This window comes from Pseudomonas sp. C6002 (assembly GCF_013385805.1).
Taxonomy (GTDB): domain Bacteria; phylum Pseudomonadota; class Gammaproteobacteria; order Pseudomonadales; family Pseudomonadaceae; genus Aquipseudomonas.
Genome location: NZ_JACAPH010000009.1, coordinates 490,588 through 541,717, shown reverse-complemented (window position 1 = coordinate 541,717; position 51,130 = coordinate 490,588). Strand labels below are relative to the sequence as shown.

General features: G+C 61.4%; 45 protein-coding genes and 1 pseudogene (1 of these 46 cut by a window edge). 26 read left to right on the top strand and 20 right to left on the bottom strand.

Going from position 1 to position 51,130, the window contains the following annotated elements; genetic code table 11:
- Positions 1–150 precede the first annotated feature (150 nt).
- Complete coding sequence (locus HX817_RS06330; RefSeq protein ID WP_093197112.1) at positions 151–621, bottom strand: DUF1289 domain-containing protein; 471 nt, start codon at positions 619–621, stop codon at positions 151–153.
- Positions 622–1,015: 394 nt separating this feature from the next.
- Between HX817_RS06330 and acnB the strand changes: the two genes are divergently transcribed.
- On the top strand, positions 1,016–3,616 hold the full coding sequence (acnB, locus tag HX817_RS06325; protein ID WP_003209239.1) for a bifunctional aconitate hydratase 2/2-methylisocitrate dehydratase: 2,601 nt from the start codon (positions 1,016–1,018) through the stop codon (positions 3,614–3,616).
- Between the two features lie 33 nt (positions 3,617–3,649).
- Here the strand turns inward: acnB and HX817_RS06320 are convergent, their stop codons facing one another.
- Positions 3,650–4,072 (bottom strand): MerR family transcriptional regulator, encoded by a 423-nt coding sequence (locus HX817_RS06320; RefSeq protein WP_177039989.1) that lies wholly within the window; start codon positions 4,070–4,072, stop codon positions 3,650–3,652.
- A gap of 69 nt (positions 4,073–4,141) precedes the next feature.
- On the opposite strand from HX817_RS06320, the gene HX817_RS06315 reads away from it, so the two are divergent.
- Together HX817_RS06315 and poxB are read left to right on the top strand one after the other, a co-directional pair.
- The gene (locus HX817_RS06315; RefSeq protein ID WP_177039977.1) at positions 4,142–5,374 is read left to right on the top strand and encodes an NADH:flavin oxidoreductase/NADH oxidase family protein; all 1,233 of its coding nucleotides are present in this window, start codon (positions 4,142–4,144) and stop codon (positions 5,372–5,374) included.
- Positions 5,375–5,452: 78 nt separating this feature from the next.
- Entirely contained in the window at positions 5,453–7,177 is a 1,725-nt protein-coding gene (gene poxB / locus HX817_RS06310) for a ubiquinone-dependent pyruvate dehydrogenase (RefSeq protein ID WP_008431335.1), read from the top strand.
- Between the two features lie 84 nt (positions 7,178–7,261).
- Here poxB and HX817_RS06305 read toward each other — a convergent pair whose 3' ends face one another.
- Entirely contained in the window at positions 7,262–7,819 is a 558-nt protein-coding gene (locus HX817_RS06305) for an NADPH-dependent FMN reductase (protein ID WP_008431334.1), read from the bottom strand.
- A 228-nt stretch (positions 7,820–8,047) separates the two neighbouring features.
- Here HX817_RS06305 and HX817_RS06300 point away from each other — a divergent pair, with 228 nt between their 5' ends.
- Positions 8,048–8,284, top strand: a complete 237-nt coding sequence (locus HX817_RS06300; RefSeq protein WP_003209248.1) for a hypothetical protein — start codon at positions 8,048–8,050, stop codon at positions 8,282–8,284.
- 4 nt (positions 8,285–8,288) lie between these two features.
- On the opposite strand, the gene gspG is transcribed toward HX817_RS06300, so the two are convergent.
- Positions 8,289–8,717: a type II secretion system major pseudopilin GspG gene (gene gspG, locus HX817_RS06295; RefSeq protein ID WP_102369043.1), complete on the bottom strand. Its 429-nt coding sequence runs from the start codon at positions 8,715–8,717 to the stop codon at positions 8,289–8,291.
- 176 nt (positions 8,718–8,893) lie between these two features.
- On the opposite strand from gspG, the gene HX817_RS06290 reads away from it, so the two are divergent.
- Positions 8,894–9,796 carry a LysR substrate-binding domain-containing protein gene (locus tag HX817_RS06290; protein WP_177039976.1) on the top strand — a complete coding sequence of 301 codons (903 nt, stop codon included), beginning with the start codon at positions 8,894–8,896 and terminating at the stop codon, positions 9,794–9,796.
- A gap of 126 nt (positions 9,797–9,922) precedes the next feature.
- On the opposite strand, the gene HX817_RS06285 is transcribed toward HX817_RS06290, so the two are convergent.
- The 3 genes from HX817_RS06285 to HX817_RS06275 all read right to left on the bottom strand — a co-directional run bounded on the left by HX817_RS06285 (position 9,923) and on the right by HX817_RS06275 (position 14,223).
- Positions 9,923–10,492, bottom strand: coding sequence for a GNAT family N-acetyltransferase (locus tag HX817_RS06285; protein WP_003217028.1), 570 nt, complete (start codon positions 10,490–10,492; stop codon positions 9,923–9,925).
- 20 nt (positions 10,493–10,512) lie between these two features.
- A complete protein-coding gene (locus HX817_RS06280; RefSeq protein ID WP_087693840.1) occupies positions 10,513–12,768 on the bottom strand; it encodes an arginine/lysine/ornithine decarboxylase in 2,256 nt (751 codons plus the stop codon).
- Between the two features lie 81 nt (positions 12,769–12,849).
- Positions 12,850–14,223 (bottom strand): PLP-dependent aminotransferase family protein, encoded by a 1,374-nt coding sequence (locus HX817_RS06275; protein WP_177039975.1) that lies wholly within the window; start codon positions 14,221–14,223, stop codon positions 12,850–12,852.
- A 133-nt stretch (positions 14,224–14,356) separates the two neighbouring features.
- Between HX817_RS06275 and HX817_RS06270 the strand changes: the two genes are divergently transcribed.
- The 5 genes from HX817_RS06270 (at position 14,357) to HX817_RS06250 (ending at position 20,536) form a co-directional block, all read left to right on the top strand.
- Positions 14,357–14,833: a carboxymuconolactone decarboxylase family protein gene (locus HX817_RS06270; protein ID WP_177039974.1), complete on the top strand. Its 477-nt coding sequence runs from the start codon at positions 14,357–14,359 to the stop codon at positions 14,831–14,833.
- Positions 14,826–15,266 (top strand): GNAT family N-acetyltransferase, encoded by a 441-nt coding sequence (locus HX817_RS06265; RefSeq protein WP_003217019.1) that lies wholly within the window; start codon positions 14,826–14,828, stop codon positions 15,264–15,266. Before HX817_RS06270 ends, HX817_RS06265 begins: the two co-directional genes overlap by 8 nt.
- Positions 15,263–15,886, top strand: coding sequence for an FMN-dependent NADH-azoreductase (locus HX817_RS06260; protein ID WP_177039973.1), 624 nt, complete (start codon positions 15,263–15,265; stop codon positions 15,884–15,886). Before HX817_RS06265 ends, HX817_RS06260 begins: the two co-directional genes overlap by 4 nt.
- A gap of 59 nt (positions 15,887–15,945) precedes the next feature.
- The gene (locus HX817_RS06255) at positions 15,946–17,094 is read left to right on the top strand and encodes a MalY/PatB family protein (protein WP_102605241.1); all 1,149 of its coding nucleotides are present in this window, start codon (positions 15,946–15,948) and stop codon (positions 17,092–17,094) included.
- Positions 17,095–17,188: 94 nt separating this feature from the next.
- Positions 17,189–20,536 (top strand): hypothetical protein, encoded by a 3,348-nt coding sequence (locus HX817_RS06250; RefSeq protein ID WP_134326606.1) that lies wholly within the window; start codon positions 17,189–17,191, stop codon positions 20,534–20,536.
- 147 nt (positions 20,537–20,683) lie between these two features.
- Here the strand turns inward: HX817_RS06250 and HX817_RS06245 are convergent, their stop codons facing one another.
- Positions 20,684–20,899 carry a molybdopterin-binding protein gene (locus HX817_RS06245; protein WP_003217010.1) on the bottom strand — a complete coding sequence of 72 codons (216 nt, stop codon included), beginning with the start codon at positions 20,897–20,899 and terminating at the stop codon, positions 20,684–20,686.
- A gap of 414 nt (positions 20,900–21,313) precedes the next feature.
- Between HX817_RS06245 and HX817_RS06240 the strand changes: the two genes are divergently transcribed.
- Genes HX817_RS06240 through HX817_RS06230 form a run of 3 tightly spaced genes read left to right on the top strand, consistent with a single transcriptional unit; the run spans position 21,314 to position 23,845 of the window.
- A complete protein-coding gene (locus HX817_RS06240; protein WP_177039972.1) occupies positions 21,314–22,285 on the top strand; it encodes an aliphatic sulfonate ABC transporter substrate-binding protein in 972 nt (323 codons plus the stop codon).
- A 10-nt stretch (positions 22,286–22,295) separates the two neighbouring features.
- Complete coding sequence (locus HX817_RS06235; protein WP_177039971.1) at positions 22,296–23,129, top strand: ABC transporter permease; 834 nt, start codon at positions 22,296–22,298, stop codon at positions 23,127–23,129.
- 2 nt (positions 23,130–23,131) lie between these two features.
- Complete coding sequence (locus tag HX817_RS06230; protein WP_008431321.1) at positions 23,132–23,845, top strand: ABC transporter ATP-binding protein; 714 nt, start codon at positions 23,132–23,134, stop codon at positions 23,843–23,845.
- 163 nt (positions 23,846–24,008) lie between these two features.
- Here HX817_RS06230 and HX817_RS06225 read toward each other — a convergent pair whose 3' ends face one another.
- The 3 genes from HX817_RS06225 to HX817_RS06215 all read right to left on the bottom strand — a co-directional run bounded on the left by HX817_RS06225 (position 24,009) and on the right by HX817_RS06215 (position 26,493).
- Positions 24,009–24,944 carry a FecR domain-containing protein gene (locus HX817_RS06225; protein WP_177039970.1) on the bottom strand — a complete coding sequence of 312 codons (936 nt, stop codon included), beginning with the start codon at positions 24,942–24,944 and terminating at the stop codon, positions 24,009–24,011.
- The gene (locus HX817_RS06220) at positions 24,941–25,459 is read right to left on the bottom strand and encodes a sigma-70 family RNA polymerase sigma factor (protein ID WP_177039969.1); all 519 of its coding nucleotides are present in this window, start codon (positions 25,457–25,459) and stop codon (positions 24,941–24,943) included. The genes HX817_RS06225 and HX817_RS06220 overlap by 4 nt, the downstream gene beginning before the upstream one ends.
- Before the next feature lie 92 nt (positions 25,460–25,551).
- Positions 25,552–26,493: a LysR family transcriptional regulator gene (locus HX817_RS06215; protein ID WP_087693849.1), complete on the bottom strand. Its 942-nt coding sequence runs from the start codon at positions 26,491–26,493 to the stop codon at positions 25,552–25,554.
- A 117-nt stretch (positions 26,494–26,610) separates the two neighbouring features.
- On the opposite strand from HX817_RS06215, the gene HX817_RS06210 reads away from it, so the two are divergent.
- The 8 genes from HX817_RS06210 to HX817_RS06175 all read left to right on the top strand — a co-directional run bounded on the left by HX817_RS06210 (position 26,611) and on the right by HX817_RS06175 (position 34,530).
- Positions 26,611–27,906, top strand: a complete 1,296-nt coding sequence (locus HX817_RS06210) for an MFS transporter (protein ID WP_102605247.1) — start codon at positions 26,611–26,613, stop codon at positions 27,904–27,906.
- A gap of 15 nt (positions 27,907–27,921) precedes the next feature.
- Positions 27,922–29,106 carry an L-rhamnonate dehydratase gene (gene rhmD, locus HX817_RS06205; RefSeq protein ID WP_008431312.1) on the top strand — a complete coding sequence of 395 codons (1,185 nt, stop codon included), beginning with the start codon at positions 27,922–27,924 and terminating at the stop codon, positions 29,104–29,106.
- 11 nt (positions 29,107–29,117) lie between these two features.
- Entirely contained in the window at positions 29,118–29,918 is an 801-nt protein-coding gene (locus HX817_RS06200; RefSeq protein WP_177039968.1) for an HpcH/HpaI aldolase/citrate lyase family protein, read from the top strand.
- 10 nt (positions 29,919–29,928) lie between these two features.
- On the top strand, positions 29,929–31,362 hold the full coding sequence (aldA, locus tag HX817_RS06195; protein ID WP_177039967.1) for an aldehyde dehydrogenase: 1,434 nt from the start codon (positions 29,929–29,931) through the stop codon (positions 31,360–31,362).
- A 70-nt stretch (positions 31,363–31,432) separates the two neighbouring features.
- Complete coding sequence (locus HX817_RS06190) at positions 31,433–32,314, top strand: amidohydrolase (protein WP_177039966.1); 882 nt, start codon at positions 31,433–31,435, stop codon at positions 32,312–32,314.
- On the top strand, positions 32,314–32,634 hold the full coding sequence (gene rhaM / locus HX817_RS06185; protein ID WP_102605251.1) for an L-rhamnose mutarotase: 321 nt from the start codon (positions 32,314–32,316) through the stop codon (positions 32,632–32,634). The genes HX817_RS06190 and rhaM overlap by 1 nt, the downstream gene beginning before the upstream one ends.
- Before the next feature lie 40 nt (positions 32,635–32,674).
- Positions 32,675–33,733 carry an L-rhamnose/proton symporter RhaT gene (gene rhaT, locus HX817_RS06180; RefSeq protein ID WP_177039965.1) on the top strand — a complete coding sequence of 353 codons (1,059 nt, stop codon included), beginning with the start codon at positions 32,675–32,677 and terminating at the stop codon, positions 33,731–33,733.
- A gap of 26 nt (positions 33,734–33,759) precedes the next feature.
- Complete coding sequence (locus HX817_RS06175; RefSeq protein ID WP_008431301.1) at positions 33,760–34,530, top strand: SDR family NAD(P)-dependent oxidoreductase; 771 nt, start codon at positions 33,760–33,762, stop codon at positions 34,528–34,530.
- Positions 34,531–35,063: 533 nt separating this feature from the next.
- Here HX817_RS06175 and HX817_RS06170 read toward each other — a convergent pair.
- Positions 35,064–35,675, bottom strand: coding sequence for an LpxA family transferase (locus HX817_RS06170; RefSeq protein ID WP_177039964.1), 612 nt, complete (start codon positions 35,673–35,675; stop codon positions 35,064–35,066).
- Between the two features lie 114 nt (positions 35,676–35,789).
- On the opposite strand from HX817_RS06170, the gene HX817_RS06165 reads away from it, so the two are divergent.
- Positions 35,790–36,755, top strand: a complete 966-nt coding sequence (locus HX817_RS06165) for a threo-3-hydroxy-L-aspartate ammonia-lyase (protein ID WP_177039963.1) — start codon at positions 35,790–35,792, stop codon at positions 36,753–36,755.
- Positions 36,752–37,129, top strand: a complete 378-nt coding sequence (locus HX817_RS06160; protein WP_177039962.1) for a RidA family protein — start codon at positions 36,752–36,754, stop codon at positions 37,127–37,129. The genes HX817_RS06165 and HX817_RS06160 overlap by 4 nt, the downstream gene beginning before the upstream one ends.
- Position 37,130: 1 nt before the next feature.
- Here the strand turns inward: HX817_RS06160 and HX817_RS06155 are convergent, their stop codons facing one another.
- Positions 37,131–37,757 carry a transcriptional regulator gene (locus tag HX817_RS06155; protein WP_003212543.1) on the bottom strand — a complete coding sequence of 209 codons (627 nt, stop codon included), beginning with the start codon at positions 37,755–37,757 and terminating at the stop codon, positions 37,131–37,133.
- Between the two features lie 57 nt (positions 37,758–37,814).
- On the opposite strand from HX817_RS06155, the gene HX817_RS06150 reads away from it, so the two are divergent.
- A complete protein-coding gene (locus HX817_RS06150) occupies positions 37,815–38,924 on the top strand; it encodes an alanine racemase (protein WP_177039961.1) in 1,110 nt (369 codons plus the stop codon).
- Between the two features lie 104 nt (positions 38,925–39,028).
- On the opposite strand, the gene HX817_RS06145 is transcribed toward HX817_RS06150, so the two are convergent.
- From HX817_RS06145 to HX817_RS06135, 3 genes are all read right to left on the bottom strand, one after another.
- Positions 39,029–40,612 carry a nuclease domain-containing protein gene (locus tag HX817_RS06145; RefSeq protein ID WP_177039960.1) on the bottom strand — a complete coding sequence of 528 codons (1,584 nt, stop codon included), beginning with the start codon at positions 40,610–40,612 and terminating at the stop codon, positions 39,029–39,031.
- A gap of 2 nt (positions 40,613–40,614) precedes the next feature.
- The gene (locus HX817_RS06140) at positions 40,615–42,873 is read right to left on the bottom strand and encodes an McrB family protein (RefSeq protein WP_177039959.1); all 2,259 of its coding nucleotides are present in this window, start codon (positions 42,871–42,873) and stop codon (positions 40,615–40,617) included.
- Positions 42,874–42,949: 76 nt separating this feature from the next.
- On the bottom strand, positions 42,950–43,606 hold the full coding sequence (locus HX817_RS06135; RefSeq protein WP_177039958.1) for a hypothetical protein: 657 nt from the start codon (positions 43,604–43,606) through the stop codon (positions 42,950–42,952).
- 256 nt (positions 43,607–43,862) lie between these two features.
- Between HX817_RS06135 and HX817_RS06130 the strand changes: the two genes are divergently transcribed.
- A complete protein-coding gene (locus tag HX817_RS06130) occupies positions 43,863–44,789 on the top strand; it encodes a pyridoxal-phosphate dependent enzyme (protein ID WP_177039957.1) in 927 nt (308 codons plus the stop codon).
- A 114-nt stretch (positions 44,790–44,903) separates the two neighbouring features.
- Here the strand turns inward: HX817_RS06130 and HX817_RS06125 are convergent, their stop codons facing one another.
- The 4 genes from HX817_RS06125 to aldA (HX817_RS06110) all read right to left on the bottom strand — a co-directional run bounded on the left by HX817_RS06125 (position 44,904) and on the right by aldA (HX817_RS06110) (position 50,572).
- A complete protein-coding gene (locus HX817_RS06125) occupies positions 44,904–46,514 on the bottom strand; it encodes a GMC family oxidoreductase (RefSeq protein WP_177039956.1) in 1,611 nt (536 codons plus the stop codon).
- A 27-nt stretch (positions 46,515–46,541) separates the two neighbouring features.
- Positions 46,542–47,759, bottom strand: coding sequence for a mandelate racemase/muconate lactonizing enzyme family protein (locus tag HX817_RS06120; RefSeq protein ID WP_008432553.1), 1,218 nt, complete (start codon positions 47,757–47,759; stop codon positions 46,542–46,544).
- 1 nt (position 47,760) lies between these two features.
- Positions 47,761–49,071 (bottom strand): nitrate/nitrite transporter, encoded by a 1,311-nt coding sequence (locus HX817_RS06115; RefSeq protein WP_003212550.1) that lies wholly within the window; start codon positions 49,069–49,071, stop codon positions 47,761–47,763.
- 76 nt (positions 49,072–49,147) lie between these two features.
- On the bottom strand, positions 49,148–50,572 hold the full coding sequence (gene aldA, locus HX817_RS06110; protein WP_003212551.1) for an aldehyde dehydrogenase: 1,425 nt from the start codon (positions 50,570–50,572) through the stop codon (positions 49,148–49,150).
- Positions 50,573–50,780: 208 nt separating this feature from the next.
- Here aldA (HX817_RS06110) and ccoN point away from each other — a divergent pair.
- Positions 50,781–51,130, top strand: a pseudogene (gene ccoN, locus HX817_RS06105) (cytochrome-c oxidase, cbb3-type subunit I) (it continues 1,077 nt past the right edge of the window).

Genomic DNA, 51,130 nt, shown 5'->3' with positions numbered 1-51,130 from the left:
CGCGGTGCCGGAGTGAGGGAACACCGAGCCTAGGCGAGGTGCCGACAGGCGGGGCAGAGCCCTTTGCTTACTTTGGGGCTTTTCCAAAGTGAGCCGCTGTAAGAGCGGAACCATAAGCGGCCGTTACCCAAATAACGGATATGTACTCAATCACCCCCCAAACGCATCCCTGAGAAACCCCGGCGCGATATACCGCTGATAATGCGCCTCGGACAAAATAAAAAACTCCCGATCAATCGCATCCCGCAACTCAGGCAACCCCCAATCCCGAAACTCCGGCATCAATACCATCCCATAAGCCTCAAGATTACTGATCACCCGAGCCCCCCGGGCAATCAACTGATACGCCCAGCAGTACTCCGACTGATGCGGTACAAATCGAATCTTGCGCTGCTCCAGCTGCCCCCGCAGCATTTTAGGGTCAAACACCTCAAGCTTCCCGGCCATCACCTGCACCAACAACTGCTCCAGCCGCAGCCACACCGCACGTTTTTCTTCCTCGTTATACCCGTTCCACTGAATCACCTCATGGTGAAACCGCTTACACCCCCGGCACACAAGATCGCCGTAAACCGTGGAGCACAGGCCTACGCAGGGGGTCTTGATGGTTTGGTTAGACATGGTCGACAACGCACAAATCAGCGAAACAGTTGCACATGTTAGCCCTTTGTCTAAGGTTGATCACCCTGCAAACTTGGCGCGGCAACTTACGTTTAGAATTTTTTTGCCGTAGAATCATCCGGCCTTGTAAGGCGCCAATAATCCGTTGGAAGCTGTTTTCAAAGCGTCACGAGCACAGTCGTTCCTAAAGAACGGTGTTGGCGATGGTTATTTACCCGGTAAATAGCCAGCGCCAACCCTCATCAGCTCCGTTCTGCAGGCGTAAAACTTTGAAAGCAGCTTCTGTGAGGATTGCCGGCAGCGCTGGCTCTACGGCCCAAAAAGCCCCTGAGCGCATGCGTGCCGTGCATTTCTGGATGAGCGTCCCGTGGGACCACTGATGAGGGTAATAACTGTGCTTGAAGCCTACCGCAAACATATCGAAGAGCGTGCAGCCCTGGGTATCGTTCCCCAGCCGCTTAACGCCGAACAAACCGCAGGCCTGGTCGAGCTGCTGAAAAATCCCCCGGCTGGCGAAGAAGAATTCCTCGTTGACCTGATCACCAACCGCATTCCACCAGGCGTTGACGAAGCTGCCTACGTCAAGGCCGGTTTCCTGTCTGCCCTGGCCAAGGGCGAAGCCACTTCTCCCCTGATCGACAAGAAACGCGCTGTTGAACTGCTCGGCACCATGCAAGGCGGCTACAACATCGTGACCCTGGTCGAGCTGCTGGACGACGCCACCCTGGCCCCCGTCGCTGCCGCCCAACTCAAGCACACCCTGCTGATGTTCGATGCTTTCCACGACGTCGCGGAAAAAGCCAGGAACGGCAACGAACACGCCAAAGCCGTGATCCAGTCCTGGGCCGACGGCGAGTGGTTCAAGAACCGCCCGACCCTGGCCGACAAGATCAGCCTGCGCGTGTTCAAGGTCACCGGCGAAACCAACACCGACGACCTGTCCCCTGCCCCGGACGCCTGGTCCCGCCCTGACATCCCGCTGCACGCCCTGGCCATGCTGAAAATGGCCCGTGAAGGCATCGTGCCGGATGAGCAAGGCAAGACCGGCCCGATGAAGCAGATCGAAGAAATGCGCGGCCAGGGCTTCCCGATCGCCTACGTCGGTGACGTGGTCGGTACCGGTTCGTCGCGTAAATCGGCCACCAACTCGGTACTGTGGTTCTTCGGCGACGACGTGCCTTACGTGCCGAACAAGCGCGCTGGCGGCTTCTGCTTCGGCAGCAAGATCGCTCCAATCTTCTACAACACCATGGAAGATGCCGGCGCACTGCCAATCGAGTTCGACGTTACCAACATGAACATGGGCGACGTGATCGACCTGTACCCGCATGCTGGCAAAGTCACCAAGCACAACAGCGATGAAGTCCTGACCACCTTCGAAATGAAGACTCCGGTCCTGTTGGATGAAGTCCGTGCCGGCGGTCGTATCCCGCTGATCATCGGCCGTGGCCTGACCGAAAAGGCTCGCGCCGAGCTGGGTCTGCCACCTTCGACCCTGTTCAAACTGCCGGAAGCCCCGGCTGAAAGCGACAAGGGCTATACCCTGGCGCAGAAAATGGTCGGCAAGGCCTGCGGCGTGGCTGGCGTTCGTCCAGGCACCTACTGCGAACCGAAGATGACCACCGTCGGCTCCCAGGACACCACCGGTCCCATGACCCGTGACGAACTGAAAGACCTGGCGTGCCTGGGCTTCTCCACCGATCTGGTAATGCAGTCGTTCTGCCATACCGCGGCCTATCCAAAGCCGATCGACGTGACCACCCACCACACCCTGCCTGACTTCATCATGACCCGTGGCGGCGTATCGCTGCGTCCGGGCGACGGCATCATCCACAGCTGGCTGAACCGCATGCTGCTGCCGGACACCGTCGGTACCGGTGGTGACTCCCACACCCGTTTCCCGATGGGCATTTCGTTCCCGGCCGGTTCCGGCCTGGTAGCGTTCGCCGCCGCCACCGGCGTCATGCCGCTGGACATGCCGGAATCGATCCTGGTGCGTTTCAAAGGTGAAATGCAGCCTGGTATCACCCTGCGTGACCTGGTTCACGCCATTCCTTACTACGCGATCCAGGCTGGCCTGCTGACCGTAGAGAAGAAAGGCAAGAAGAACGCTTTCTCCGGCCGTATCCTGGAAATCGAAGGCCTGGACAACCTGAGCATCGAACAAGCCTTCGAGCTGTCCGACGCCTCGGCTGAACGTTCGGCTGCCGGTTGCACCATCAAGCTGTCGAAAGAATCCATCACCGAGTACCTGAACTCCAACATCACCCTGCTGCGCTGGATGATCGGTGAAGGCTACGGCGATGCGCGTACCCTGGAACGTCGTGCCCAAGCGATGGAAGCCTGGGTTGCCAACCCTGAGCTGATGGTTGCCGATGCTGACGCCGAATACGCTGAAATCATCGAGATCGACCTGGCCGACATCAAGGAGCCTGTGCTCTGCGCGCCAAACGATCCGGACGACGCCCGTCTGCTGTCCAGCGTTGCTGGCGAGAAGATCGACGAAGTGTTCATCGGTTCGTGCATGACCAACATCGGTCACTTCCGCGCTGCCGGTAAACTGCTGGATCAGGTCAAGGGTCAGCTGCCAACCCGTCTGTGGCTGTCGCCGCCGACCAAGATGGACGCTCACCAACTGACCGAAGAAGGCTACTACGGCATCTACGGCAAGGCTGGCGCGCGCATGGAAATGCCGGGCTGCTCGCTGTGCATGGGTAACCAGGCACGTGTAGAGCCGAACTCGACCGTTGTGTCGACGTCGACCCGTAACTTCCCGAACCGTCTGGGTGACGGCGCAAACGTCTACCTGGCTTCGGCCGAGCTGGCGTCGGTGGCTTCCATCCTGGGTCGCCTGCCGACCGTCGAGGAGTACATGGAATACGCCGCGAAGATCAACACCATGGCCAGCGACGTGTATCGCTACCTGAGTTTTGACCAGATCGCCGAGTTCCGTGAAATTGCTGCAAGCGCCAACATCCCTGTGGTTCAAGCCTAAGGTTTTGTTGCTGTAAACGAACGCCGCGTATCGTCAGATGCGCGGCGTTTTTTTATGCGCCTCGATTGAGGCCCAGACCTTGTCCTGCGCCTGGGTGCACGGCGTGCCTTCCGGGTGTGCCTGGATCGTGGCGATCACCGCGCGTAACTCTGCCTTGCTCTGGTCCATTCGGGCTTGAAGCTCTTCTATCTGCGCAATCCTGCGCTCAAGCCTCAAGATGATATCGGCGCGTTTCGCCTCGCTCGGCGAATCGTCGGGCATCAGCGCCTTCAACTCCTGCAAGCTGAAACCGGCGCGCTGAGCGCCCTGGATCAATTGCAGCGTCTGCAACGTCTGCATGGGATAACGGCGATAGCCATTACCTTGTCGCTCGACCTGGATCAGCCCCTTGGCTTCGTAAAAGCGAATCTTCGAGGCTGCCAAGCCGCTGCGTTCCGCCAGTTCACCAATATTCATCGCCAACCCCATTGACCTTAAAGTGACCTTTAAGCTTAGCCTGAGCGCTCCCAATGTGAGGAGTCAAGCATGTCGCCCTTTGAAGCGTTGCAATTGCCCAACGGCCAGCTCATCAGTAACCGCATCGCCAAGGCGGCGATGGAAGAGAACATGGCGGATGCGAACCAGGCGCCTTCCGAGGCCCTGATGCGCTTGTATCAAGCCTGGGCCGACGGCGAGCCCGGCCTGATCCTGACCGGCAACGTGATGATCGACCGCCACGCCATGACCGGCCCCGGCGGCGTGGTGCTGGAAGACGAACGTCACCTGGACAAGTTTCGCCAATGGGCCGCGATTGGCCGGGCCAAGGGCGCGCACTTCTGGGTGCAGCTCAACCACCCGGGCCGTCAGACCATGGCCAACCTCGGCCAGCAGGCCCTGGCACCTTCGGCGGTGGCCCTCGATCTCGGCGGTTTTTCGAAGATGTTCGCCCAACCCAAGGCCATGACCGAAGAAGATATCCAGGACGTCATCACGCGCTTCGCCACCAGCGCGCGTCTCGCCGAAAAGGCCGGCTTCAGCGGCGCGCAGATTCACGCGGCCCACGGCTACCTGCTCAGCCAGTTTCTCTCGCCCTTGAGCAACCAGCGCACAGACCGCTGGGGCGGCAGCCTGGAAAACCGTGCACGGCTGCTGCTGGAGGTGATCAAGGCCGTGCGCGCCGCCGTGAGCGCGGATTTCTGCGTGGCGGTGAAACTCAATTCCGCCGACTTCCAGCGCGGTGGCTTCGACGCCGCCGACGCCCATGCCGTGGTCGAGCTGCTCAACCCGCTGGCCATCGACCTGCTGGAACTGTCCGGCGGCAGCTACGAAGCCCCGGCCATGCAAGGCGAGGCTCGCGACGGACGCACCCTGGCCCGCGAAGCCTATTTCATCGAGATGGCCAGCGACCTGGCGAAAGTCGCCAACATGCCGGTGATGGTCACCGGCGGCATCCGGCGCTTGCCGATCGTGCAGCAAGTCCTGGACAGCGGCATCGCCATGGCCGGGATCGCCACCGCGCTGACCCTGGAGCCGCACCTGATCAAGCAATGGCGCGCCGGCCGCGATCTCAACCCGCAATTGCCGCCGATCCGCTGGAAGCGCAAACCCCTGGCCAGCCTGGCGAGCATGGCAGTGGTGCGCTATCAGCTTCGCCGCCTGAGCCGTGGCCGCCAGCCGAAACCCGGGGTGACGCCGCTGCTGGCGTTGATAAAAGACCAACTGTTTATCGCCCGCCGCACTCGGCAATATCGCGCTGCGATGACCAATTCTTCACATTGAGCGGGGAGCATTCAGCGCCATGGAACTGTCCTTAACTGATCAGCAGCTTTTTACCCTCACTGACGATTGGAGTTCTTCATGGCGAAAATCACCCTGGCCCAGCAATTGGCGACCACCCTTGAACAGGCGGGCATCAAGCGCATCTGGGGCCTGACCGGCGACAGCCTCAACGGCCTGACCGACTCCCTGCGCACCATGGACAGCATCGAGTGGATGCATGTGCGCCACGAAGAAGTGGCCGCGTTTGCCGCCGGTGCCGAAGCCGCCGCCACCGGCGAACTGACCGTATGCGCCGGCAGCTGCGGCCCCGGCAACCTGCACTTGATCAATGGCCTGTTCGATTGCCATCGCAACCACGTGCCGGTGCTGGCCATTGCCGCACAGATCCCCTCCTCCGAGATCGGCCTGAACTACTTCCAGGAAACCCATCCCCAGGAACTGTTCAAGGAGTGCAGCCACTTTATCGAGCTGGTGACCAACCCCGAGCAGATGCCTCACGTGCTGCACCGTGCCATGCGCTCGGCGATCCTCAATCGCGGCGTAGCGGTGGTGGTGATTCCGGGGGATGTGTCACTGTTGGAAGTAGAAGATAAATTCAAACCGTGGCCGGCCCTGCTGGCACCGCGCACCTTGCCGGCGGAACAGGACCTGCAACGCCTCACCGACATCCTCGAACACAGCGGCAAAGTCACCCTGCTGTGTGGCAGCGGCTGTGCCGGCGCCCACGATGAGGTGGTGGCCCTGGCCGACGCCCTCGGCGCGCCCGTGGTGCATGCCCTGCGCGGCAAGGAACATGTGGAGTGGGACAACCCGTTCGACGTCGGCATGACCGGCCTGATCGGCTTCAGCTCCGGCTACCACGCCATGCTCAACTGCGACACGCTGATCATGCTCGGCACCGACTTCCCGTATCGCCAGTTCTACCCGACCGACGCGAAGATCATCCAGGTCGACCGCAACCCGCAGGCACTGGGCCGACGTGCCACGCTGGACCTGGGCATTGCAGCTGACGTCAGCGAGACCATCCAGGCGCTGCTGCCGCGCCTGACCCGCAAGACGGACCGCAGCTTCCTCGAAACCTCGCTCAAGCATTATGAAAAAGCCCGCCAAGGGCTGGATGACCTGGCGGAACCGTCAAAGGCCGGCCGGCCAATTCACCCGCAATACGTTGCGCGCCTGCTCAGCGAACTGGCGGACGACGACGCAATCTTCACCGCCGACGTTGGCTCGCCGACAGTCTGGGCGGCGCGTTACTTGAAAATGAACGGCAAGCGCCGGTTGATCGGCTCGTTCAACCACGGCTCGATGGCCAACGCCATGCCCCAGGCCATCGGTGCGCAAGCCGCGTTTCCCGGGCGCCAGGTGATTTCGATGTCCGGTGACGGTGGGTTCACCATGCTGATGGGTGACTTCATCAGCCTGGCGCAGCTGAACCTGCCGGTGAAGCTGGTGGTGTTCAACAACTCTTCTTTGGGCTTCGTCGCCATGGAGATGAAAGCGGCGGGCTACCTGGATACCGGCACCGAGCTGAAAAACCCGGACTTTGCCGCCATGTCCAACGCCATGGGCATCCTCGGTATTCGCGTAGAGCAGTCCGAAGACCTGGAACCAGCCCTGCGCCGCGCACTGGCCCACGACGGCCCGGTGCTGGTGGACGTGGTCACCGCCACCCAGGAACTGGTGATGCCGCCGAGCATCAAGCTGGAGCAGGCCAAGGGCTTCAGCCTGTACATGCTCAAGGCGGTGATGAGCGGACGCGGTGATGAGGTGATCGAGTTGGCGAAAACCAACTGGCTGCGTTAATCGCGCCGTAGTCGCCGACCACGCGGCCGACCGCAGACAAAAAAGACCCCGCTTAAATAGCGGGGTCTTTTTTCGCACGGCTGATCAGCCGTGCTGTTTTTCCACCCACTTGCCATAGGCGTCGATAAACGCCTGCAAAAACGGCTTGGTCTTTTCCGAGACCTTGCCCGACTCATCGAACACGCTGCCCGCACCGCCCAGATAGGCTTCCGGCTGCTGCATGCACGGCACATCGAGAAACACCAGCGACTGGCGCAAATGGTGATTGGCCCCAAAACCGCCGATGGCTCCGGGAGACACACTGATCACCGCACCCGGCTTGCCGCTGAAGACACTCTGGCCATAAGGGCGCGAACCGACGTCAATCGCATTCTTCAATACACCCGGCACGGAGCGGTTGTATTCGGGGGTCACAAACAGCACCGCGTCGGATGAACGCACGTGTTGACGGAAAGTACTGTAGGCTGCCGGCGGTGCAGCACCGTCGATGTCCTCGTTGTAGAGCGGCAAATCGCCAATTTCGACAATGTTCAACTTGAGGTTGGCGGGCGCCAACTCGGCCAGTGCCAGGGCGACCTTGCGGTTGATCGACTCTTTTCTCAAGCTGCCGACCAGTACGGCAATCGTGTAGACCTTGCTCATTGGGGTTTCCCGGTTTCTGACTTAAGGAGCTTGTAGTTATAGAGCCTGCGCGACGCTATCACCAGCGCGTTTTTGCAATCCCCAGGGACGTTTACACCGCAGATGGATTTGTAAGTAATGTCTGAAAAAGTCAACGAATAGTATTTTTTTTCAATAGGTAAACTACCCCGCTCTCCTACGGTCTACAGAACCGCAAATCGAGTGTTTATCTCCAGAGGTTCTAAACAGATGGCAGCAGTACTTGTCGGACAGTTCCATGCCAGAGACGCGGAAGGTCGCGTTTATTCGGTGCATGAGTTCCAGGAATCCAACCCGCCCCTCGACGGCCTGGCTGGCTCGGCGCCCACCACCACCTACAAGCTGGCCATTGGCGACCGCGTAGAAAAACTGGATGGCGATGAGTTCAGGCTGATTCAGTCGGGCACTATCATCACCCGCGAATCGGCAACGATCCACGCTTCATAAGACGTTATTCCCCATAGGCGATATCAACATTATCGCCGACGCCTCCCAGTGTCCGGTCCTTGCCGAACGAGAACAGATCAAAGTTGGTTTTGGCCTGGCTGGGAGGATAGTGGTACTGATAGGCCACGCCCCAAGGGTCCGTCAGCATGTCCTGATCCTTGAGATAGGGGCCCCGCCACTTCCCTTCTCCCGCTGGCTGAACCGTCAACACCGCCAGCCCCTCGTCGTCGGTAGGATAACGCCCTACATCCTGATGAAACTGCTCGACTGCCTTGCCCAGCTCTTTCAACTGGACCTTGGCCGTGGCGATTTCCGACTGAGTCACGTCGCCGAAGATCCGCGGCCCCACCGCAACCGCCAACACGCCGACCACCAGCACCACCACCAGCAGGTCCCACAACGAAAACCCGCGCGTGTCTGTTTTACCGAGCATCGATAAGGCTCCCCCGTGGATCCTCTGGTTGATACGCCCTTTGTATGACCTGCTGGTTGCAGGCGCCAAGGGACTTGATCGTGCAAGTCTAGTTGGGGCGCTGCCGTGGCGGGTCTTTTTTCCACGCCCGGGCCTGAGCCATTGAATCCACGTCGCGCTGAACATAGACTCCGGCCATGCGTTTACGTCATATCGAAGTCATTCAAGCGATTTTACAGACCGGACACCTCGGCACCGCCGCCGAATGGTTGCAACTGCCCGTGGCCGATGTGGACGCAACCCTCAAGGATGCCGAGCTGCAGTTGGGCTTCATGCTGTTCGCCAGTGTGCGCGGACGCTTGCAGGCCACCCGGGAAACCCTTGAGCTGCAGGCCGAAATCGCCCACCTCTATGCAGCCCTTGAGCCGGTGCAACGCCTGGCCAGCAGCCTTAAGCACCACCATGCTCCGCCCTTGCGCGCACTGTGCACCCCGCCGCTGGCCAATCAACTGCTGCCCCAGGCGATCGCCGTGCTGCGCCGACGTTTCCAAGACATGCCGTGCAACCTCTCCAGCCATTCCACCCGGGACATCGTCAAAAGCCTGCTGCTGCACGAAGCCGACCTCGGCCTGAGCCTGCACGACCCGGAACACCCGCAAATCCACAGCCAACCGCTGGCCCACGGCAAGCTGCAATTGCTCGCGCCCCATGGCTGGCTGAAGCCGCGGCAGAAATACATTGCGCTACAGGAGTTGGCCGGGCAGTCGATGATCGGCCTTGAAGGCCAGGACCCGCTGAGCCGCCTGCTGGACAGCAAGCTGCAAGCCCTGCGCCCGCTGCCGGTGGTGCAAACGCGGGTGCAGACGTATCAGATGATGCGCAGCATGGTAGAAGCCGGGGAAGGCCTGGCGATTGTCGACCCGTTCACCGCCAGCGGAGCACGGGAAGCCGGGCTGGATGCGTGCCCATTGTCACCGCCGATTGTGGTGACCTTGTATGCGTTGACCCTGAAGGGTAGCGAGCCATCGCCCGCCTTGAATGCGCTGCTGGAGATTGTCACCGAGAAGGCTGAAAACCTGCTGACAAGCACATTGCCGTGAATGTGGGAGCTGTCGGGCCTTGGCGAGGCTGCGAAGGCGGCGGCACAGTCGATAAAGAGGTTGCCTGACACACCGCCATCGCGGCCTCGCTGGGGCTCGACGGCTCCCACAGTCGATCGGTGCAGCTCAGACTGCTTCCAATTCTGTCTTAAACAACCGATACCAGAAAATCGCCACTTCGCGCGTCTGCGGATCAATCCCGCGATAGCGCAGGTGGTCGATCCCGCCCATCACATACCCGCAGCGCTCATACAGCCGGCAGGCACCAAGGTTGTTGTTCTGGGTCTCCAGCATCATCCCCGGCAGGTTCTTCTTGCGGCTCCAGAACTGCGCCACGTCCAGCAACGCCTTGGCCACCCCGTGGCGCCGCGCGGGCAAGACCACCGCCAGTTCATCCACGTGGGCAAAGCCGTTCCAGTTGGTGCTGACCACGATATGCCCCACGGGCCGGTCATCGAGGTAGGCCATGAACACCGCACTGTCGGCCGCGTCACGGAAGCTGGCGAACTCCTCGGGGTCGATGCCGTAGCATTTGCGGTACGGCACGATACGCTCCACCGCCCACTGGTCTACGCGCTTGCCCATTTCCGGCTTGCCGTAGGCGTTGACTTCAAAGCTGAAGTCGTTCCCCCACACGTAGGCGTCAAATCCTTCGTCAGCCACCCGGACACTGAGGCCCGGGTACTTCGGGTTCATTACAGCTTGCATAAACATCCTTAACCCTTGATGCAGTCGACGGTGTAACAACGACCACTGCCGTCATCTTCGTGTTGCAGTCCATGAACATCGGCAACAAAGCCGGGAAAACTGCTATCGAACGTCCTGGCAAACGCCAGGTAATCAATGATCGAGCGAGTCGATTCGGTAAAGCGCTCACCCGGCATGATCAACGGAATGCCCGGCGGGTAAGGCACCAGCATGACCGCTGCGACCCGACCTGGCAAAGCGTCGATGGACACCGCCTCGACTTCGCCCTTGACCAACAGGTCATAGGCGTCGGCCGGTTTCATCGCGATTTCCGGCAGTACCGTGTACATCCGCTTCAGGTGCTTGGCCGTGGCATTGCTGCGGTAACAGCTGTGCAACTGGTCGCACAGATCCTTCAAACCCAATCCCTGATACCGCGCCGGGCCCTGCTGAAACACCGATGGCAAACAGACAGCAAGGCTCACGTTGGCGTCATAACTGCGCTTGAATTCCAGCAGTTCGGTGAGCAGGGTACTCCACTTGCCTTTGGTGATGCCCATGGAAAACAGCACGAGGAACGAATACAGCCCGGTCTTTTCCACCACCAGCCCACGTTCCCAGAGGAATTTACTGACCACCGCAGCGGGAATTCCGCACTCGCTCAAAGCCCCGCCGGCATTCAGGCCAGGCATCACCAGGGTGACTTTTATCGGGTCCAGCAGCACGTAGTCTTCGGCGATATCGCCAAAGCCATGCCAGTCGGCCTGGGGTTGCAGCAGCCAGTCTGCGGTCACCACCCGGTCAATGCCCGCCACCAGCGGCGGCTGCCAGATGGAAAACCACCAGTCTTCAGCGGCGATGTGCTGGCGCAGGTTGGCCAGGGCACGTCGGAAGCTCAGGGCTTCGTCAAACATCTCCTGCAGCAACGAGCGCCCCGCCGGCCCTTCCATCATTGCGGACGCCACATCCAGGGAGGCGATGATGCTGTACTGCGGCGAGGTGGAAATATGCATCATGAACGCTTCGTTGAAGCGGTCGCGGTCCAGCTTGCGCACGCCGCCATCCTGCACATGGATCATCGACGCCTGGCTGAACGCCGCCAGCAGCTTGTGGGTGGAGTGCGTGGTGAACACCAGCGGGCTGTCGGCCGTGCGCGAGGTGCCCATGCCGTAGCGCCCGGCAAAGAACTCATGAAACGCCGCGTAGGCGTACCAGGCTTCGTCGAAGTGCAGCACCTCGACGCTGTTGCCCAGTTGCTGCTTGATCAGTTCGGCGTTGTAGCACAGGCCGTCATAGGTGGAGTTGGTGACCACCGCCAGCTTGACCCTGGCCGGTCGGCCTCGGGTCAGCGGGCTGGCGTCGATCTTGGCGCGGATCGACTCGGGGCTGAACTCGCTCAGGGGAATCGGCCCGATGATCCCCAGTTCATTGCGCTCCGGGCACAGATACAGCGGGATGGCGCCGGTCATGATGATCGAATGCAACACCGACTTGTGACAGTTGCGGTCCACCAGCACCAGGTCATCTCGGCCCACCATCGAGTGCCAGACGATCTTGTTGGCGGTGGAGGTGCCATTGATCACGAAGTAGGTGTGATCGGCACCGAAGTTGCGCGCTGCCCGCGCCTCGGCTTCGGCCAACGGGCCGGTGTGGTCCAGCAGCGAGCCGAGCTCCGGCACCGACACCGACAAGTCCGAACGCAGGGTATTTTCCCCGAAGAACTGATGAAACGCCTGCCCCACCGGGCTTTTGCGATAGGCCACGCCGCCGCCATGACCGGGGGTGTGCCAGGAATAATTGGAATCCGCCGTGTGCTGCACCAGGGCCTTGAAGAATGGCGGCAACAGGCCATCCAGGTAGGCGCGGGCCGCACGGGCCACTTGCCGGGCAAGAAACGGCACGGTGTCTTCAAACAGATAAAGAATGCCCCGCAACTGGTTCAGCTCGCTCATGGCATCGGCCGGGGCGTTTTCCAGGGTGACCTGCTCACCGAGGGCGAAGATCGGCAGGTTTGGCGCCCGCACCCGCGCCAGGCGGATCAGCTCCACCATGTTTTGCATCAGATGGGTATTTTCCCCGGCCCCCTCGGCGGCAATCAGCATGCAGGCCAGGCCGTGATGGGTCGAAGCCACCAGGCGACCCTCGGCGTAGTCCACCGCCGAAAAGATACTGAAGCCCTCCTGCTCAAGCTCCCGGGCGATGCCCCGGACGCGGTCGCCGGCAACGGTGTCGGCCTTGATGTCGCGGTGTACGATCAGAACCGGGAACTTAAGGTCTTTGTACATGAGCGCTTGGCGTCCTGAGGGCTATGCCTTCAGGGTAGAAGCTCGGAGCGGATGTGGCGAATGAAGATGTTCAACCGGTGTTCATAAAGCGCCGTCGATGACCTCGCGCAACACCAGCGCCGCTTCCACTGCTTGCTGGCGAGTCGCCAGGTTGGTGAAGCCCATCAACAGACCTTGCTGACCGCCGGGCTCGATGCTCCAGCCCGACACGGCCTGTATCCCCAGCCCGGCACGTGCGGCGGCCGCAGCGACGGCCTGATCGCAGACGTCCACCCGCAGCCGCGCCAGCAGGTTGATCCCGCCGGACTGCTCATCCACCTGCAAAAGCGCCCCGCAATGACTGGCCAGTGCCTCCACCAGAAAGCCGCGCCGCGCGGTGTAGAGCTGGCGCATTTTTTTCAGGTGACGGGTGAAATGGCCCTGGTCGAGAAAGTCCGCCGTGGTGGCTTGCAGCAATTCGGCGCTGCGGTTTTGCAGCACGCCGGCGCTGGCCTCAAAGGCCGGGAGCAGCGCCCGAGGCACCACCAGATAACCCAGGCGCAGCCCCGGGAAGAGCATCTTGCTGAAACTGCCGGAGTAGATCACCCGATCGGCCGTGTCCTGGCTCTTGAGCGCGGCCAGGGGCTGGCCCTTGTAGCGAAACTCACTGTCGTAGTCGTCTTCCACCACCCAGCCGCCGTGGGCCTGTGCCCAATCGAGCAAGCGATGGCGCCGCGCAGTACCGAGGGCCACCCCCAGCGGGCTCTGGTGGGCCGGGGTGACAATCGCCAGCCGGGCGCCGGGCGCACGCCGTATGCCCTCCTCCACATCAAGCCCGTCGTGGTCCACCGGCACCGGGACCAACTGCACCCCCAAGTGCAGCAGCAGTTGCCGCGCATGCAGGTAGCCCGGGTCTTCGAACCAGCATGGCTGGCCGGCCATCTGCAGCGCATCACACACCAGCGCGAGGCACGCCGAGTAACCGGCACACACGAACACCTGCTCCGGCGAACACTCCACGCCCCGGTACAGCGCCAGGTATTGCGCGATCGCCACACGCAGCGAGCGGGCGCCACGCACATCGCCCATGGCCAGGCTGTTCACATCGACTCGGCGCACTTGCCGGGTGACCAGCCGCGCCCACAGCTTGCGCGGAAAGCTGTCGAGCGCCGGCAAGCCCAACTGCAACAGGCGCGGGGCCGACGCCGGCGCCACGGGTTCGGGTTCAACCGGCAACGACTTGATCGAGCGCTGCGGCAACGCCTCGGCCACCACTGTTCCTGCCTGGCCCCGCGCCAGGAAGAACCCTTCGCTCACCAGCAACTGGTAGGCCGTCTCCACCGTGCCCCGGGCCACCTTCAGTTCCTGGGCCAGGCTGCGCACCGACGGCACCCGCTCACCGGGGCGCAGTTGGCCCTGGTCGATGGCCTGGCGAAAGCGCCGGTAGATCTCCTGGTATTTGGGCAGTGACGACATCGTTATCCGGCTCACAGTGAATCAGCCCTGAAGTCTGATCTTGTCCCAACCCGCTTGTCCATTCTTGGCCCTATTGAGCCGGCGACCCGGCCGCCACACTGACGGCATCACTTCACGAAACAAGGAGCACCCTATGCAACACCGTCTCGACTACGCCCTGGCGGCGCCCGTCGGCTACAAGGCCCTTGGCTCGGTGCACAGCTACATCCACGGCTGCGGCCTGGAGAAGGAATTGATTGACCTGGTGTACCTGCGGGTCTCGCAACTCAACGGCTGCGCCTACTGCCTGGACTCACATTCGCGCGACCTGCTCAAACAGGGCGTGAGCCTGGAAAAGCTGATGCTGCTGGCCGCCTGGCGCGAAGCGTTGCCGTTGTTCAGCCCGCGTGAACGCGCCGCGTTAGCTTGGGCCGAGTCGGTCACCCAGGTCGCACACACCGAGGTGCCGGACGAACACTATGCCGAGGCCAAGGCCCTCTTCGATGACAAGGAAATTGCCGACCTGACCCTGGCTATCGCCCTGATGAACGCCCTGAACCGCGTCGCCATCAGCTTTCGCAAAGTCCCTGCCGCCGTAAAAGCGCACATGGAGCACGGCAACCATGAATGACTCTGTTGAGTTTGTGCACATCGAAAGCGACGCCGACTGCCTGGCCTGCTTTGCCGTCATGCAGCAACTGCGGCCAAAGCTCGAAGACCCACACGCCTTCGTCCAGCAGATCCAGCGCCAGCGCGAAACCGGCTACCGCCTGCTGGCCGCCCGGGAAAACGGCCAGGTGCTGGGCCTGGCCGGTTATCGCCTGACGGAAAACCTGCTGTATGGGCGCTTTATCTACGTCGATGATCTGGTGGTGGACGCCTCCCTGCAACGCCGACGCCTGGGTGCGCGCCTGCTGGACGAGGTACGCCAGCACACCCGCCGCCTGGGCTATCGCTACCTGGTGCTGGACACCGGCATGCACATGGCCCTGGCCCAACGCTTCTATTTTCGCCAGGGCCTGCTGCCACTGGGGATGCACTTTTCACAGGACCTCGGCCAATGACCCGCGCCCTGCTACTGAGCTTCAGCCCCCACGGCAAGGCCGCCCAGACCTTCCGCCTGGCCCGCGCCCTGCTCCGCGAACAGGCACCCGAGGCCGAAGTGGTCGAACGCGACTACGGCGGCCAGGGCTTGCCGGCGCTGACTCGGGAATACGCCAACGCCCTGACCACGCCCGGCGGCCTGAGCGGCCCGGCAACCGAGCGCTCCGAGCAACTGATTGTCGAGCTGGAAGCCTGTGACCTGTTGATCATCTGCACCCCCGTGCACAATTTCACGGTGCCGGCGGCCCTCAAGTGCTGGATCGACCATGTGGTGCGCATCCACCGCAGTTTCACGGTGAATCCGCAGTTTGAGAAAGTCGGCTTGCTCAAGGACCGGCGCACCTTTGTACTGGTCAGCTCCGGCAGTTCGCGAAAAAACCGCGAGCCCGACTTCCTCACGCCCTACCTGCAGGCGATCCTTGGAACCGTGGGCATTCACGCGGTGGATTTCGTCTATCTGGGGGCCATGGTGCGTGGCGCAGCCGCCGTGCAGCGCAGCCTGGAACAGGCCTACACGCAGTTGGCCGAGGCATTTGACCGGCAAGCGGGCGCCCGGGCGGCAATCAGCGCTGGCGCGTAAAATTAATGGCGCTAGAATCAGCGCCATTTCTACGCCCGCCTCCCTGATACGAGCCACCCATGAGCTTTGATTTCGACACGATCCACTCCCGCCTCGGCACCGGCAGCACCAAGTGGAGTCGTTACCCGCAAGACGTTCTGCCGATGTGGATTGCCGACATGGACATCGCCGCACCACCGGCTGTGCTTCAGGCGCTGCACCAGCGCCTCGGTCAACAGATCCTCGGCTACAGCGTGGCCTGCGATGGCGTGCGCGAGGCGATCGTCGCCGATCTGTGGGCCAAGTACGCCTGGCGCGTACAGCCGGATGAGTTGCTGTTCCTGCCGGGGGTCGAGCCTGGTTTCAACATGGCGCTGCACGCATTTGTGCAGCCCGGCCAACCGGTGGTGTTGCAAACCCCCAACTATCGCCCGATCCGCCTGGCGCCCGGCCACTGGAACCTGCCGAAGATCGAAGTGCCATTTGAGCTGAGCGCCGAAGGCGAGTACCTCACGCCGTTGCCGGCAATGCGTGAAGCCCTCACCGGCGCCGGGGCGCTGCTGTTGAGCAACCCGCACAACCCGATGGGCAAGGTCTTCCCCCGTGAGGAACTGCTGGCCGTGGCCAGCGCCTGCCTGGACCAGGGTGCGCTGATCGTCTCCGATGAGATCCACGCCGAGCTGTGCTTTGACGGCCGCCGGCATATTCCCACCGCCAGCCTCAGCCCCGAGATTGCCCAACGCACCATCACCCTGATGTCGGCGAGCAAGGCGTATAACGTCGCCGGGTTGAAGACCTGCTTCGCGGTGATCCAGAATCCCGAGATCCGCGAGCGCTTCAACCAAGCCCGCTGCGGCATGGTCGACAGCGTCAGCCCCCTGGGCCTGGAAGCCACGCGTGCGGCCTACAGCGACTGCGGCGACTGGCTGCAGGCGCTGGTGGCCTACCTGCAAGCCAACCGCGATTACCTGCTGAACGCCGTGCAAACCCGCCTGCCCGGCGTGGTCATGCATGCGCCCCAAGGCACCTACCTGGCCTGGCTGGATTGCAGCGCCCTGGGCCTGGACGACCCGCAACGGTTCTTCCTCGAACAGGCCAGGGTCGGCTTGAGCGCCGGGATTGAATTCGGCGATGACAGCCAGCAATTCGTGCGCCTGAACTTCGGCTGCCCACGGGCCATGCTGGAAGAAGGCATCGCCCGCCTGGAACGCAGCCTGCGTCACCGTTAAGGCGCAATTCACAACTTTTCGCAACGACCGCCGAACCCCTGCTGTTACTGTTTTTGCCGATTCGTCCCACCGGTAACAGCAGGAGTTCCATGGCATGACGACCCAGCCGCTCAACCGCTCGACCGACCCCAAAGCCCTTCCTCTCACACCGCCCAAGTCCGGCGCGGCGTTCCACGTGCTGCTCAAGAACAGCGCCAACAACAAGAAGGTGGAGGCCGGCGACAAAACCGCGCAAGGGCTCGCTGCCAGCAAGGAACAAGGCTATGAACTGGCCGCCAAGGACGCCGCACCGCCCACCACCCTGGGGGACTACAAGGCCATCGGCCCGGCGGACGAAGTCGGCCCCGGCCTGATCCGCTATGAAACCCAGGACGGCAAGAAAGTCATCGTCAGCGAAAAAGACAGCCCCGAGCTGTTCAAGCAAGTCAGCGCCGACTTCAAGGCACTCTCCGGCGTCAACGCCAGCGAAGCCGCCGGCTACCAGCGCCTGGGCGGCGACGCCACGGCCCCGGAAAAGCTCGGCGACTACAAATCCCTCGGTCCGCCCGACGAAACCGGCCCCGGCGTGATTCGCTACGAGACCCAGGACGGCAACAAGTTCGTCATCAGCCAGCGCGACAACCCGGAGGCCTTCCAGAAAGCCAAGGAAGCCTATGAAAGCTTCACCGGCCTGGGCAGCAGCGAAGACGCCGGCTACAAGCGCGCCAGCGACAACGAAGTGTGGCCGCCCTACGCCGGCACCACCGTCGGCCCCAAGGATGAAGTCGGCCCCGGCCTGATCCGCTTTGAAAGCAATGGCCAGAAAATGGTCGTGGCCCGCGACGACAACCCCAAGCTGTTCGACTACCTGGCAGGCTTGCACGAGGTCTACACCAACCCCGACAAAAAGGCCGCCGTGGAGTCCGCGCTCAACGACGGCTCGACCCTGGCAGACGCCAATACCAAGGCGCCGGAGCTGAACGACTACAAGGGCTTCGGCTGGATCGAAGGCCAGCAAGGCAATGTGCTGACCTATGAAACCCACGACGGCACCAAGGTCGTCGTATCGGCCGACGTCAGCCCGGAACTGTTCAAGAGCGTGGCCACCGCCCAGGACACCTGGAGCAAGATCCACTCCAGTGAAGACGCCGGCTACAAGCTGGCCGGGCCGAATGACTTCCTGAAGAACACCGAGATCACCTTCGGTTCCCCCGACGAGCTGGGGGACGGCCTGATCCGCTATGAAACCAGCGAAGGCAAGGTCATCGTCTCCAAGGAGCTCAGCCCGCAGCTCTACGACGAAGTGGTGGCGAAATGGGAAGCCTGGAGCGCCGGCACCGTCGACGAGACCCGCGCCAAGTACAACCTGCCGAGCAACGATGAGCTCGACGTGCTCAACCTCGACACCGGCGTGCATGCCGACAAGGACGACGACAAGTCGCCGACCCAGAGCGTCAGCGAACTGGCCACCACCGAACTGATCGACACCTACCGCGCCGGCGTCAAGGACGGCTCGATTCCCAAGGACGACCCACGGGCCAAACTAGTCCGCGCCCTGGAAGCCCAGGCCGCCTACCAGAACGGCCATGGCATCACCGGCTACGAAGAATCCAAGCGCCCGTTCAACACCACCTGGCGCGAGTTCGATGACAAGCAGACCGAGCTCACTTCCGCCGACATGCACGACATCATCGACGGCAAGGCGGTGCAGGAGCAGATCGGCGAGTTGTTCAAGGACCCGACGGTGCAGGCCGACTACAAGACCAAGATGGACGACGCCATCAGTCACCTGCCCAACAAGGACGAGATCAAGCAGAAGCTTCTCGACCTGACCAGCAACCCCGACTATGTGCTGTACCTCAAGGACCTGCAAAAACAGGGCAAGAGCCACGAAGCCCAGCAGGATCTGAGCAACACCCTGACCTCGCTGTCGCTATTCGACCCGGAAGCCGCCACCAAGGCCGCGCAGAATATCCAGGCCGATGGCCTCACCACCGACCTCAACGAGATTCTCTCGGACCCGAGCAAGATCTCCGACGACAACAAGGAGCTGGCCACCAAGGACCTGTTCGGCCTGCTCAAGGGCGTGCTCAAGGGCAACCTGCTGGACCTGCCGCGCCGAAGCCAGGAAGTGCTGGAGAAATTCCTCAACGAAGGCCTGGAGGGCAAGGAGAAATCCTCGGCCGTGACCAAGGCCCTGGAAGAGCTCGGCGACGTCTACAAGAACAGCGGCACCATCAGCGAAGCCGACGTGAAAACCGCCCTGAGCAAACCGTATATCCCGGTGGCGGATCGCGGCATGCTCGGCGAGGTGTTCAACACCCTCAACAGCAAAGGCATCCTCGGTTCGATGGGCGCCGGCGTCAGCCTGTTCTCGGGGATTTACCAACTGGTGGGCAAAGGCGGCAAGCTCGGCGAAACCCCGGCCCAACGCATGACCATCGCCAAGGACTTCCTGAGTTTTGCCGGCGGCGCCAGCCACTTCGTCAAGCTCGGTGACAAGATCGGCGAAGCCCTGGGCAAGGGCGGCCTGGTGGACTTCCTCGGCCTGGACAAGACCCTGCCGGAAATCTGGGGCAAGGAAGGGGCGGCCGGCAAAGTCATCGACTTCAGCAAGCCCACCGAAATCGACTCAAAGGTCAGCAAGGAAATCGCTGCGGCCCTGGACGCGGTTCCCGACAGCCAGTACGACGGCGTGGCCAAGCTGTTTGGCGAGGGCGACAAGGCGGTAACCGAAGCTACCGAAGGCCTCGCCACTCACCTGGATGACGGCCTCAAGGCAGCCGGTGCGGCCAAGCTTGGCGCCTCCCAATCGGCGAAGATCGCCGGTTCCGTGATCAAGGTGTTGGGCCCGGCGACGGACATTGCCGGTGGTTTTGCCGACATTGTGCTCGGCGCCCTGGCGATCAAAAGCGGCGTGGACAGCAAAGACCCGTTGGCTCAGGCCGCAGGTGGCTTGCAAGTGGCGGGCGGTGCGTTCGGCGCGTCGGCCGGGGTATTGGGTGCGGCGGCGCTGTTTGGCGCGGGCACGGCGGCGGCGCTGACCGGGCCGCTGTTCCTGGTGGGCGTGGTGTTGGCGGTGGTGGGCGGAATCATCGGCTACTTCGTCGACCACAATAAAAAACAGAAGGCTACCGAGAAGGAAAACGACTGGTACCGCGACCTGGCCGGCGACGGTTTGCTGCAGGACAACTGGGCGGATAAGGTCGAATACGCCCACTACGAGATACACCACTACCACGGCCGCGACACGCCGACCGATGACAGCCTGTTCCGCTTCCAGCAATCGGAGTGGGAGCATTTCGACTCGACACCCCAAAGCGGCGGCTCGTCGAGCAACCGGCTGGATGGAGATTTGCACAAGGACTACAAGGACCCGAGTGAAACGCCCAAGGCACTGCCGGATGCGTCGGATGAGAAGCCTGGGTCCCGGCCATCGGGAGGCGGGCCTCGGCTCAACTAAGCCTCCAACGGCTGTATGCAAAACAAAATGTGGGAGCGGGCTTGCTCGCGAAAGCGGTGGATCAGTCATTGTAGATGTCGACTGTCACACCGCATTCGCGAGCAAGCCCGCTCCCACATTTGGATTGGGTTCACAACTGGATTGCAGTCACAGCTTGGCGATCGACACTTCAGTCGACTTCACAAAGGCAATCACTTCACTGCCCACCTTCAATTCCAAGTCACGCACCGAGCGTGTGGTAATCACCGACGTCACGATCCCCGACGCGGTTTGCACGTCGATCTCGGACACCACTTCGCCGATCAGGATTTCCTTGATCACGCCTTTGAACTGGTTGCGCACGTTGATCGCTTTAATGGTCATGTCGGCTTTCCTTTGGTCTGTTGGGTCAATCCGCACGAATGCGCAGGCACTCAAAGTGCCCTATTCGTGAAACCAACAAAAGGAATATATAACTCTTTATTTATTCCATAAAAACATATGCAAGCTGTTGCACAGCCAACAGTGATTCAACAAAGTGCCCGCCTCCCCACTCCCAACCACTCCCCCACGTAGCAGCTGTCGAGCCCAAGCGAGGCTGCGTCAGCGGTCTGTCTGACACACCGCAAACGCAGTCTCGCTGAGGCTCGACAGCTGCTACGCCAGGGCGTTGCCCTGCCCTGCAAAGACGCTGGCACAGAGACTGCATATTCCTATAACGCATGATGGAACATGCCATATGAATTTTCTGAATATAAGAAAAGCCTTCTCTTTTCCCGCCTTGTCCGGAGCTGTTCCATGAAACCCTTCTTCAATACCCTGTTGGGCGCCTGCGCCCTCGCCCTAAGCCTGCAACCCCTGGCCCATGCAGCGGAAACCGACCCTGCGCAAGTCAACCTGGACTACGCCTACTACTCCCCGGTGAGCCTGGTGCTCAAGCACTTCGGCTGGCTTGAAGAAGCGCTGCCGCAAACCAAGGTCGGCTGGGTGTTGAGCCAGGGCAGCAACCGTTCCCTGGAATACCTCAACAGCGGCGGCGTCGACTTCGCCTCGTCCGCCAGCCTGTCGGCGGTGCTCAGCCGGGCCAATGGCAGCCCGATCAAGTCGGTGTATGTGTACAGCCGCGCCGAGTGGACTGCACTGGTGGTGCGCAAGGACTCGACGTTCAAGAGCGTCAGCGACCTCAAGGGCAAGAAAATCGCCGCCACCAAAGGCACCGACCCGTACCTGTTCACCCTGCGCAGCCTGCAGAAAGCCGGCCTGAGCAAGGACGACGTGGAGTTGGTGCACCTGCAGCACCCCGACGGCCGTACCGCCCTGGAGAAAGGTGATGTGGATGCCTGGGCCGGTCTCGACCCGCACATGGCCGCCAGCGAAATCCAGGCGGGTTCGCGCCTGCTGTACCGCAACAAGGACTTCAACAGCTACGGCGTGGTCAGCGTGACCGACAAATACGCCAAGGAGCACCCACAGACCGTCGCCAAGGTGCTCGGCGCCTATGAAAAAGCCCGCAACTGGGCGGTGAAACACCCCGACGAATTCGCCAAGCTGCTGGCCGACGAATCCGGCCTGCCCCTGGACGTGGCCAAGCTGCAATTGTCGCGTACCGACTTGAGCAGCCCATTGCTCACTGCCCAGGACGTGGTGTCGTCCAAGGCGGCCGCGCCGATCCTGGTGTCGGAAGAACTGGTGCGCCGTGGGGTGAATGTGGATCAGGTGATCGACCAGTTGATCGACCCAAGCTTTGGCCAGGCTTTGCCTCGTCCATAAGGGGAGCGTCATGAGCAGCAAAAGCGAAACCCTGCCCGTCGCACTCGCGCCAACGCTCACCGTGCAGCGCAGCGCCTGGCCGCGGCGGCTCAAGGGCCTGGCGTTGCCGGTGTTGATCCTGGTGATCCTTGAAGTGGTGGTGCGCATCGGCTGGCTGCCGTCCTACCAGATGCCGGCGCCCAGCGAGATCGCCGTGACCCTCACCGACCTCGCCGAAGGCGCGCTGTGGAAACACATCAGCGCCAGCCTGTTGCGGGTGCTGCTGGGGTTCACCATCGGCGCCGGCCTGGCCCTGGTGTTTGCCGCCTGGGTCGGCTTGAGCCGCGAGGCCGAGGCGTACCTGGAACCAACCTTCGCCGGCCTGCGCTCGATCCCGAGCCTGGCCTGGGTGCCGCTGTTGCTGCTGTGGCTGGGCATTGATGAGACCTCGAAGATCGTGCTGATTGCCATCGGCGCGTTCTTCCCGGTGTACCTCAATGGCGTCGCGGCCATTCGCGACATCGACCGCAAGCTGGTGGAAGTCGGGCAGATGTATGGCTTCAGCCGCACGCGCCTGGTGCGTCGCATCCTGTTGCCTGCCGCCCTGCCCGGCCTGTTCACCGGCTTGCGCAGCGGCCTGAGCCTGGCGTGGATGTTCCTGGTGGCGGCCGAGTTGATCGCCGCGACCAGGGGCCTGGGTTACCTGCTCAGCGATGGCCGGGAAACCTCACGGCCCGACATTGTGCTGGCGGCGATCATCGTGCTGGCGCTGCTGGGCAAGATCAGCGACGGCCTGTTGGCGGCCCTGGAAAAACGCTGCCTGGCCTGGCGCGATACCTTCAACGGCCAAGGCCCGGAGAATTGAGCATGAGTGAAGCGCTACTGGACATTCGCGTCGAGCGGAAAAACTTCGGCGCGACGACGGTGCTGACCAACGTCCATTTGGCCTTGCAGCCGCGGGAAGCCGTCAGTTTGCTGGGCCCCAGTGGCTGCGGCAAAAGCACCTTGCTGCGGATCGTCGCCGGGCTGGAAAAGGACTATCAGGGGGAACTGCTGCAAGGTGGTGGTGAGGTCGCGTTTGTGTTCCAGGAGCCACGGCTGATGCCGTGGCTGACGGTGGAGCAAAACATTGGTTTCAGCGATGACGATGGCTATGACAAGGCCTGGGTCGCGCAGTTGATCGATGAGGTGGGGCTTACGGGTTTTGGCCAGGCGTTGCCCAAGGCGTTGTCTGGCGGGATGGCGCAACGGGTGGCGATTGCTCGCGGGCTGTATTCACGGCCGCAGGTGCTGTTGCTGGACGAACCGTTCAGCGCAGTGGATGCGTTTACCCGCATGAAGCTGCAGGATTTGCTGCTGCAATTGGCTGAGCATCATGGGATCGCCTTGCTGCTGGTGACTCACGATGTGGACGAGGCGTTGTATCTGAGTGACCGGGTGTTGGTGATGGATAACCGGCCCAGCAGCATTCGCCAGGAGCTGGCGGTGGAGCTGGTGCATCCGCGGGATCGGCGGGATCCGCTGTTGGCGCGGCTCAAGGCACTGGCGCTGACTGAGTTGCAGCGGGCGCATGTGATCTGAAAGGCACGTGTTGAGGCCGCCCAAAATCAAGAGCTAAAGCGGGCACGGTTCAAATGTGGGAGCGGGCTTGCTCGCGAAGGTCGTCAACGATGACGCGGGCATCCTGATTCAACGCGGCGCTCTCAGGTTCTTCGCGAGCAAGCCCGCTCCCACAAGGATCGCATCAAGCAGCCGATTTACGCGGCGTCAACGTCACCCAATACTGCGTACGGGACTGCACTTGCAGCGGCATCGTCGACGCCAGCAACGCAAGAATTCGATTGGTATCAGCCAACTGAAAACTCCCAGTGACCCGCAGCGCTTCAAGGCTCGGGTCCCAGCGCAGCACACCCGGCCGATACCGCTCCAGCTCCCGCAAAAAATCACCCAAGAGCTGGTTCTGCGCAGTCAGCACACCGTCGCGCCAACCCAATTGCAACGCATCAAACCCCACCGCAGCGCCCATCCCCGACGCCTGCAACCGTGCCTGCTGCCCCCCCTGCAATGTCGCCACTTGCCCACGCAGGTCCTGCACCTGCACCGCGCCCTTCAACACCGACACCAAACACCCGGAAGACAACTGCCGCACACACACTTCAGCCTGGCTGACGATCACCTGGCCATAACGCGTCTGCACCGTCAGCGCACCAGCCCCCGGCACCGTCAACGCCATTTCCCCTTCCACCAGCGTCACACGGCGCCGGGCCGTATCCACGTCCACCGCGCTCGCGGTATTCAGTTGCAGGCTGCTGCCATCCAACAGCGGCACTCGCTTGCGTTCGCCAGTGGCGGTGTGCAGGTCGGCGCGCCACACGTCGATAGGCAATTGCCGGCTGAGCAACCACGCGGTTGGCAACAACGCGGCGACGCCCAAGGCACGCTTGAGTACTGCACGCCGTCCCGGTTGCGGACGATCAAGGCTGGCCATGGCCAACGCTGGCGGCAAGTCGGTAAACCGTTGGCGCAGCGATTGGGCTTTTTGCCAGATCTGCTCATGCTGGGGATGGCTGTCACGCCACTGCTGCAGGCGGGCGTGATCTCGTTCGGTGGCGCTGCCGGACTCCAGCAACGCCAGCCATTGCGCCGCCGCCCGGGCGAGATCCGGCGCAGTACGGCTCACAGTTCCACCAGCAGGCAATGCTCGTAAGCCTGGGCCATGTAGCGCTTGACCGTACGCTCGGACACCTTGAGCCGCTCGGCAATCTCCCGATAGGCGAGTCCTTCCAGCTGGCTCCAGAGAAACGCGCGGCGCACTACCGCCGGCAAACCGTCGAGCAATTCATCCAGGGCTTGCAGGGTTTCCAGCAGCAACCAGCGTTGCTCCGGTGACGGCACGCAAGCCTCCGGCAACTGCATCAACGCATTGAGATACGCCTGTTCCAGACTGCGCCGCTGGTGAAAATTCACCAGCAAGCGCTTGCCCACCGTTACCAGATAGGCCCGGGGCTCCTGCAATTGCTCAATCGGCTGCGTGCTGGCCAGCACCCGCAGGAACGTGTCCTGGCTCAGGTCGGCCGCATCCCAGGCGTTGCCCAAGCGGCGCCGCAGCCAGCTTTCGAGCCAGCTGCGGTGGTCGCGGTACAACGTGTGAAGGCTGGGTTCAGCGAGGTGCGTCGGCACTACAGCATCATTCATGGCAAGTAACCTGCGCGGCGCGAGTCAGTCTCAAATGAGATTCATTCTATTTAATAACCCGCCGGCATACCACGTTCTTTTGCACACGATGTTTAAAGCATTGCGGCCTTTTGCCTGAGCATGTCGATAAACAACCCCAACTCGCGGCTCACCGGGTCGCCCTTGCGCAGCAGCATCCCGAACGGTGCCAGTTGCACCTCCAGCACCACCGGCAAGGCCACCACGAGGCCCATTTTCAAGTAATCCCGCAGGGCGCTTTCCGAGAGCACCATGATCGCGTCGGTGAGTTGAATCAGTTGCTGCATGGAATACACCGAACTGCACTCGATAATGTCCGCCGGCTGCGGCAAGGCCAGGTGTTGCAATGCTTCATCAAAACCAATGCGCGCCGGGCTGGTTTGCGGTTGCAGGATCCACGGCCAGTCACTGACCAGTTCCGCCAGCGGCAGATGCTCGCGCTGGGCCAGGGGGTGGCCGGCGTGCACCACCACCAGCATGCGTTCGTTGCCCAGGGGCTCAAAGGTGTAATGCTCACTGTCGGTGGCGGCGTTGCGCCGGGCGATGGCCAGGTCGATGCGGCCTTGCTCCAGCAACTGGATCACCTGGTCGCTGGTATCGCCCATGATGCGAATGCGCATCTGCGGGTTGAGGGTTTTGATCTGCGCAATGGAGTCCATCACAAGGTCCGGCGCCGCGCCCATGATGGTGCCGATCGACAAATACCCGTAGCCGCCCTGCTGGCGCATCATCAGTTCCTCGGCGCAGCGGTCGAGGCCACTCAGCGCCGACTCGGCAAAGCGGATCAATTCCTTGCCCAGTGCCGTCGGGCGCATGCCCCGGGGCAGGCGCTCGAACAGGTCACAGGCAAACATATCCTCGATCTCGCGCAACATGCGCGTCGCCGCCGGCTGCGACATGTTCAGGCTTTGGGACGCACGGTGCAGGTTCTGGCTGGAACTCAAGGCCACCAGCATATGCAGATGCTTGTAGCGCAGTCGGTTGAACAGGCTGCGGGAGATTGCGGGACTACTCATTTTTTTCCTTGTTATCGATACCCTGAGGTTATCAGTTGTAAGCGAGATTCGATTTGTAGCGTATAGATGGAGCGCCGTACAGTCCTTCCCATAAGAACAAAACAACTGGACTGAACAATGAAGACCCTGCCTGCGTCCTTGCTCGCCAAGATTTCCTGGCGGCTGCTGCCCTTTCTGCTGTTGATGTACATCATGGCCTTCCTCGACCGCGCCAACGTCGGGTTCGCCAAGCAAGCCTTCCAGGCCGACACCGGCCTCAGTGATGCCGCCTTCGCCTTTGGCGCCGGGGTGTTTTTTGTCGGCTATGCGCTGCTGGAAGTGCCGAGCAACCTGATCATGCATCGCGTCGGTGCCCGCCTGTGGATGTGCCGGATCATGGTCAGTTGGGGCCTGGTGTCCGCCGCCATGATGTTTGCCCATAACGAAACCAGCTTCTACCTGTTGCGCTTCCTGCTGGGCGTGGCCGAAGCCGGATTTTTCCCCGGGGTGATTCTCTACCTCACCTACTGGTTCCCCTCTGCCGTGCGCGGCAAGGCCATGGGTTTCTTTTACTTTGGCGCGCCCCTGGCCTTCATCTTCGGCAGCCCGCTCTCGGGCCTGTTGTTGGAGCTGGACGGGTTCTCTGGGCTGCACGGCTGGCAATGGCTGTTCGCGGTGGAAGGCCTGATGGCCACCGCGGTTGGCATCTGGGCCTACTGGTACCTGGACAACCGCCCCGCCGATGCCAAATGGCTGAGCGTTGCAGAGCGCCGCCAGATCCAGGACCTGCTCGACCGCGAAGACCAGCACAAAACCTCTCACGGCCGTAGCCTGCTCACTGTGCTGTGCCAGCCCAGCGTGCTGTACCTGTGCCTGGTGTACCTACTGATCCAGGCCAGCGTTTACGGCGTGGTGTTCTACTTGCCAACCCAGGTCGGTGGGCTGCTGGGGACCAGGGTCGGCTTGATGGTGGGCCTGGTCTCGGCGATTCCCTGGGTCTGCGCGCTGTTCGCCGCGTGGTGGATTCCCGGCTACTCCGACCGCACCGGTGAACGCCGCAAAGCCGCGTCCCTGACCCTGTTGATGGCCGCCGCAGGGATCGCCTGCTCGGTGACCTTTGCCAACCCGCTGCTGGGCATGCTCGCCCTGTGCTTTGCCGCCTCGGGCTTTATCGCCGTGCAACCGGTGTTCTGGACCTTCCCGTCCAGCTACCTGGCCGGCAGCGCAGCGGCCGCCAGCATCGCCCTGATCAACTCCTTCGGCGCCCTCGGCGGTTTTATCGCCCCGGTGCTGAAGAACTGGGCAGAAACCGCCTTTCACTCCCCTGCGGCCGGCCTTTACCTGCTGTCCGCCACCACTGTAGTCGCAGCCTTGCTGGTACTCGGTATCCATTCCCCAGGCCATAAAGCGACGAACACGCCGGCCACTGTTTAATCAAGGAGTCACACCATGGGCAATCTCACAATCAAGCACGTGCGCGCCTTTGTGCTGCGCGGCGGCGGCGCGGACTACCACGACCAGGCAGACGGCCACTGGATCGACGATCACATCAGCACCCCCATGAGCAAATACCCCGAGTACCGCCAGAGTCGCCGCAGTTTCGGGATCAACGTACTCGGCACGCTCGTAGTGGAAATCGAGGCCAGCAACGGCACCGTCGGGTTCGCCGTGACCACCGGTGGCGAGCCCGCCGCCTATATCGTCGAGAAGCACCTGGCGCGCTTCCTGGAAGGCGCCCGCGTCACCGATATCGAAAAAATCTGGGACCAGATGTACCAGTCCACCCTGTACTACGGCCGCAAGGGCCTGGTGATCAACACGATCTCCGGTGTCGACCTGGCGCTGTGGGACCTGCTCGGCAAAATCCGCCAGGAGCCGGTGCACCAGTTGCTCGGCGGCGCGGTGCGTGACGAATTGCAGTTCTACGCCACCGGCGCCCGCCCGGACCTCGCACAGAAGATGGGCTTTATCGGCGGCAAGATGCCCTTGCACTACAGCCCATCGGAAGGCGAAGAAGGCCTGCGCAAAAACCTCGAGGAACTGGCCACCATGCGCGAGCGGGTCGGCCCGGACTTCTGGCTGATGCTCGACTGCTGGATGAGCCTGGACCTGAACTACGCCACCAAACTGGCGATCGGCGCCCATGAATACGGCCTGAAATGGATTGAAGAAGCGCTGTCGCCCGACGACTACTGGGGCTATGCCGCGCTGCGCAACAACGTGCCCAAAGGCATGTTGGTTACCACCGGCGAACACGAAGCCACCCGCTGGGGCTTTCGCATGCTGTTGGAGATGGGGTGCTGCGACATTATCCAGCCAGATGTGGGCTGGTGCGGCGGCCTCACCGAGCTGGTGAAAATCTCCGCCTTGGCCGATGCCCACAATGCGTTGGTGGTGCCCCACGGCTCGTCGGTCTACAGCTACCACTTTGTTGCGACCCGCCATAACAGCCCGTTCGCCGAGTTCCTGATGATGGCGCCCAAGGCAGACGAAGTGGTGCCGATGTTCCACCCGCAACTGCTCGGTGAACCCGTGCCGGTGAATGGCCGCATGCGCCTGTCGGTGCTCGACAAACCCGGGTTTGGCGTGGACCTCAACCCCGATTGCCAATTGCATCGCCCGTACAACCGCTGAGGACTCCTGCCATGAACATGCCCCACAACGCTTTCAAGGCCGCGCTGCGTAAAGACGCCGCGCAATACGGGATCTGGGCCGGCTTCGCCACCGCCTATGCCGCCGAGATCGTCGCCAGCACCGGTTATGACTGGATGCTGATTGACGGCGAACACGCCCCCAACACCGTGCCCAGCGTGCTCAACCAGCTCCAGGCCGTGGCTCCCTACACCACCGCCCCGGTGGTACGCGCGGTAAGCAGCGACGCCAACCTGATCAAGCAACTGCTGGACGTCGGCGCCCAGACGCTGATGATCCCGATGGTCGAAACCGCCGAGCAAGCCCAGGCCCTGGTGCGGGCCATGCGTTACCCGCCCCACGGTATTCGTGGCGTTGGTGGCGGCTTGACCCGCGCCACCCGCTGGGACGGCGTGTCGGATTACCTCAACACCGCCCATGAACAGCTGTGCCTGATCGTGCAGGTGGAGTCGCGTCTGGGCGTTGAAAACGTCGCGGCGATTGCGGCGGTGGAAGGCGTGGACGCGGTGTTTATCGGCCCCGCCGATCTGTCCATCGGCCTCGGTCACGCCGGCAATCCCGGGCACCCCGAGGTACAGGAGCGCATCCAGTACGCGGTCAATGCCACGCTGGCGGCCGGCAAGGCCTGCGGCATTCTCGCGCCCAACGAAGACGACGCCCGCCGCTATCAAGCCTGGGGCTGCCAGTTCATTGCGGTGGCCATCGACATCAGCCTGCTGCGCCAGGGTGCCATGTCGACCCTGGCCCGCTATCGCCCCGCCGCCGACGCCAAGGCGCCGTCACGTACTTACTGAGGAGCCAAGCATGTCATCCGTACCGGTCTACCAGAACTTCATCAACGGCCGCTTTACCTCCAGCGATGCACACCTGGATGTATTGAACCCGGCCACCGGCGCCCTGTTGTCGAAGGTCCCGGCGTCCACCTCCGAAGACATCGACCAAGCCTTGGCTGCCGCACGTCATGCGCAAAAAGACTGGGCGCGCAAACCGGCGATCGAACGTGCCGGGCACTTGCGCCGCATCGCCGCCAAGCTGCGGGAAAACGTCGCCCACCTGGCGCGCACCATTACCCTGGAGCAAGGCAAGGTCAGCGGCCTGGCGGAAGTGGAAGTCAACTTCACCGCCGACTACCTCGACTACATGGCCGAGTGGGCGCGCCGCATTGAAGGCGAGATCATCACCAGCGACCGCCCCAATGAAAATATCTTCCTGTTCCGCAAACCCCTGGGTGTGGTGGCCGGCATCCTGCCGTGGAACTTCCCGTTCTTTTTGATCGCCCGCAAGATGGCCCCGGCGTTGCTCACCGGCAACACCATCGTGATCAAACCCAGCGAAGAAACGCCGAACAACTGCTTCGAGTTCGCCAAACTGGTGGCCGAGACCGACCTGCCGGCCGGGGTATTCAATGTGGTCTGCGGCGATGGCCGCGTCGGTGGCGCCCTCACCGCCCATAAGAGCGTGGACATGATCAGCTTCACCGGCAGCGTCGCCACCGGCTCGCGGATCATGGCTGCCGCCGCCCCCCATATCACCAAGCTCAACCTCGAACTGGGTGGCAAGGCACCTGCCATCGTCCTCGCCGATGCCGACCTGGACCTCGCGATAAACGCCATTCGCGACTCGCGGATCATCAACAGCGGCCAGGTGTGCAACTGCGCCGAACGGGTGTACGTGGAGCGCAAGGTGGCTGACCAGTTTATCGAGCGCATCAGCGCCGCGATGGCTGCCACCCGCTACGGCGATCCCATCGCCCAGGCCGATGTGGAGATGGGCCCGCTGATCAACCGCCAAGGCCTGGACAGCGTCAATCGCAAGGTACGCACCGCCTTGAGCCAGGGTGCATCGCTGGTCACCGGTGGACAGATCGCCGACCTGGGCCAGGGCTTTCACTTCCAGCCGACGGTATTGGCCGGTTGCCACGCCGACATGGAAATCATGCGCGAAGAAATTTTTGGCCCGGTGCTGCCGATCCAGATTGTCGACGACCTGGATGAAGCCATCGCCATGGCCAACGACTGCGACTACGGCCTGACCTCTTCGATCTACACCCGCGACCTGGGCAAGGCGATGCAGGCGGTGCGCGAATTGTCGTTCGGCGAGACCTACGTCAACCGCGAGAACTTCGAGGCGATGCAAGGCTTTCATGCCGGCGTGCGTAAATCCGGGATCGGCGGCGCCGATGGCAAGCACGGCCTGTACGAGTACACCCACACCCATGCGGTGTACTTGCAGAGCTGAAGTGGTGCAACGGGCCTTGGCGCGGTAGCGTGCGGGCCCTTCCCCATCCATTGTTCCGAAGGATTGCGCTATGCCCCTTACCCCTTACAGCGGGCCGATCATCGACAGCCATTTGCACCTGTTCGACCCGCGCCGCCCCCAGGGTATTCCCTGGCCCGAGCCGGGAAACGCGCTGTATGCCGCACATTTGCCGGCGGATTATTGGCCGCTGGCAGGCGAACATAACGTGATCGGCGCGATTGCCGTGGAAGCCAGCCCGTGGCGCGACGACAACCGCTGGTTGCTGGAGACCCTGCGCAGCGACCTGCGCATGCTCGGTTTCGTCGGCAACCTTGACCCGCTGCACGGCGACTTTGCGGCAGACCTCGATGCCTTGGCCCATGAACCGCTGTTCCTCGGTTTGCGCTACGGCAACCTGTGGGACCGCGATTTGCCAGACGACCAGAAGCGCCCCGGCTTTATCGAAGGCCTGCGCCGCCTCGCCGAATACCGGCGTGGCCTGGACAGCGCCAACCCCAATCCGCGCTTGATCAAAGGGCTGCTGCATTTGAGCGATGCCTTGCCCGAGCTGCGCATCATCGTCGATCACCTGCCCAATGCCAGCGTGCCCGCCGGCGAAGAATCCGCGTATCACGCCGACCTGATGCGCCTGGCAGAGCGGCCGAATGTATTTGCCAAACTGGCGGAAATCCCCCAGGTCGGCCCGCAGGGTCTGATCCTTGACCCGGCGTTCTACAACGACCGCCTGGCCGTGCTGTGGGAAGCCTTTGGCGAAGACCGTTGCTTCTTCGGCAGCGACTGGCCCAACAGCGATCACCTGGCCAGTTTCGCCACCACCCTGGGCCTGGTGAAAGCCTGCATGGCGGGCAAACCCGAGGACGTACAGGGCAAGTTCTTCCTGCACAACGCGGTGCGCATCTACAGTCCTACGCCACCCCACGGAGGCAAGTAATGCAGACCCGAGCCTTTCGCATGAACCTCAACCCCGGTCAGCACGCCGAGTACCGTCGACGCCACGATGAGATCTGGCCCGAACTGGCCCAGGCCCTGCGTGATGCCGGCGTGGTGGACTACCGGATCTTCCTCGACGAGGCCAGCAACGCCTTGTTCGCCGTGATGACCCACGAAGAGCGGCACGGGCTCGACGCACTGCCGGGCACCGAGCTGATGCAACGGTGGTGGCAGTACATGCAAGACATCATGCCCAGCCAGCCGGACGCCTCGCCCGTCAGCGTGGATTTAATCCCGATGTTCAGCCTTACCCCAGGCTGAAACAGCGCGCTACCACAACAATAAAAAAGGATTCGACTACGTGGAAATCATTCTCTTCGGTGTGATTCTGCACTTCATCGGCGGCTTCGCCTCCGGCAGCTTCTACATCCCCTACAAGAAAGTCCGCGGGTGGGCCTGGGAAAGCTACTGGATCACCGGCGGCCTGGTGTCATGGCTGATCGTGCCGCTGATTGCCGCGCAACTGACCGTGCCCGGCTGGGCCGACATCCTGCGCCAGGCCGACAGCAGCACCTTGCTCTGGACCTACCTGTTCGGCGTGCTCTGGGGCATCGGCGGGCTGACCTTCGGCCTGACCATGCGCTACCTCGGGCTGTCCCTGGGCATGTCGCTGGTACTGGGCCTGACCTCGGCCCTTGGCGCCTTGATGCCGGCGCTGTATCGCGACCTGTTCACCGACGCCACCGAAGGCACCCTGACCTCAATGCTCGCCTCCCAGGGCGGGCATTGGGTGCTGTGGGGCGTGGCGGTATCGCTGGTAGGCATCGCCGTGTGCGGCAAGGCCGGGCTGATCAAGGAACGAGAAGTGCCGGAAGCGGTGAAATTCGCCAGCATCAGCGAGTTCTCGGTGGCCAAGGGCATGCTGGTTGCGGTGATCTCCGGGGTGCTGAGCGCGTGCTTCAGCTACGGTATTTCAGCCGGGCGCCCACTGGCTGCCGCGGCTGTCGAGCATGGCGCCAACGGCCTGTTCCAGAACAACGTGACCTTCATGGTGATCATGTGGGGTGGCCTGACCACCAACGGCCTCTGGTGCCTGTGGCTGAACTGGCGCAACCGCACGTTCCACAACTACACCGACCGCAGCACTCCGCTGCTTGGCAACTACCTGTTGGTGGCGTGTGCCGGCACCCTGTGGTTCCTGCAGTTTTTCTTCTACGGCATGGGCGAAAGCCGCCTGCAGAACGACGCCAGTTCGTGGGTGTTGCACATGTCTTTCATCATCATCGTATCCAACTGCTGGGGCCTGTATTTCCGCGAATGGCAGGGCACCAGCGCCACCAACAAAGGCGTATTGGCCGCGGGTATCGCGGTGATTCTCGGTGCCATTGCCATGGTCGGTTACGGCAACTATCTCGGCTGAGGCCGCTTTTTTTCAGGAGTTCACTTATGTTACTTGCAGACAAAACCGTGATTATTACTGGCGCCTCCCGTGGAATCGGCCGCGCCGCCGCCAGGGAATGTGCACGCCAGGGTGCCCGTGTGGTCATCGGCCACAGTGGTAGCGGCCAAGGCACTGAAGCGGCGTTTTCGTTGATCGAGGAAATCAAGGCGTTCGGCGGCCAAGCGGTGGAGGTGGGCGGCGATGCGGCTGATCCGGACACCGGCGACAAACTGGTGGCCGGCGCGCTCAAGGCATTCGGCAGTGTGGATGTGTTCGTCAACAACGCCGGGATCTGTCCGTTCCACTCGTTTCTCGACATGCCGCGTGAGGTGTACCTGAAGACGGTCAACACCAACCTCAACGGCGCCTACTTCGCCGTGCAAGCGGCGGCAAACCAGATGAAAAACCAGGGCAAGGGCGGCGCGATCATCGCCGTCAGTTCCATCAGTGCGCTGGTGGGTGGCGGGATGCAGACGCACTACACGCCGACCAAGGCCGGGCTGCACTCGTTGATGCAGTCCTGTGCGATTGCGTTGGGGCCGTATGGTATTCGCTGCAACTCGGTGCTGCCGGGAACGATTGCCACCGATATCAACAAGGAAGACTTGGCCGACGAGGAGAAGCTGGCGTACATGACTTCGCGCACGCCGTTGGGGCGCCTGGGTGAACCCGACGACGTCGCGGGGCCCATCGTGTTCCTCGCCTCGGACATGGCGCGGTATGTGACCGGAGCTTCGCTGTTGGTAGACGGGGGATTGTTTGTCAACTTGCAGTAGCGTTGGGAAGCGGGCCGCCGCGACGGGGCGTCCCTGCCCCGTGCTACCTGCGTTCGGCCAGCGTGGTTTAACGGGGCGCCTAAGATCAAGATCAAAAGCAGATCAAGAGCACAGCGGCCTACCGGCCGGCTTGAGTGTTGAAGAGCAAAATCAAAAGCTAAAGCGGGCACGGTCAAAAAATGTGGGAGCGGGCTTGCTCGCGAATGCGGTGTGTCCGTCACCCAATGCATCAACTGACAGACTGCATTCGCGAGCAAGCCCGCTCCCACATTTGGACCGTGTGCGCCCTTGATCTTGCTCTGGCTTCTACCACTCAAGCCGGCCTGTAGGCCGCTGTGCTCTTGCTTTTGATTTTGATCTGGCTCTGACTGCCCCAATAAGCCCGAGCCACAGCGAGGCGCCGACAGGCGGGGCAGAGCCCTGTGCTTACTTTGGGCTGGGCCGGCATTCCGGCTTTTCCAAAGCGCGTCGCTGTAAGAGCGAAACCATAAGCAGCCGTTACTCAACTAACGGATATGTACACCAAAAACCCCCTACCCCTCACAATCGAAAACCTCCCCACGCCTAACCACACTACCCGCCGAAAGCACCGCTCCCGGTGCCAACACACCATTGGCTCCAACCCGCGACTGATCCCCAAGCAGCGCGCCAAACTTGTCACAGCCGGTGCGCTGCAACTGCCCGTCAATGCGCACCTGCACTTCCTTGTCGTCACGCTCGTTCCGGTAGTTGGCCACGATACTGCCGGCTTCCAGGTTAACCCCGCGGCCCAATACCGAATCACCGACAAAGTTGAAATGCGCCAACTTGCTGCCGCTGAAGACAAAGGACGTCTTGAGCTCGGCACCCGGTCCGAAGATGCAATATTCATCCACCCAGCAACCGCCGCGAAGGTAGGCACCGGCAGCGATAAAACAGTGGGCGCCGATGATCAGCGGCGATTTCAAAACAGCGCCCGCCTCCACGACCGCAGTACGGTGCACGGCAATCTCGTCATGAATCTCATAGTCATCATCAGAAAGCCCCGCCAGCAATTTGCGAACGATTTCCGGCGCCTGGGTCACCAACTCCCACGGCGCAAGATCCACCCAGGGTGCCAGCGGCGAACGGGAAAAATCAGCGATGTAATCGGTCAGTCGAATCAACGTCGAGCCCTCTACAGATCAGAGAAGCCCGAAACGCTAGCATGAAATGCAACTTTACAGTTTGTATAGATATGGATATTTTATCCATCTAACGACATTCGAGAGGTCCCTCCCATGCCACCGTCTTCCTACCATGACGTAATCAAAGCCGCCGAGCGCCTGGAAGGCTTCGCCCACCGCACGCCGGTGTTCACCTCGCGTACCCTCGATGCCGAGACCGGCGCCCAGGTGTTTATCAAGTGCGAAAACCTGCAACGCACCGGCTCGTTCAAGTTTCGCGGCGCCTTCAATGCGCTGTCGCGTTTTGATGAGCAGCAGCGCAAGGCTGGCGTCGTGGCGTTTTCCTCGGGTAATCATGCGCAAGGCATCGCGCTGGCCGCGCGGTTGTTGCAGATGCCGGCAACCATCGTGATGCCCACCGACGCCCCCGCCGCGAAGGTCGCCGCTACCCGGGAATACGGTGCAAGCGTGGTGTTCTATGACCGCATCACCGAAGACCGCGAGCAGATCGGTCGCACACTCGCCGAGCAACACGGCATGACCCTGATCCCCTCCTTCGACCACCCGGACGTGCTGGCCGGCCAGGGCACTGCCGCGAAGGAGCTGCTGGAGTTCACCGGCCCGCTGGACGCGCTGTTTGTCGGCCTGGGTGGTGGCGGCATGCTCTCCGGCACCGCGCTGGCCACCCATGCGCTGGCGCCCGATTGCCTCGTGTACGGGGTCGAGCCCGAAGCCGGGAACGACGGCCAGCGCTCCTTCCAGAGCGGCAGCATCGTGCACATCGACACGCCCGTCACCATCGCCGACGGCGCCCAGACCCAGCATTTGGGTCAGCACACCTTCCCGATCATTCGCGAGAAGGTCACTGACATTTTCACTGTCTCGGACGCCGAATTGGTGGCCTCGATGAAGTTCTTCATGCAGCGCATGAAGATGGTCGTGGAGCCCACCGGCTGCCTTGGCCTCGCGGCCCTGCGAAACCTCAAGCATCAGTTCCGGGGCCAGCGCGTGGGCGTCATCGTGACCGGCGGCAACGTCGACCTCCAAACGTATGCGCAGTTGCTGAGCGCTCCACAATGAACTTCATCCACACCCCCGCGGCCTCGGCGCCTGCCGGTCACTACTCCCAGGCCGTAAGCCACCAGGGCACGCTGTACATCTCCGGTCAATTGCCGGTGAGCCCTGACGGGCGTCATAACCTCGAGGCTTCGTTTGCCGAACAGGCTCAAGTGGCCCTGGACAATCTGTTGGCGATTTTGAAGGCCGCAGGCGGCTCACCCGCAGACCTGGTGAAAGTCACGGTGTACGTGGTGGGGGTAAAACACTGGCCTGAATTTGATGGCTTGTACGCCGCTGCACTGGGGGATCACCGCCCCGCCCGCGCGGTGGTGCCGGTGCCGGAACTGCACCACGGCTATCTGATTGAAATCGAAGCCGTGGCGCGCTCGGCATAGGTCATTTGGCGTAGGTGTAGACCGCCGCCCGCGAGACCCCAAGGTGTGAGGCAACCGTTTCCATGGCACGCCGGATGTCCATCACGCCGGCTTCTTTCAGCTCTTGCATCAGCAGGCGCCGGTCGGCGGCCTTGAGGGCACGTGGGGTGGTCGCCAGGCGTGCGGCGAACTGGTCGATGCGCGCACGAATGGCGTCGGCACCGGACGGGTCGAGAGACTCGGCGGGCCGGTCGCCGCTGACCGAGCCGAACTGTTCCAGCATGCCCTGCAAGCCACGGAACAACGAGAGGTCGACGTTCATGCACAAGGCCGCCACGTACTTGCCGGTGGAGTCCTTGATGCCGATGGAAGTGCTCTTGACCTGACGCCCGTCGGCGAACTGGTTCTGGTAGTTGGCGATCACCTGCGGGTACTCGGGATCGGCAATCCGCGCCAGGCCCAGCTCGGTGGCCGGGTCACCCGGCTGGCGCCCGGAGAGGTTGTTGTGGATGGCCATGATTGCGTGCTGCGGGTCGCGCAGGTCGTGCAGCACGACCTCGCAAAACGGGCTGAAGGTCTTGCTCAGGCCTTCGGCAATCTGTTCGAGTTGGCTGATCAAGGCCGCTTGTTCGGGAGTGTGTTTTTTCATTCAGACAACATATCCAGTACTGGATAGACCGTCAATTTACCTTTTGGAGTGTGCACGATGGAAACCCCGACAGCTTTGCTGGATGTGACCCGGATGCAGCGCAATATCCTGCGTATGCAGCAGCGTGCCGATGACTTGGGTGTGAGCTTGCGGCCCCATGTGAAGACCCATAAATGTGCCGAGGTGGTGGCGGCGCAAATCGCTGCCGGGGCCACGGGGATTACGGTTTCGACGTTGAAGGAGGCCGAGTATTTTTTCGACCTCGGCATTCGGGAAGTTCTGTATGCGGTGGCGATGGCGCCGCATAAATTGCCTCAGGCGTTGGCGTTGCGTCGTCAGGGGTGTGCGCTGACGCTGATCACCGACAGCCTTGCCGGGGCCCGGGCGATTGTCGAGTTTGGTGCGCTGCAGGGTGAGGTTTTTGCGGTGCTGATTGAGATTGACTGTGATGGGCACCGGTCCGGGGTGAAGCCTCAGGATCCGCTGTTGCTGGAGATCGCCAGGCTGCTGTATGGCGGCGGGATGCTTGCCGGGGTGTTGACTCATGCCGGGGAAAGTTACGGGCTGGATACGCCTGAGGCGTTGCGGGCGATTGCCGAGCAGGAACGGGCGCGCTGTGTTGCAGCGGCCGAGGTGATTCGGGGGGCGGGGTTGCCTTGCTTGCAGGTGAGTGTGGGTTCGACGCCCACGGCGCTGTCGGCGGTGAGCCTGGAGGGTGTGACTGAGCTGCGGGCTGGGGTTTATGCGTTTTTTGATTTGGTGATGCATAACGTTGGGGTGTGCCGCATTGATGAGCTGGCGTTGAGTGTGCTGACTACGGTGATCGGGCATCAGGTGGAAAAGGGCTGGATCATTACCGACGCGGGGTGGATGGCGATGAGTCGGGATCGTGGGACGCAGTCGCAGAAGCGGGATTTTGGTTATGGGCAGGTGTGTACCGAGGGTGGTGAGGTGATTGAGGGGTTGCTGGTGGGCAGCGCGAATCAGGAGCATGGGGTGGCTTGGTTCGACGGGGTGGCGGTGGATGTGGTTGAGCGGTTTCCGCTGGGGACGCGGCTGAGGGTTTTGCCTAACCATGCGTGTGCTACGGGGACGCAGTTCGGCAGCTATGGCGCGCTGCTGGAGAATGGTGAGGTGCAGGTTTGGGAGCGGTTGCGGGGGTGGTAGATCCAAGGCCTCAAACGAGAGCGGGAAAAGTCTTCGTTGTCAGAATGTCGGATCAGCGTCAGGACTTGCGCAGATCGAAGAGGTCTTAAACGCTGGTATTGTGGTTACTGGACCTCAGTGTGTGAAGTGATAGCTGGTCCCAACAGGCCATGAAGCAATTCGCCCAGCGTATTGAGGTCCTCCCCAACACCCAGCGCCACGACGCCAACCCCGTATGTATCCCTGTACTGTGTGGTTTCCAATGAAGGTACTCCGCCCTTTTTTGGTACGAGTAACAACGTGCAATCAGGACCCCGGTCTTGCCAGCGCAAACTGTCCCGATAGATATGCGCGGATTGCATTGCATCCAGTACGCCATAGCGGCTGGCTCGATACTTCGCATCCAGCACCAAAAAACGCTTCTGACCATGGGCCTCAAGGGTGATGACAATATCCGGGAAACGCTGCCGCGAAATACTGGCGAAGCCCCGGTTGGGTTTTTTATCGAATGCCGGGCAGCGGACCTGAAGCCATACATTGAGCTCGATATTGGGTGCGATTGCGTTGAAGGCAATGCATTCAGCTTTGTTCGAAACGCAATCCCTTTGCCAGACCATGTGTGAATAGCGCGCTTGCAAGGTTTTGACTACTTGGAGGTAACACCACCGTTCGTAGACTTCCCAGGTAGGACTCATCCAATGCCTTTCATCGCTCAACTCACCACCCACCCCATTACGCAGAGCGTGCCAGCCCACCCGATAAGCGCTTGCGTACAGTGGGTGCGCCGAAATAGCGTTCAACCCGGCCGATGAAATATGCGCCGTCTTTATTGATGTAAAGGGCTCACTGCGCGCAATTCGTCGCAGGTCATGCTGTAGGCGATTCAGGTACGCCATACGGCGCGCGAGCCTTGGCACCAGTAACGAACGAGCACCGTCCTGTTCCTTCTGCTCACTGAGCCGACTTAACCCCGCGATCACTTGCCCCGCGCGCCGAGCCACAGCGCGCAGAACCGCGCAGAGCGTCTGGTTCGCAGCATTATCAAGGTCGTTGAATACCGTCGAAACGTCAAAGGCAATGGGCCCGGGAGTACCGAAGTTGCTGGATTGCCCGTTCAACACCGGCAACATTGCAGGATTGCGCATAGCCTTGTGCACAGAGTATCGGTCCAGCCGTCTGACCTTGTTCAACCCCTGAATTGTCCGCTCTCGGCGCAGCCTCGTCAGTGGGCTTTTGGTCACCCTACGTATAGCCTTCAAAAATGCGTCGCCATAACAACGCAAGCGCGCGTATTGCAGATGCACATTCGTCACTTCACCTTGCACGCCGATCTGGCTTTTCGTGTATTCGGTCCCCATCAACAAACTTGGGTCGAAAGCCTGGATGTCGGCGATCATCCGCTCAAACGAAGCCTGTTCGAGTTTTTCGCCTTGTGGCGCTACAGACAGGCGATAAAGAGCGACAACGTTGCCGCTGACATCTGTGAGCTCAGCAGCGACTTCCCCCGCATAGAAGCCTGGCTCCCACACCCAGGCCATCTGTTGCTCATGCCGGCCGGCCGCCAGAGCGACGTCATCGACAAATAACTGGCCTGCCCCTTCGGGGATCAGAAAGACATAACGACCCTGCTCATGGAACCCTGAACACAGCTGATCCGGGCTGATGCTGAATAAGCGACCTGAGTGGTCAACGCAGACAATCTGCCCCATGCTTAACGCCAGAACCGGGCAGAACCCAGGTACTGGAGGTCTTCCAGCAACTCATGCATCTTGGCCTGCGATTGCGTAAGTTCATTCTGTTTGAGTACTACCTGCACTGCAGCAAACGCCCGTTGAATACGGGGCGAGTCCTCACCGCGCAGTTTGGGTAATACTTTGGAATAGATAGCCTGGTCCAACGCACTTTCAAAGTCGATAACGTTCCAGCGCAACGCCTCGCGGATATAGCCCATTACATCGCTGATCGTGCGCCAGCCGAAATGCAGCCTGACGGGACGAAGTGCTGCGACCAGATCCTTGAGTGCCTGCTGGACTTTGTGGGTCTGCTCGCTGGAAAGCGGACTATTTTTCCAACCAGGAAAGGCGTCCACGTCAATATCCCAGAACTCAATCACGCAGGCACGATCAAGCACCTTGTCGCTGAGTCCATGGGTGGTTTCGTCCATATTGACGGTACCGATGATAAAGAGGTTCGCGGGGTAGTCGAGGCTGGCTGGAATCCCATTAATCTCGACGCCTTGGGCGTGCAACTCGATCCGGTCACCGGTTTCCATTGCCGACAACAGCGGTGCGAGGTACTGCTCGGGGTGCGACAGATTCATTTCGTCCAGGACCACAGTGTAGGCACGGTCTGGATCTGCACTGGCACACAACAGAAAATCAAGGAGCGCCGTCCGCACATAGACTTCATTATTAATCGGGTTAATGTATCCCAACAAGCAAGACGGATCGTGCCAACCCGGTTGTACCGCAACGGTCAGCAAACCCTGCGCGGGATCTTTTTCCCCGTGCCGTAAGCCCAATGCATAACCTCGGGCCAGCAGTGTTTTCCCAGCACCGCTCAACCCCGTCAATACGGCAAGATGACGACGGTGATGGCTCCACAGGCCGGCATCGAGCTGGCCTATGAGTTCAGGGCGCAAGACAATGTTGTCGTCGAAACTCTCAAGAATCTCTCCCAGTTTCGGACGGTTGATATAGCCTTGGTAGTCGGGCGAGGTTTCTTGTGGCACCAGTACCGGGTCCCCTCCGAGCAAACCTGGAACCCAATGAATACGTTCGGCCCAAGTCAATCCACGCTCGGTCAACTGCAAGGTCTTGTCGGAGGCCAACTCAACAAGCTTCAGGCTGCGCAACCAGTTGATCAGTGAGCTCGGAACAAAGTTGCTGGTCCAGCCTGGATTGACCTTTTGTAGTTCCAGCGCCAGGGCCTTTACAGTCAAAGGTTCCTGCATCAATAGATAGAGCATGTTGTCGAAACCGAGAATACGCGTTAACAACCAATCGCAGAAATCATCCGGGTCGCCAGACTCAAGGAAACTTTCGCCTCTTGGCGTCAGATAAAGGTTGTCTCCGTCAGGCCGCAATACACCCCACTCCGCAATCAACGCATTGATTTGAGTGTTGAGGGTGCCGGTTACATGGCCGGGGTTAATTGAATGCATGTGCTCACGGAAATCTTCGCGCGTGCAGCCTTCACGAGCAAACTCGATCATTGAACGAATGGTTGATGAGCCCCCACCAATAGCCAACATGCCACGGCGCCGACGATCTGCAGGTAATGGGTTGAGGCGCTCCTCTCCGGTAGCCAGGTCTGATACCTCCGTCGCCTCCAACTCCGCCTTTTGGACGTGATTGACGTACAACAACCAAGGCACGGTCATATGCTCAACAAAAAATTGCGTCAGCCCTGGGCCAGGATCGTCAAGAACCCCCTTCAATCGCGCCATTACCCAGCGTTGCTCCGACAGGCCATGCCCCAGGGGACCGTCAAACCCCATCGCGATAGCCAGCTCGTGGAGCTTTCGGAAATTGGTAATAGTCGTGAAGTATTCAGGACAAATAGCCGCGAGCAACCGACATAACTTCAGCAAAGGCCGGCGCTTGACCTTGAGCTCTACCAAGGCAAGTACCTGTGACCAAGTGGAATCAATCAACATCTCCACGGCATCAGGGAGCAACACTCGATAGGTTGACTTTAGCTGCCATAAGACCTCGGCGATTTGCCCATCGGCTGCCACCAATGAAATGTCGACACTGCCCATGCCTGTGGCTGAAATAGCCCGGCTGTCCCAAAGCATTCGCTGAAATGCCTCACTGGTGAACTCATCGTGATCCGACTCGCGCACTTTTTCGAGCAAGACCATCAGTCGATTACGCCACTCCTGATTTCCAGGTTGGGTGCGCGTTTGCTCAAGCGCGCTTTTACAAGCGGCTTTCAGCTGGGTGTCATCTTTCAAATCCAACAACATTGGCTTAGCTCTCCGAAGCCACTAGGTCTTTTTACGGCTGAACGGGCGTGAATCGTTAAAGCACAAAGCGTCCGTCTCAGACTTGCAAACTGAAACCAGCAGGAGGACAAATAAGCGTCACCATTTTGTCGGCCTTTCTACGGTAATCATCACCCGCCCACACGTATGCCTTGATCCAGATTGTCATGCTGTCGTATTGGAAACGGATACAACTCTGATCATCAAGGTACTTGTTGGAACGTGCGACCTGTTCCTCACGCTCAAATACAGTAATTACCAAGCCAACGCGGTAGTCCTTGCACGCATCCTGTTGAGCTTTGGCGTTACGCATATCCGCAGTTGAGAACCGGTAAAACTCGTTGCGCTCCAAGTCCAGCTCAGTGCGCACGGCGTCACGTTCCTGACTGTAAGGATGGCTGTGAAAGTCTCCGAGAAAACGCAGTTCCGGAAAGAATGATTCGACGAAGGTATTTTTCAAGGTATAGGCATCGTCGCGGGCAGTAACGGAATCCCCCGTGCGGTGAGCGGCAGTCGATACATTTGCCTGGCTGATACGGTACACGGTCTCGTTCATACTGGTTGAGCTGAGATGGCCCCACAGATAACCAAAGGTCTCCAACTTGATCCCGGTACCGTCCAGATCGGCAGAGTGATCAACGCGGTAAGCCTCCAGCGCAGAAGTGGCAATCGTAAAAAAGGCTTGTTCGGACAGTGATACCAGGCAATTGGACATGGATCTACTCGTGTCAGTCGGTGAGATCGACACAAGGGAGGCGTGAAAAAACTCCCGCTACATGACCATCCTTGTGTCGAGCATTGCGCAATGGCCATAGAAGCCATCCAGGGGCGATAAGGTAACCGATCACCGAGCGAAGACAAAGCCATTTGCCACTATCACACACCGCAAGCAACTTAACCCAACCAGCCTAGCTCAGATACAGCACGTGGCCTGATATATGATGGGTACTCGACCGATCAGGAAATGACCAATGCTGCCGATTCGCACCCCGTTGATCCTGCACCCCGGCTTGTCCACCGCTACCCGGCGGGTCTGGCTGAAGCTCGAGAACCTGCAACCCTGTGGCTCGTTCAAGTTGCGCGGCATGACCACGCTGTGCGCCTACGCGGCGAGCCAGGGCAAGACCACGGTGGTATGCCCCTCCGGCGGCAATGCCGGGCTGGCCACGGCCTTCGCGGCGCGCGGCCTGGGGTTGCAGGCGCGGATCGTGGTGCCGACCACCACCCCCGAAGCCACCTGCGCACGCATCCGCCAGGCCGGGGCCGAGGTGGTGGTACACGGTGATCTGTGGGATCAATCCAATGAGCTGGCGCTGCAACTCTCCAAAGCACCCGAGGCACTGTATGTGCCGGCCTTTGATCACCCGCTGTTGTGGGAAGGCCACAGCAGCATGATCGATGAGATTCTTGAGGACTGCCCTCAGGTGGGCGCCATCGTGACCTCGGTGGGCGGCGGTGGACTGCTCGCGGGCGTTCTGACGGGCCTGGAGCGTCATGGGCGGTTCGGCTGCAAGGTGATTGCGTGTGAAACGGCGGGCGCGGCTTCGTTTGCTGCTGCCGTAGAGGCTGGAAAGCCCGTGCGGCTGGCGAAGATCGATACCGTGGCCAAGTCGTTGGCCGCGACCCAGGTGGCGGCGTGGCCGGTGCAGCATATCGGCAGGTTTGCCCATCAATGCGTGGTGTTGAGTGATGCCGACGCGATGATGGGCGTGGCGCGGTACGCCGATGATTTACGCCAGTTGGTGGAACCGGCGTGTGGGGTTTCGTTGGCCGTGGCGTATCTGGAGCATGGGGCGATTGCCGGGATTGAGGATGTGGTGGTGATTGTGTGTGGTGGGGTAAGCATCAGTGCCGAAACGGTTGCCCAGTGGCAGAACACGGTCTCTCTACCGAATTAAATCCCCCTGTGGGAGCGGGCTTGCTCGCGAAGGCGGTGGTTCAGTCGACATATCCAGCGCCTGACACACCGCCTTCGCGAGCAAGCCCGCTCCCACATTTTATCGGTGGTGCACTCAGGCATCCTGCAGGATCAGATCCGCGCCCTTCTCCGCCACCATCAACACCGCCGCATGGGTATTGCCCGAGGTCACGTTGGGGAAAATCGACGCATCGACAATCCGCAGTCCTTGCATCCCGTGCACCTTCAGGCGCTTGTCCACCACCGACACCAGCGGGTCCGAGCCCATGGCGCAAGAGCCACACAGGTGATAGATCGAGCCGCTGTTCTCGCGGAAGTACTGCAGCATCTGCTCATCGGTTTGCACCGCCGGCCCCGGCAATACCTCGGCCACCGTCACGCCCTTGAGCGCCGGCGCCTGCATGATCTTGCGCATCAGCCGGCTGCCCTGGATCACCTCGTCGATGTCCTTTTGGGTGCTCAGGTAGTTGGGGTCGATCAAGGCCGCGTCCCGTGGGTTTTTCGAGGCGATGCGGATCGTCCCGCGGCTGGTAGGCCGGCACGGGTTGAAGCACAGCAGGAAGCCTGAATACGGCTCGGGCTTGAGGCTGGCCTTGTTGTTTTTCGGGATCTGGTACGACAGCGGGTTGAAGTACAGCTGCAGATTGGGGTGCGCCTGCCCTTCGTTGCCGCGAAAGAACCCGCCGGCCTGGTTGACGCTCATGGCCAGCGCGCCCTTGCGGGTCAGCAGGTATTTGAGGCCGAGTTTGAACTGGCCAAACAGCGAACTGAGCTGGTCGTTCAGGGTCGGGATATTGGCCTTGTAGTAATAGCTGGCGCAGAGGTGGTCCTGCAGGTTCTGCCCCACTGCAGGCAGGTCCTTGACCAGCGGGATGTTGTGTTCGGCGAGCAATTGCTTGTCCGCCACACCCGACAGTTGCAGGATCTTCGGCGTATCCACCGCCCCGGCGCACAGGATCACTTCCTTGCGCGCGCTGAAGGTGCGAACCACGCCGTGCTGGGTCACGCTGATGCCGGTGGCGCGTTGTTGATCGTCGAACAGCACGCGGTCTACCAGCGCATGCAACTCCACGGTCAGGTTCGGCCTACCCAACGCCGGGTGCAGGTGCGCAAAGCTGCTGGAGCAGCGCTCACCGTTGCGGGTGTTGACGTCGTAGAGGCCCGCACCTTCGAAGTTCGGCCCGTTGAAGTCATCGCTCAGGCCATAGCCCAATTGCTCGCAGCCCTTGAGAAATACATCGCAGATGGCATGGGTCTGGCCCTTCATCGGGGTGATGCTGATGGGGCCGCTGCTGCCGTGGTATTCGGTGTCGCCCAGGGGGTGATTTTCCAGCTTGCGGAAGTACGGCAGCACGTCCTTGAAGCCCCAGCCGTCGTTGCCATTGGCCGCCCAGTCATCGAAATCATGGGCCTGGCCGCGCACGTAGATCATGGCGTTGATCGAGCCGGAACCGCCCTGCACCTTGCCCCGCGGGGCATAGATGGCACGGTCGGCCAGTTGTTTTTGCGGCTGGCTGTAGTACATCCAGTTGAAGGTCGGGTTGTAGTACATCTTGGCGAAACCGACCGGGATCTTGAACCACCAGGAGCTGTCCTTGCCGCCGGCTTCCAGCAGCAATACCGAATGCTCGCCCGAGGCGGAGAGTCGGTTGGCCAGGACGCAACCTGCGGCGCCGGCGCCGGCGATGATGTAGTCGTATGTCATTCACGGTTACCGCATAAGTCGTTTTTTTTAGCCCTTGGCGGGCGAAGTGTCTTTCACGTCAGCAGGCGTGGGCGCCATTTGCAGGTGCAGCCGCTCGCCGGTGTACGGCGTGTGCTTGCGCACCACGTCCATGTTCAGCTCCACCCCAAGGCCCGGCTCGGTGGACGGGATGATGTAGCCGTCCTCCCATTGCAGCGGCTTGGTCAGCACTTCGGCATGGAAACCGCCCCAGGTCATGATGCTTTCCTGGATCAGGAAATTCGGCGTGCACGTGGCCAACTGGAAACTCGCCGCTGCGCCGATCGGTCCGTTGTACAGGTGCGGGGCGATCTGCGCGTAGTAGGCCTCGGCCATGCTCGCGATTTTCTTGGCTTCCAGCAGGCCGCCGCAGCGGGCCACGTTCATTTGCAGGATCGATGCACCACCGGCCTGCAAGAGCTTGAAGAACTCGTACTTGGTGGTCAGGCGCTCGCCGGTGGCGATGGGAATGCTGGTCTTCGCCGCGACCTGGGCCATGGCCTCTTCCTGGCCTGGTGGCACCGGTTCTTCGAACCACAGCGGGTCGTATTTCTCCAGGCGCTTGGCCAGGCGAATCGCCGACGACGGCACCATCTGCCCGTGGGTGCCGAACAGCAGGTCGCACTTGTCGCCCACCGCCTCGCGAATCTTGCGGCAGAAGGTTTCGCAGCGTTCCAGCACTTCCAGGGAGATCTGGTGGCCGGAGTACGCGGTGTACGGGCCTGCCGGGTCGAACTTCACGGCGGTGAAGCCCTTGTTCATGTTCTCGATCGCGCATTCGGCGGCCAGGTCCGGGTCGTCGTAGTCGTACTCGCCCTTGCTGTTGACCGGGTACAGGTAGGTGTAGGAACGCAGGCGTTCGTTGACCTTGCCCCCCAGCAACTCATAGACCGGTTTGTTGGCGGCCTTGCCGATGATGTCCCAGCAGGCCATTTCCAAGCCGCTGACCACCCCCATCATGGTCAGGTCGGGACGCTGGGTGAAGCCGCTGGAGTACGCCTGGCGGAAGAAGCGCTCGATGTGGTGCGGGTCGTGGTTGAGCAGGTAGCGCTCGAACACGTCCTCGATGATCGGCAGCATGGCCTTGGGGCCGAAGGTGGCGGCGTAGATCTCGCCCACACCTTCGATGCCGCAGTCGGTTTTCAGTTTGACGAACAGCCAATACATGCCGCCGATGTGCGGCGGCGGTACGGCGACAATATGGGTTTCAAGGGCGACGATTTTCATCTCAGGCACCTGTCTGGTTGAATTTTTTACGATTGATCCGGGCGCGCAAGGTCAGGGCCGCGAGGGTCCCGAGCACGCCGATGAAGGCGATGTAGCCGAAGTACAGGTTGTAGCCGACCTGCCCCGGGTATGTGTCGGTGAGGTAGCCATTGATCAGCGGGATAAAGGTGTCCGGCAGGTAACCCACCACCGAGACGATGCCGATGGCCAGGCCGGTGATGCGCAGCGGGATGTCGCAGCTGTCGAGGATCGCCCAGTACAGGCCGCGAATCGCGTAGGTCATCAGGCCGATAAAGATCACCGTGCCGATCAGCAAGCCGAGGCTGCCAATGGCCGGGAACACGATCAGGCCGACCATCGCCAGGGTCACCAGCAGCAGCGCGACGATCAGCACCGAGATGTTCGAAAACTTGTCCCCCAGCCAGCCGCCGCCGATCCCGCCGATGGGTCGCATCCACAACTTGATGGTGGTGATGGTGCCGGCCATCACGGCGGTCATGCCGCTGCCTTGCAGGTAATCGGAGAAGCTGTAGGTGGCCCAGAACATGTGGTAACCGCAGAACACGATGGCGGTCACCAGCCACAGCTCGGGGATTTTCACCAGGGTGGTGAGGTCGGCGATCAGGTTGAACTTGCCCTTCTCCACCGCCGCAGTTTCGGCCATGGACTTGGGGTCCTTGAGCAGCACCAGCACACAACCAATGGCGATACACACGAACGAATACAGGTACACCACGTGCTTGAAGCCTTCGGCCGCAGTTTGGCTGCGGGTCTCGGTGGCGTAGGCGAACAGCCCCAGGGCCACGGTCGCCAGCAAGGCTTCCACCAGGCCACGGCCGCCGTCGAGGATGCCGAAGAAACGGCCCTGCTCACTGTGATGGGCGATCATCTTCACCCGCTTGAGCACCGAAGCCCAGAAGGTCAGGCCAGTGGTCAGGCCCCAGCAGCCGAAGATGATCATCAGGCCGGTCATCGACGGCACGGTGGAGTACCAGATACCCAGGGCCCCGGTGGCCACCAGCGAAAAGAAGATCAGGAAGCGTGGCGGCAGGCGATCGGCCAACCAGCCGCTCGGCAGGTAGCTGAGCAGGAAGATCGTACCGAGCATCGAGTACAGATAACCCAGCTGGCTGTGGTTGATCTGGAACACCTCGAGCATGGTGGTCTGGTAGACCTGGCGCAGGTAGAGGATCGGGTAGATCGCCCCGGCAGCCAGTACCAGCAACATCAATTGGAAGTAGCGACTGGCCTTGTCGCTTTTAGCCGCGGACACGGCATCGAAACCCTGGGCAACGGGTGCAGGCTTGGACATCTTGTAGACCTCGGGCACCCACTGAGCAGGTGCCCCGATAATTGTTTTTATTGAGGTAAAGCCGGTGGTCGGTGAATCAGTACTTCATGACCACCAAACGGGTCTGGGTGAATTCAAGCATCCCGTGCTTGCCGTCATCGCCGCCCAGCCCTGAGCGTTTCCAGCCGGCGTGGAAACCCTGGTAAGGGTCGGCCGGGGTCCGATTGACGTACAACTCGCCGGCCTCGATGGCGTTGGCGACTTTCATGGCCGTGCGGTAGTTCTCGGTATAGAGCACCGACGACAGGCCGAACTGGTGATCGTTGGCCATGGCCAGCGCTTCGTCGATATCGCGGTACTTGAGCACCGGCAGCACCGGGCCGAAGATTTCTTCCTGGATGATTTCCATGTCCTGGCGGCAGGCGCTGAGCAGCGTCGGCGGGTAGAAATGGCCCGGTCCTTCGGGGAGTACGCCGCCTGTTTCCAGTACAGCACCGTCGGCGATGGCGCGCTCGACCATGGCGTGAATATTCTGCCGGGAGCTGGCGTTGACCAGTGGGCCCATCAGGCCCGCATCCGTGGCACGGTCACCGAATTTGACGGCGCCGATCTTGGCCTTGAGCAGGGCCAGGAATCGGTCATAGACGCTTTCCTGCACATACACCCGCTCGACCGCCGTGCACAGTTGGCCGCAGTGGGTGGTCTTGGAAGCGATGATGTCGCTGGCGGCCTTTTCCAGGTCGGCGTCGGCCTCGATGATCGCCGGGGTCTTGCCGCCCAGCTCCAGGGACGGCTTGGCGATGTTGGCCTTGCAGTAGTCGAGCACGATGCGCCCGGCGTTGACGCTGCCGGTCAGGGTGATCAGGCCCACGGCCTTGTGGGTGCACAGGGCGGCGGCGGTGGCGTGGTCCATGGTCAGGATGTTGATCACGCCGGCCGGCATGCCCGACTGCTCGACGGCACGGGCGATTTCAAAGGCGGACAACGGCGTGTTGTTGCTCGGGCGCACCACCACGGTGTTGCCGGCAATCAGCGCCGGGGCGATTTTGCGCAGCAGGGTATAGACCGGGTAGTTGAACGGAATCAGGCAAGCCACGACGCCAATGGGCTCGCGTTGCAGGAACAGGTTTTCGTCCGGGGTGTCGCTGGGGATGATTTCGCCTTCGATGCGGCGTGCCCATTCGGCGTGGTAGCGGGTGATCTGGGCGGCGTAGCGCGCTTCGTTGCTGGCGTCGTCGAGGCTTTTGCCGGATTCGCTGGCCAGCGCCCGGCCTATGCTTTCAGCGCAGGTTTCGAGGGCGGCGGCGAAAGCCCGCAGGTGTTCGGCGCGCTGGATGCTGGTGAGCTTGCCCCAGGTTTTCTGTGCGCTGGCGGCGGCATCGACGGCCGCAATGGCTTCATCAGGGGTGGCGGCGGACACCCGGCCTACCTGGGCCTCGGTCGCGGGGTTGTAGACCGCGATTTGGGCGGTGCTGGCAGGTTCGGCGAAGTGGCCGTTGTAAAAGTTGCGCTCGATTTGCATATGGTTTTTTGCCCAATCGTTGTTGTTTTGCGAGTGACTTGCAGTTTTGTCATTGGGCGGGGGTTGGACAAACGATTTATTGACGGGGGTAACGTGCGAAAAATGCAGGTTAGTGGCTGATCCGTAGTAATGACCCGGGTCTGAGTCTGTATTGTTCTACCCATACTTCCTACAGTGCCGCCCACTTGGAACCGTGGGAGGACTAAGCATGCAACCACCATCAACCGCACAGGCCTACAACTACAAGGTCGTGCGTCAATTCGTCATTGCAACTATCGTCTGGGCGTGGTCGGCATGGCCATGGGCGTGTGGATCGCCTCGCAACTGGTGTGGCCCGAGATGAACCTCGACCTGCCGTGGACCACCTTCGGCCGCCTGCGCCCGCTGCACACCAGCCTGGTGATTTTCGGCTTTGCCGGCAGCGCGCAATTCGCCGCCAGCTACTACGCAGTACAGCGCACCTGCCAGGTACGGCTGTACTCGGACAAGCTCGCTGCCTTTACCTTTTGGGGCTGGCAGTCGGTGATCGTGATCATGCTGGTAAGCCTGCCACTGGGT

Coding starts and splice junctions, on each gene's coding strand:
- HX817_RS06330 (WP_093197112.1), bottom strand. CDS start 621: ATGTCTAACCAAACCATCAAGACCCCCTGCGTAGGCCTGTGCTCCACG.
- HX817_RS06320 (WP_177039989.1), bottom strand. CDS start 4,072: ATGAATATTGGTGAACTGGCGGAACGCAGCGGCTTGGCAGCCTCGAAG.
- HX817_RS06315 (WP_177039977.1), top strand. CDS start 4,142: ATGTCGCCCTTTGAAGCGTTGCAATTGCCCAACGGCCAGCTCATCAGT.
- poxB (WP_008431335.1), top strand. CDS start 5,453: ATGGCGAAAATCACCCTGGCCCAGCAATTGGCGACCACCCTTGAACAG.
- HX817_RS06305 (WP_008431334.1), bottom strand. CDS start 7,819: ATGAGCAAGGTCTACACGATTGCCGTACTGGTCGGCAGCTTGAGAAAA.
- HX817_RS06300 (WP_003209248.1), top strand. CDS start 8,048: ATGGCAGCAGTACTTGTCGGACAGTTCCATGCCAGAGACGCGGAAGGT.
- gspG (WP_102369043.1), bottom strand. CDS start 8,717: ATGCTCGGTAAAACAGACACGCGCGGGTTTTCGTTGTGGGACCTGCTG.
- HX817_RS06290 (WP_177039976.1), top strand. CDS start 8,894: ATGCGTTTACGTCATATCGAAGTCATTCAAGCGATTTTACAGACCGGA.
- HX817_RS06285 (WP_003217028.1), bottom strand. CDS start 10,492: ATGAACCCGAAGTACCCGGGCCTCAGTGTCCGGGTGGCTGACGAAGGA.
- HX817_RS06280 (WP_087693840.1), bottom strand. CDS start 12,768: ATGTACAAAGACCTTAAGTTCCCGGTTCTGATCGTACACCGCGACATC.
- HX817_RS06275 (WP_177039975.1), bottom strand. CDS start 14,223: ATGTCGTCACTGCCCAAATACCAGGAGATCTACCGGCGCTTTCGCCAG.
- HX817_RS06270 (WP_177039974.1), top strand. CDS start 14,357: ATGCAACACCGTCTCGACTACGCCCTGGCGGCGCCCGTCGGCTACAAG.
- HX817_RS06265 (WP_003217019.1), top strand. CDS start 14,826: ATGAATGACTCTGTTGAGTTTGTGCACATCGAAAGCGACGCCGACTGC.
- HX817_RS06260 (WP_177039973.1), top strand. CDS start 15,263: ATGACCCGCGCCCTGCTACTGAGCTTCAGCCCCCACGGCAAGGCCGCC.
- HX817_RS06255 (WP_102605241.1), top strand. CDS start 15,946: ATGAGCTTTGATTTCGACACGATCCACTCCCGCCTCGGCACCGGCAGC.
- HX817_RS06250 (WP_134326606.1), top strand. CDS start 17,189: ATGACGACCCAGCCGCTCAACCGCTCGACCGACCCCAAAGCCCTTCCT.
- HX817_RS06245 (WP_003217010.1), bottom strand. CDS start 20,899: ATGACCATTAAAGCGATCAACGTGCGCAACCAGTTCAAAGGCGTGATC.
- HX817_RS06240 (WP_177039972.1), top strand. CDS start 21,314: ATGAAACCCTTCTTCAATACCCTGTTGGGCGCCTGCGCCCTCGCCCTA.
- HX817_RS06235 (WP_177039971.1), top strand. CDS start 22,296: ATGAGCAGCAAAAGCGAAACCCTGCCCGTCGCACTCGCGCCAACGCTC.
- HX817_RS06230 (WP_008431321.1), top strand. CDS start 23,132: ATGAGTGAAGCGCTACTGGACATTCGCGTCGAGCGGAAAAACTTCGGC.
- HX817_RS06220 (WP_177039969.1), bottom strand. CDS start 25,459: ATGAATGATGCTGTAGTGCCGACGCACCTCGCTGAACCCAGCCTTCAC.
- HX817_RS06215 (WP_087693849.1), bottom strand. CDS start 26,493: ATGAGTAGTCCCGCAATCTCCCGCAGCCTGTTCAACCGACTGCGCTAC.
- HX817_RS06210 (WP_102605247.1), top strand. CDS start 26,611: ATGAAGACCCTGCCTGCGTCCTTGCTCGCCAAGATTTCCTGGCGGCTG.
- rhmD (WP_008431312.1), top strand. CDS start 27,922: ATGGGCAATCTCACAATCAAGCACGTGCGCGCCTTTGTGCTGCGCGGC.
- HX817_RS06200 (WP_177039968.1), top strand. CDS start 29,118: ATGAACATGCCCCACAACGCTTTCAAGGCCGCGCTGCGTAAAGACGCC.
- aldA (WP_177039967.1), top strand. CDS start 29,929: ATGTCATCCGTACCGGTCTACCAGAACTTCATCAACGGCCGCTTTACC.
- HX817_RS06190 (WP_177039966.1), top strand. CDS start 31,433: ATGCCCCTTACCCCTTACAGCGGGCCGATCATCGACAGCCATTTGCAC.
- rhaM (WP_102605251.1), top strand. CDS start 32,314: ATGCAGACCCGAGCCTTTCGCATGAACCTCAACCCCGGTCAGCACGCC.
- HX817_RS06175 (WP_008431301.1), top strand. CDS start 33,760: ATGTTACTTGCAGACAAAACCGTGATTATTACTGGCGCCTCCCGTGGA.
- HX817_RS06165 (WP_177039963.1), top strand. CDS start 35,790: ATGCCACCGTCTTCCTACCATGACGTAATCAAAGCCGCCGAGCGCCTG.
- HX817_RS06160 (WP_177039962.1), top strand. CDS start 36,752: ATGAACTTCATCCACACCCCCGCGGCCTCGGCGCCTGCCGGTCACTAC.
- HX817_RS06155 (WP_003212543.1), bottom strand. CDS start 37,757: ATGAAAAAACACACTCCCGAACAAGCGGCCTTGATCAGCCAACTCGAA.
- HX817_RS06150 (WP_177039961.1), top strand. CDS start 37,815: ATGGAAACCCCGACAGCTTTGCTGGATGTGACCCGGATGCAGCGCAAT.
- HX817_RS06145 (WP_177039960.1), bottom strand. CDS start 40,612: ATGGGGCAGATTGTCTGCGTTGACCACTCAGGTCGCTTATTCAGCATC.
- HX817_RS06140 (WP_177039959.1), bottom strand. CDS start 42,873: ATGTTGTTGGATTTGAAAGATGACACCCAGCTGAAAGCCGCTTGTAAA.
- HX817_RS06135 (WP_177039958.1), bottom strand. CDS start 43,606: ATGTCCAATTGCCTGGTATCACTGTCCGAACAAGCCTTTTTTACGATT.
- HX817_RS06130 (WP_177039957.1), top strand. CDS start 43,863: ATGCTGCCGATTCGCACCCCGTTGATCCTGCACCCCGGCTTGTCCACC.
- HX817_RS06125 (WP_177039956.1), bottom strand. CDS start 46,514: ATGACATACGACTACATCATCGCCGGCGCCGGCGCCGCAGGTTGCGTC.
- HX817_RS06120 (WP_008432553.1), bottom strand. CDS start 47,759: ATGAAAATCGTCGCCCTTGAAACCCATATTGTCGCCGTACCGCCGCCG.
- HX817_RS06115 (WP_003212550.1), bottom strand. CDS start 49,071: ATGTCCAAGCCTGCACCCGTTGCCCAGGGTTTCGATGCCGTGTCCGCG.
- aldA (WP_003212551.1), bottom strand. CDS start 50,572: ATGCAAATCGAGCGCAACTTTTACAACGGCCACTTCGCCGAACCTGCC.